The 55,398-nt window shown below is 71.0% G+C and carries 57 protein-coding genes and 1 pseudogene (2 of these 58 running past the window's edge); 32 read left to right on the forward strand and 26 right to left on the reverse strand.

Features of this window, described 5'->3' with window-relative positions; translation table 11 throughout:
* The 5 genes from ACFWZH_RS05530 to ACFWZH_RS05550 all read left to right on the forward strand — a co-directional run.
* Positions 1-197, forward strand: the 3' portion of a protein-coding gene (locus ACFWZH_RS05530) for a lasso peptide biosynthesis PqqD family chaperone (RefSeq protein ID WP_384425816.1). It extends 64 nt beyond the left edge of the window; the window shows 197 of its 261 coding nt (coding positions 65-261); its start codon lies beyond the left edge, outside the window; it ends in the stop codon at positions 195-197.
* Entirely contained in the window at positions 194-619 is a 426-nt protein-coding gene (locus ACFWZH_RS05535) for a lasso peptide biosynthesis B2 protein (RefSeq protein ID WP_384425819.1), read from the forward strand. Before ACFWZH_RS05530 ends, ACFWZH_RS05535 begins: the two co-directional genes overlap by 4 nt.
* A gap of 63 nt (positions 620-682) precedes the next feature.
* Positions 683-1,312 (forward strand): helix-turn-helix transcriptional regulator, encoded by a 630-nt coding sequence (locus tag ACFWZH_RS05540; protein WP_384425822.1) that lies wholly within the window; start codon positions 683-685, stop codon positions 1,310-1,312.
* A gap of 41 nt (positions 1,313-1,353) precedes the next feature.
* Positions 1,354-1,824 (forward strand): DUF3291 domain-containing protein, encoded by a 471-nt coding sequence (locus ACFWZH_RS05545; protein ID WP_384425825.1) that lies wholly within the window; start codon positions 1,354-1,356, stop codon positions 1,822-1,824.
* A gap of 268 nt (positions 1,825-2,092) precedes the next feature.
* Positions 2,093-2,632: a cysteine hydrolase family protein gene (locus ACFWZH_RS05550; protein ID WP_384425827.1), complete on the forward strand. Its 540-nt coding sequence runs from the start codon at positions 2,093-2,095 to the stop codon at positions 2,630-2,632.
* A 75-nt stretch (positions 2,633-2,707) separates the two neighbouring features.
* Here the strand turns inward: ACFWZH_RS05550 and ACFWZH_RS05555 are convergent, their stop codons facing one another.
* The 4 genes from ACFWZH_RS05555 to ACFWZH_RS05570 form a co-directional block, all read right to left on the reverse strand.
* A complete protein-coding gene (locus tag ACFWZH_RS05555; RefSeq protein WP_384425830.1) occupies positions 2,708-3,073 on the reverse strand; it encodes a hypothetical protein in 366 nt (121 codons plus the stop codon).
* Between the two features lie 64 nt (positions 3,074-3,137).
* The gene (locus tag ACFWZH_RS05560; RefSeq protein ID WP_384425832.1) at positions 3,138-3,266 is read right to left on the reverse strand and encodes a hypothetical protein; all 129 of its coding nucleotides are present in this window, start codon (positions 3,264-3,266) and stop codon (positions 3,138-3,140) included.
* Between the two features lie 85 nt (positions 3,267-3,351).
* Positions 3,352-3,909: a hemerythrin domain-containing protein gene (locus tag ACFWZH_RS05565; protein WP_384425834.1), complete on the reverse strand. Its 558-nt coding sequence runs from the start codon at positions 3,907-3,909 to the stop codon at positions 3,352-3,354.
* Positions 3,910-4,173: 264 nt separating this feature from the next.
* Entirely contained in the window at positions 4,174-5,652 is a 1,479-nt protein-coding gene (locus ACFWZH_RS05570) for an aminotransferase class I/II-fold pyridoxal phosphate-dependent enzyme (RefSeq protein ID WP_384425837.1), read from the reverse strand.
* 927 nt (positions 5,653-6,579) lie between these two features.
* Here ACFWZH_RS05570 and ACFWZH_RS05575 point away from each other — a divergent pair.
* Positions 6,580-7,545, forward strand: coding sequence for a hypothetical protein (locus tag ACFWZH_RS05575; RefSeq protein ID WP_384425839.1), 966 nt, complete (start codon positions 6,580-6,582; stop codon positions 7,543-7,545).
* A 71-nt stretch (positions 7,546-7,616) separates the two neighbouring features.
* Here the strand turns inward: ACFWZH_RS05575 and ACFWZH_RS05580 are convergent, their stop codons facing one another.
* Positions 7,617-8,558: a helix-turn-helix transcriptional regulator gene (locus ACFWZH_RS05580; RefSeq protein WP_384425842.1), complete on the reverse strand. Its 942-nt coding sequence runs from the start codon at positions 8,556-8,558 to the stop codon at positions 7,617-7,619.
* Positions 8,559-8,850: 292 nt separating this feature from the next.
* Here ACFWZH_RS05580 and ACFWZH_RS05585 point away from each other — a divergent pair, with 292 nt between their 5' ends.
* The 4 genes and pseudogenes from ACFWZH_RS05585 to ACFWZH_RS05600 form a co-directional block, all read left to right on the forward strand.
* The gene (locus ACFWZH_RS05585; protein ID WP_384425845.1) at positions 8,851-9,363 is read left to right on the forward strand and encodes an RICIN domain-containing protein; all 513 of its coding nucleotides are present in this window, start codon (positions 8,851-8,853) and stop codon (positions 9,361-9,363) included.
* Between the two features lie 127 nt (positions 9,364-9,490).
* Positions 9,491-10,039: a GNAT family N-acetyltransferase gene (locus ACFWZH_RS05590; RefSeq protein ID WP_384426765.1), complete on the forward strand. Its 549-nt coding sequence runs from the start codon at positions 9,491-9,493 to the stop codon at positions 10,037-10,039.
* Between the two features lie 149 nt (positions 10,040-10,188).
* Positions 10,189-10,638 carry a hypothetical protein gene (locus tag ACFWZH_RS05595; protein ID WP_384425848.1) on the forward strand — a complete coding sequence of 150 codons (450 nt, stop codon included), beginning with the start codon at positions 10,189-10,191 and terminating at the stop codon, positions 10,636-10,638.
* Positions 10,639-10,725: 87 nt separating this feature from the next.
* Positions 10,726-10,938: pseudogene (locus ACFWZH_RS05600) on the forward strand (IS5/IS1182 family transposase); the annotation flags it as partial.
* Between the two features lie 15 nt (positions 10,939-10,953).
* On the opposite strand, the gene ACFWZH_RS05605 reads toward ACFWZH_RS05600, so the two are convergent.
* On the reverse strand, positions 10,954-11,259 hold the full coding sequence (locus ACFWZH_RS05605) for a putative quinol monooxygenase (RefSeq protein WP_384425851.1): 306 nt from the start codon (positions 11,257-11,259) through the stop codon (positions 10,954-10,956).
* Between the two features lie 201 nt (positions 11,260-11,460).
* Between ACFWZH_RS05605 and ACFWZH_RS05610 the strand changes: the two genes are divergently transcribed.
* On the forward strand, positions 11,461-11,943 hold the full coding sequence (locus ACFWZH_RS05610) for a hypothetical protein (RefSeq protein ID WP_384425854.1): 483 nt from the start codon (positions 11,461-11,463) through the stop codon (positions 11,941-11,943).
* Between the two features lie 221 nt (positions 11,944-12,164).
* Here the strand turns inward: ACFWZH_RS05610 and ACFWZH_RS05615 are convergent, their stop codons facing one another.
* The 7 genes from ACFWZH_RS05615 to ACFWZH_RS05645 all read right to left on the reverse strand — a co-directional run bounded on the left by ACFWZH_RS05615 (position 12,165) and on the right by ACFWZH_RS05645 (position 22,963).
* Complete coding sequence (locus ACFWZH_RS05615) at positions 12,165-13,013, reverse strand: hypothetical protein (protein WP_384425857.1); 849 nt, start codon at positions 13,011-13,013, stop codon at positions 12,165-12,167.
* 197 nt (positions 13,014-13,210) lie between these two features.
* Positions 13,211-14,842 (reverse strand): hypothetical protein, encoded by a 1,632-nt coding sequence (locus ACFWZH_RS05620; protein WP_384425860.1) that lies wholly within the window; start codon positions 14,840-14,842, stop codon positions 13,211-13,213.
* Positions 14,843-15,023: 181 nt separating this feature from the next.
* A complete protein-coding gene (locus ACFWZH_RS05625; protein ID WP_384425862.1) occupies positions 15,024-16,178 on the reverse strand; it encodes a substrate-binding domain-containing protein in 1,155 nt (384 codons plus the stop codon).
* A 32-nt stretch (positions 16,179-16,210) separates the two neighbouring features.
* The gene (locus ACFWZH_RS05630; protein ID WP_384425865.1) at positions 16,211-17,251 is read right to left on the reverse strand and encodes an ABC transporter permease; all 1,041 of its coding nucleotides are present in this window, start codon (positions 17,249-17,251) and stop codon (positions 16,211-16,213) included.
* A gap of 2 nt (positions 17,252-17,253) precedes the next feature.
* Complete coding sequence (locus tag ACFWZH_RS05635) at positions 17,254-18,783, reverse strand: sugar ABC transporter ATP-binding protein (protein WP_384425868.1); 1,530 nt, start codon at positions 18,781-18,783, stop codon at positions 17,254-17,256.
* 186 nt (positions 18,784-18,969) lie between these two features.
* On the reverse strand, positions 18,970-21,828 hold the full coding sequence (locus tag ACFWZH_RS05640) for a SpoIIE family protein phosphatase (protein WP_384425871.1): 2,859 nt from the start codon (positions 21,826-21,828) through the stop codon (positions 18,970-18,972).
* Positions 21,829-21,994: 166 nt separating this feature from the next.
* Complete coding sequence (locus ACFWZH_RS05645; protein WP_384425874.1) at positions 21,995-22,963, reverse strand: cyclase family protein; 969 nt, start codon at positions 22,961-22,963, stop codon at positions 21,995-21,997.
* A 145-nt stretch (positions 22,964-23,108) separates the two neighbouring features.
* Here ACFWZH_RS05645 and ACFWZH_RS05650 point away from each other — a divergent pair, with 145 nt between their 5' ends.
* The gene (locus ACFWZH_RS05650) at positions 23,109-23,291 is read left to right on the forward strand and encodes a hypothetical protein (RefSeq protein ID WP_384426808.1); all 183 of its coding nucleotides are present in this window, start codon (positions 23,109-23,111) and stop codon (positions 23,289-23,291) included.
* A gap of 309 nt (positions 23,292-23,600) precedes the next feature.
* Positions 23,601-24,677 carry a mechanosensitive ion channel family protein gene (locus tag ACFWZH_RS05655; RefSeq protein WP_384425877.1) on the forward strand — a complete coding sequence of 359 codons (1,077 nt, stop codon included), beginning with the start codon at positions 23,601-23,603 and terminating at the stop codon, positions 24,675-24,677.
* A gap of 80 nt (positions 24,678-24,757) precedes the next feature.
* On the opposite strand, the gene ACFWZH_RS05660 is transcribed toward ACFWZH_RS05655, so the two are convergent.
* Entirely contained in the window at positions 24,758-25,666 is a 909-nt protein-coding gene (locus ACFWZH_RS05660) for an NAD(P)-binding domain-containing protein (protein WP_384425880.1), read from the reverse strand.
* A gap of 104 nt (positions 25,667-25,770) precedes the next feature.
* Between ACFWZH_RS05660 and ACFWZH_RS05665 the strand changes: the two genes are divergently transcribed.
* Together ACFWZH_RS05665 and ACFWZH_RS05670 are read left to right on the forward strand one after the other, a co-directional pair.
* Positions 25,771-26,130 (forward strand): winged helix-turn-helix transcriptional regulator, encoded by a 360-nt coding sequence (locus tag ACFWZH_RS05665; protein ID WP_384426767.1) that lies wholly within the window; start codon positions 25,771-25,773, stop codon positions 26,128-26,130.
* Positions 26,127-27,533, forward strand: coding sequence for a short-chain fatty acyl-CoA regulator family protein (locus ACFWZH_RS05670; RefSeq protein ID WP_384425883.1), 1,407 nt, complete (start codon positions 26,127-26,129; stop codon positions 27,531-27,533). Before ACFWZH_RS05665 ends, ACFWZH_RS05670 begins: the two co-directional genes overlap by 4 nt.
* Before the next feature lie 9 nt (positions 27,534-27,542).
* Here ACFWZH_RS05670 and ACFWZH_RS05675 read toward each other — a convergent pair whose 3' ends face one another.
* Positions 27,543-28,250 carry a maleylpyruvate isomerase family mycothiol-dependent enzyme gene (locus ACFWZH_RS05675; protein WP_384425885.1) on the reverse strand — a complete coding sequence of 236 codons (708 nt, stop codon included), beginning with the start codon at positions 28,248-28,250 and terminating at the stop codon, positions 27,543-27,545.
* A gap of 326 nt (positions 28,251-28,576) precedes the next feature.
* On the opposite strand from ACFWZH_RS05675, the gene ACFWZH_RS05680 reads away from it, so the two are divergent.
* From ACFWZH_RS05680 to ACFWZH_RS05700, 5 genes are all read left to right on the forward strand, one after another.
* Positions 28,577-29,722, forward strand: a complete 1,146-nt coding sequence (locus ACFWZH_RS05680) for an acyl carrier protein (protein WP_384425888.1) — start codon at positions 28,577-28,579, stop codon at positions 29,720-29,722.
* A 95-nt stretch (positions 29,723-29,817) separates the two neighbouring features.
* Entirely contained in the window at positions 29,818-31,020 is a 1,203-nt protein-coding gene (locus tag ACFWZH_RS05685; RefSeq protein WP_384425891.1) for an acyl-CoA dehydrogenase family protein, read from the forward strand.
* A gap of 88 nt (positions 31,021-31,108) precedes the next feature.
* Positions 31,109-32,785, forward strand: a complete 1,677-nt coding sequence (locus ACFWZH_RS05690; protein WP_384425894.1) for a carbamoyltransferase C-terminal domain-containing protein — start codon at positions 31,109-31,111, stop codon at positions 32,783-32,785.
* Complete coding sequence (locus ACFWZH_RS05695; RefSeq protein WP_384425896.1) at positions 32,782-34,143, forward strand: KamA family radical SAM protein; 1,362 nt, start codon at positions 32,782-32,784, stop codon at positions 34,141-34,143. Before ACFWZH_RS05690 ends, ACFWZH_RS05695 begins: the two co-directional genes overlap by 4 nt.
* Positions 34,140-35,687, forward strand: a complete 1,548-nt coding sequence (locus ACFWZH_RS05700) for an AMP-binding protein (RefSeq protein WP_384425899.1) — start codon at positions 34,140-34,142, stop codon at positions 35,685-35,687. The genes ACFWZH_RS05695 and ACFWZH_RS05700 overlap by 4 nt, the downstream gene beginning before the upstream one ends.
* 61 nt (positions 35,688-35,748) lie before the next feature.
* On the opposite strand, the gene ACFWZH_RS05705 is transcribed toward ACFWZH_RS05700, so the two are convergent.
* Positions 35,749-36,420, reverse strand: coding sequence for a hypothetical protein (locus ACFWZH_RS05705; RefSeq protein ID WP_384425902.1), 672 nt, complete (start codon positions 36,418-36,420; stop codon positions 35,749-35,751).
* A gap of 351 nt (positions 36,421-36,771) precedes the next feature.
* Here ACFWZH_RS05705 and rox point away from each other — a divergent pair, with 351 nt between their 5' ends.
* The 5 genes from rox to ACFWZH_RS05730 all read left to right on the forward strand — a co-directional run bounded on the left by rox (position 36,772) and on the right by ACFWZH_RS05730 (position 40,561).
* Positions 36,772-38,241, forward strand: a complete 1,470-nt coding sequence (gene rox / locus ACFWZH_RS05710; protein ID WP_384425904.1) for a rifampin monooxygenase — start codon at positions 36,772-36,774, stop codon at positions 38,239-38,241.
* A gap of 217 nt (positions 38,242-38,458) precedes the next feature.
* Positions 38,459-38,875 (forward strand): hypothetical protein, encoded by a 417-nt coding sequence (locus ACFWZH_RS05715; RefSeq protein WP_384425909.1) that lies wholly within the window; start codon positions 38,459-38,461, stop codon positions 38,873-38,875.
* Positions 38,876-38,930: 55 nt separating this feature from the next.
* Positions 38,931-39,326: a hypothetical protein gene (locus ACFWZH_RS05720; protein WP_384425912.1), complete on the forward strand. Its 396-nt coding sequence runs from the start codon at positions 38,931-38,933 to the stop codon at positions 39,324-39,326.
* Between the two features lie 88 nt (positions 39,327-39,414).
* Positions 39,415-39,837 carry a DUF6153 family protein gene (locus tag ACFWZH_RS05725; RefSeq protein WP_384425915.1) on the forward strand — a complete coding sequence of 141 codons (423 nt, stop codon included), beginning with the start codon at positions 39,415-39,417 and terminating at the stop codon, positions 39,835-39,837.
* Between the two features lie 85 nt (positions 39,838-39,922).
* On the forward strand, positions 39,923-40,561 hold the full coding sequence (locus ACFWZH_RS05730) for a DUF305 domain-containing protein (protein WP_384425918.1): 639 nt from the start codon (positions 39,923-39,925) through the stop codon (positions 40,559-40,561).
* A 340-nt stretch (positions 40,562-40,901) separates the two neighbouring features.
* Here ACFWZH_RS05730 and ACFWZH_RS05735 read toward each other — a convergent pair whose 3' ends face one another.
* Complete coding sequence (locus ACFWZH_RS05735; RefSeq protein WP_384425921.1) at positions 40,902-41,465, reverse strand: hypothetical protein; 564 nt, start codon at positions 41,463-41,465, stop codon at positions 40,902-40,904.
* 198 nt (positions 41,466-41,663) lie between these two features.
* Here ACFWZH_RS05735 and ACFWZH_RS05740 point away from each other — a divergent pair, with 198 nt between their 5' ends.
* The gene (locus tag ACFWZH_RS05740; protein ID WP_384425924.1) at positions 41,664-42,179 is read left to right on the forward strand and encodes an EF-hand domain-containing protein; all 516 of its coding nucleotides are present in this window, start codon (positions 41,664-41,666) and stop codon (positions 42,177-42,179) included.
* Between the two features lie 253 nt (positions 42,180-42,432).
* On the forward strand, positions 42,433-43,035 hold the full coding sequence (locus ACFWZH_RS05745; protein WP_384425926.1) for a hypothetical protein: 603 nt from the start codon (positions 42,433-42,435) through the stop codon (positions 43,033-43,035).
* 89 nt (positions 43,036-43,124) lie between these two features.
* On the opposite strand, the gene ACFWZH_RS05750 is transcribed toward ACFWZH_RS05745, so the two are convergent.
* The 3 genes from ACFWZH_RS05750 to ACFWZH_RS05760 form a co-directional block, all read right to left on the reverse strand.
* Positions 43,125-43,484, reverse strand: a complete 360-nt coding sequence (locus tag ACFWZH_RS05750) for a MerR family transcriptional regulator (protein WP_384425929.1) — start codon at positions 43,482-43,484, stop codon at positions 43,125-43,127.
* 10 nt (positions 43,485-43,494) lie between these two features.
* Positions 43,495-44,220, reverse strand: a complete 726-nt coding sequence (locus ACFWZH_RS05755) for an SDR family NAD(P)-dependent oxidoreductase (protein ID WP_384426769.1) — start codon at positions 44,218-44,220, stop codon at positions 43,495-43,497.
* 202 nt (positions 44,221-44,422) lie between these two features.
* Complete coding sequence (locus tag ACFWZH_RS05760) at positions 44,423-44,902, reverse strand: OsmC family protein (protein ID WP_384425932.1); 480 nt, start codon at positions 44,900-44,902, stop codon at positions 44,423-44,425.
* A 103-nt stretch (positions 44,903-45,005) separates the two neighbouring features.
* Between ACFWZH_RS05760 and ACFWZH_RS05765 the strand changes: the two genes are divergently transcribed.
* The gene (locus tag ACFWZH_RS05765) at positions 45,006-45,989 is read left to right on the forward strand and encodes a BtrH N-terminal domain-containing protein (RefSeq protein ID WP_384426771.1); all 984 of its coding nucleotides are present in this window, start codon (positions 45,006-45,008) and stop codon (positions 45,987-45,989) included.
* 43 nt (positions 45,990-46,032) lie between these two features.
* On the opposite strand, the gene ACFWZH_RS05770 is transcribed toward ACFWZH_RS05765, so the two are convergent.
* Positions 46,033-47,058, reverse strand: coding sequence for a hypothetical protein (locus ACFWZH_RS05770; RefSeq protein WP_384425935.1), 1,026 nt, complete (start codon positions 47,056-47,058; stop codon positions 46,033-46,035).
* A gap of 750 nt (positions 47,059-47,808) precedes the next feature.
* On the opposite strand from ACFWZH_RS05770, the gene ACFWZH_RS05775 reads away from it, so the two are divergent.
* Positions 47,809-48,666, forward strand: coding sequence for a dienelactone hydrolase family protein (locus ACFWZH_RS05775; protein ID WP_384425938.1), 858 nt, complete (start codon positions 47,809-47,811; stop codon positions 48,664-48,666).
* Between the two features lie 161 nt (positions 48,667-48,827).
* Positions 48,828-49,445, forward strand: a complete 618-nt coding sequence (locus tag ACFWZH_RS05780; RefSeq protein WP_384425941.1) for a flavodoxin family protein — start codon at positions 48,828-48,830, stop codon at positions 49,443-49,445.
* Positions 49,446-49,545: 100 nt separating this feature from the next.
* Here ACFWZH_RS05780 and ACFWZH_RS05785 read toward each other — a convergent pair whose 3' ends face one another.
* Together ACFWZH_RS05785 and ppk2 are read right to left on the reverse strand one after the other, a co-directional pair.
* Positions 49,546-50,073, reverse strand: coding sequence for a hypothetical protein (locus ACFWZH_RS05785; protein WP_384425944.1), 528 nt, complete (start codon positions 50,071-50,073; stop codon positions 49,546-49,548).
* 287 nt (positions 50,074-50,360) lie between these two features.
* Entirely contained in the window at positions 50,361-51,179 is an 819-nt protein-coding gene (ppk2, locus tag ACFWZH_RS05790) for a polyphosphate kinase 2 (protein WP_384425947.1), read from the reverse strand.
* Between the two features lie 353 nt (positions 51,180-51,532).
* Between ppk2 and ACFWZH_RS05795 the strand changes: the two genes are divergently transcribed.
* A complete protein-coding gene (locus ACFWZH_RS05795) occupies positions 51,533-52,651 on the forward strand; it encodes a PP2C family protein-serine/threonine phosphatase (RefSeq protein ID WP_384425949.1) in 1,119 nt (372 codons plus the stop codon).
* Between the two features lie 76 nt (positions 52,652-52,727).
* On the opposite strand, the gene ACFWZH_RS05800 is transcribed toward ACFWZH_RS05795, so the two are convergent.
* A complete protein-coding gene (locus ACFWZH_RS05800; protein ID WP_384425952.1) occupies positions 52,728-53,567 on the reverse strand; it encodes an alpha/beta fold hydrolase in 840 nt (279 codons plus the stop codon).
* Positions 53,568-53,653: 86 nt separating this feature from the next.
* Here ACFWZH_RS05800 and ACFWZH_RS05805 point away from each other — a divergent pair, with 86 nt between their 5' ends.
* Positions 53,654-54,136, forward strand: coding sequence for a MarR family winged helix-turn-helix transcriptional regulator (locus tag ACFWZH_RS05805; RefSeq protein ID WP_384425955.1), 483 nt, complete (start codon positions 53,654-53,656; stop codon positions 54,134-54,136).
* Positions 54,137-54,230: 94 nt separating this feature from the next.
* Here the strand turns inward: ACFWZH_RS05805 and ACFWZH_RS05810 are convergent, their stop codons facing one another.
* Entirely contained in the window at positions 54,231-54,644 is a 414-nt protein-coding gene (locus ACFWZH_RS05810; protein ID WP_384425957.1) for a hypothetical protein, read from the reverse strand.
* Positions 54,645-54,807: 163 nt separating this feature from the next.
* Positions 54,808-55,398: the 3' portion of a GlxA family transcriptional regulator gene (locus ACFWZH_RS05815; RefSeq protein WP_384425959.1), read on the reverse strand. It continues 459 nt past the right edge of the window; 591 of the gene's 1,050 nt are visible here — the last part of the coding sequence; its start codon lies off the right edge, out of view; it ends in the stop codon at positions 54,808-54,810.

The raw sequence follows: 55,398 nt of genomic DNA on the forward strand, positions 1-55,398 counted from the left end.
AGCGCGACGGCCGCTACTGGCAACTCAACGCCACCGGCGCAACCGTCCTCCAGGCCCTCCTCGACGGCGCCGGCCCCCAGCAGATCGCCGATCGACTCGCCGCCACCCGCCCCGTACCCCGCGATCGCGCCGCGGCCGACGTCGTCGCCCTGCTCGACCGTCTCACCCGCTGCGGACTGGTGGTCGACGCCCCGTGAGCCAGACCCTCGACACCGACCACGGCCGTCCCCCGCTCGGCCGCCGAGCCGCCGCTCGCACCGCTGTCGCCGGCGCACGGCTGCTGGCCCACCTGCCGCCCAAGCGTCTACAGGCCGTCCTGCGCGCCGCCCGCCGTGGCGCGCGGCCCGCCGACCACGCCACCGCCCTGCGGGCCCGGCAGGACGTCACGGCCGTCAGCGTCCTGTGCTCCGGGCACTACTGCCTCCAACGCTCCCTCGCCACGGCCCTGTTGTGCCGCCTCGGCGGCACCTGGCCCACCTGGTCCACCGGGGTACGCACCCCGCCCTTCGCCGCCCACGCCTGGGTCGAAGCCGACGGTCGCCGCGTCGGCGAACCCGACGACACCGTCACCTACCGCACCCTGCTCAGCGTTCCCCCGCTCAACGACCACCACCCGTAGCGTGGAGCCACCCGGGCCCCGGAGCTCTGTATCAAGTACTCCCATTGGTCATAGAATCGGCGCGTGACTGCTGAAGATTCCGCATTTGCGGTGCTGGGTGTGCTGGGCGATCCCGTGCGCCGTCGGCTCTATCGACACGTCGCCGCCACCCCGGGTGAGGTGGGGCGCGACGCGGCCGCGGAAGCGGTCGGGATCTCCCGATCGCTGGCCGCCTTCCACCTGGACAAGCTGGTCGAGGCGGGGCTGCTGGCGGTGTCCTTCCGGCGGCTGTCCGGGCGCACCGGCCCCGGGGCGGGGCGGCCGGCGAAGGTGTACCGGCGTGCGGAGGGCGAGCACGCGGTGTCCGTTCCGCCCCGGTCCTACGACGCGGTCGGTCGACTGCTCGCCGAGGTGGTGGAGAACGCCGGCCTGGACCGGGAGCTACAGGCCGCGGCGAAGGCCGCGGGTGCGGCACATCCGGATGCATCCGCCGACGACCTGGTCGAGGTGCTGCGGGCCCGCGGCTACCAGCCCTTCTGGGAGGGCGAGACGCTACGGCTGCGCAACTGCCCCTTCCACGCGCTGGCCGAGGAGTTCCCCGCCCTGGTCTGCGGGATGAACCTCGCGCTGCTCGAAGGTCTGGCCCCCGAGCAGTGGTCGCCGACGATGGACCCCTGTCCCGGCGGGTGTTGCGTGGCGCTTTCTAAAAAATAGACTCATTGACTATAGAAGCGGGGTCGGGCCATGCTGGGCTCATGACTGGCTTTCACCTCGCGCAGGTCAACATCGGCCGCATCGTCGCTCCGCTGGACGGCCCGGAGTTGGCCGACTTCGTCGCCCAACTGCCCGAGATCAACGCGCTTGCCGAGCGCAGCCCCGGTTTCGTGTGGCGCATGGTCGACGACGGGGGCGAGGACGCGACCGGCGCCCGCCCCGACGAGAACGACGACATGCTCCTGATCAACTGCTCGGTCTGGGAGTCGGTCGAAGCCCTGCGGAACTTCACCTACCAGACCGGTCACCTGCGCGTACTGAGCCGCCGCCGCGAGTGGTTCCACCGCATGGCCGATGCGCACCAGGCCCTGTGGTGGATCCCGGCCGGTCACCGCCCCACCATCGCGGAGGCGATGGAGCGGGTCGCGAGCGTACGCGCACACGGCCCCGGCCCCCTCGCGTTCACCTTCCGCGACCCCTACCCGGCACCCTCCGGGGTCGCGCAGGGGTAGGGGCTGTGGTGAGGGTCGGCGCAGGTGCGAGGCGGTCCACCGCGCGGCACAGTGAGAGGTGCGGCATCCGGAGAAAGGCGGGCGGACCCGTGGGGAGCAGGAACGGACCGAGAACGTCCCGCGGCAAAGGGCTCCCGGCACGGCTTTTGGAGGTGGGTCCGTGACCGTCGGGGCAGGCTTCGACGAGCGCACCCCGCGTCGGCCCCGTGCCCGGCTCGACGCCCGCCGCCGCGAACGCCCGGGGCCGAGCTGAACAGGGCCCCTCGCCATGTCCGCCACCGCACTCGTCGTGATCGACATGCTCAACTCCTACGAGCACGAGGACGCCGACCTGCTGGTCCCCTCGGTGCGCACGGTCCTGCCACACCTCACCTCGCTGATCGAACGGGCTCGGCGGAGCGATATCGAGGTCATTTACGTCAATGACAATTTCGGACTGTGGCGCTCACACCATGATGAGCTGCTCGACACCGTGCTCAGTGGCCCCTACGCGGACCTGGTGGAGCCGGTCCGCCCGGATGACGATGCACTGTTCGTGGTCAAGGCGCGACACTCGATCTTCTACCAGACGCCGCTGGAATATCTGCTGCGCCAGCACGGTATCGACAGGATCGTGCTCTGCGGTCAGGTGACCGAACAATGCGTGCTCTACTCGGCGCTCGACGCCCATATCCGGCACTTCGGTGTCACTGTCGTCGAGGACGCCTGTGCGCATATCCACCAGGACCTCGCGGAGGCCGCCCTGCGCATGATGGAACGCAATATGCAGGCCCGTATCGTCAGTTCCACCGCGGAAGAACTCTTCTGAACGGGAGGTCCGGCTGAACGGGAGGCCCGGCTCCATGGCCCCGTCGGCCCGGCGTCGGCGAGCCGCACGAGCCGCTCAGGAATCCTTCGGATCGACACCCGTTTGGGCCTCATCATCCCGAGTTCCACTCGGCCGACGCGACCGACCTTTGGGGCCCAGATCCCGCATACCCTTTTCATCGGTCTCGGCGGCGCGCTGCTCGCCACTCTTGGTGTCGCTCTTCACGTCGCTCGCCGGCGGCACCTTCTCCCGGCCCTTGCCTTCCTTACCGGCGTCCGCCTCGGGCGCGTAACGCTCCGGGTGGAAGGACCGATGCGCACTCTCGTTCCTCTTCTGCTCGGTCTGGTCGACGTCGGGCGACCAGCCGTGCTGCTCGGTTCCCTTGTGCCTGCTGGGCCCCTCACCCATCTTCGGATGGGAGGACTTCCGCTCCTTGGACATGTCATCTCCTTCCCCTCTCCCTTCAGCCTGCGCACCCGCTGACAGATCCGCACCCCGGCGGCCGCTACCGTCCGCCTCTCGTTCCGTCCCGCCCGACCTGGATGATGCCGGCGTTGGCGATGACGATGTCCAGGCCGTCATGGCGATCGGCGATCGGCGATCTCGGCGAGGCGACCACGGACCGCGGTGGCATCCCGTACATCGCACACCACGCTGCGCACCGAGCCCGTCCCCGACGAGCGCCCCCGCGTAGCGTCGGGAGACCCCGGGACGAGCGGTTACTGGCCGCGGCCGGTGAGGTAGTCGCGTACCCGGTCGACCATCCCCAGGCCCGGGGCGAGCAGCTTGTTGGCCGGCGGTGTGCTCGGTGCGCCCGGGTGCGGGCGGGTGGGAGCCTTCTTCTTCGCCTGTCGGACCTTGTTGCCCAGCTCTTCGAGGACGTAAGGGTGAACGTCGGTGCGCAGCTGCGCGAAGAGGCGGTTCTCCTCGTCGTCGACGTGGGCGGTCACCTCGGTGCGCAGCTTCACTACGAGTCGGTCGAAATCGAGATCAGTGGCCGCACGTTGCTGGAGGTCCTTGAGGAGCTGTTCGACACGCGCGTGGTCGGCGAGTTCCTTGTCCGCCAGCGCGTCGCCTCCTTCCACGTGCTCCCGCACCGCCGGATACAGGTACTCCTCCTCCGCGACGGAGTGCCGCACCAGCTCGATCGTCAGCACATCCACCAGACGCCGGCGCTCCTCACTACCCGGCGGCGCGTCCTCGAACTGCTTGAAGAGCTCCTCGACCTCCCGGTGGTCGGTGGTCAGCTCCTTGATCACATCGTCGCCATGTCCCACGGCACACCGCCTCTCGTCGTGCAGCCGGCTTGTCCGGCCGTCCCACCACGGGTGCCCGAACTCCGAGGGAAATCACACCGCTGTGTGGTGGATTGCCCCACCTGCCGGACGGACGGCGTGGCGCGCAACGAGTTCCCACCGAGAACCGACGCCGGACAACCAAAACCACACCTTTCCTCCACTGCCGGAATGCGCGCGCCGGAAGGAGACCTGGACACGCTCCTGGCCCGAATCGAAGGGGTCGCTGTGTCACTCGCTGGGACGTCACTCGCTGGGACCGACCATGACCCGCACGGTCTCCAAGCCGGTGTCCACGGCATCGGGCACGTACATCCCCGCTCGGACACCCGAGTGCAGATAGCGCAGAACCGGTTCGCTGAGCAGTTCGCCCGGCAGCACCGCGGGAATACCGGGCGGGTACGGCGTCAGCATCTCCGCGGCCACCCGGCCGGGCGCCTCGCGCAGCGGAACATCCTCGACACGGCCGAAGAACGCGTCACGTGGCAGGCACTTCTGCTCCATCCGTAGCTGTTCAGGCGCAGGGACGTGCACCTGGGGGCCGGGACGCAGCTCGGGCGCGGCCGCTGCCAGTGCCTTGAGCCCGTCGACGAGTGCGTTCGCGGTCTCTTCGTTGTCGGCGTAGGTGAGCTGGGTGTTGATACGGCGATGGTCGGACAGGTGCACATCGATCGAGCGGTGTTCGCGCAGCCAGTCCGCCGCGCGGTACCCGGTGGTGTCCAGACCGCTGACGTCGATGACGACCGGCAGCGGGTCGAGGTCGTCCGCCAGGCCCGCACCGCAGAAGTCGGCACGGTCATTGACGTGCAGACCCTCGATGTCCTCGATCGCCGCCCGCGTCTGCGCCACCAGCTTCAAGGCTCGGTCGAGCAGCTCCCGGCCGTGCTGGACCATCTGCCTGCGCCAGCCGTCGAGAGCCGCGTAGATCAGCACCGACGGGCTGGTGGTGCCCAGGAGGTCGGCGCGCGTCTTCAGCAGCGCCGGCTCCAGCAGATCCCCTTGCAAGTGGAAGACGGAGCCCTGCTCCAGGCCGGCGCCCATCTTGTGGATGCTGGTCACGCACACGTCCGCACCCGCGTCCATGGCCCACGCGGGCAGGTCCGGATGGAAGGGCAGATGCGCGCCCCATGCCTCATCGACGATCAAGGGGCGGCCCCGACGGTGACATACGTCCGCGATGGCCCGCAGGTCGGCACAGCTTCCATACGGTGTCGGGCTGGTGACCAGGGCCCCTCTGGCATCTGGGTGCGCGGCGAAGGCCTGCTCGAAGTCGTCTGCCGAAGGGGGGTGCGCCAGATGTCTGTCGGCGTCCCACCGGGGGTCCACCCAGACGGGGCGAATGCCGGAGAGGATCAGGCCCGAGACGACGGACTTGTGCGCGTCCCTGCCGATCAGCAACTCCTCGTGTGGGCCCGCCACCGCGAGCATGGCCGCCTTCACCGAAAGGGAGCTTCCGCAGGTCGAGAAGAACGTGTGAGAAGCGTGCACCGCGTCGGCCATCAGGTGCTCGGCACGTTCGAGAACCCGGCTTCGGGCCCTTCGGTCGTCCAGCCCGCCGAAGGCGAGTACGTCGCTGTAAAAGACCGCGTCACCCAGCACCTCACGCGTCCTGGGGTCGGCTCCGCGCGCCTGCTTGTGGCCGGGCGGGCCGAAGGCCAGCTGCCCCGTGGCGTGATATTCCGCGAGGGCGTCCAGCACCGGCGCCTGGCTGTGATCAGGAGACATGGCACCACCACATTCGAAGGTCGTCCGGCGCAGCCGCCGGCACTACTGGTTCACGTCCGGGACGGACCCGGTGCCGGACGAACGCGGGCGGGCCGCGCCCCGCAATCCGGTAAGCCCTGGCCCGTTCCTGCCCGCGGCCGGTGAGGCTCTCGCCCACCAGGTCACCAGCCCCAGGCCGCGGGCGAGCGGGTGGTCGACTGTGGCGTGCTCGGGCCCTCGCCGGATGCGGCCATCGGCTCTCCGGCCGTCGCACCACGGGTTCCCGATCGTGGGCCGCGATAACACCCGTATGCGGTCTCTTGCTCCAGCTGTCGGTGGATCGGCGTGGCGCTCAGGCACCGGCCTGGAAGGAGAACGATGACGAGCCTGAGGAGGGTGTGCTCGCCGCTGCTGCCGTGGTCAGGCGCTCTCGCCTGTGCCGCCTCCGGACCCACCGGAGCCGCAACCAGAGCCGAGGTCGGTGTCGGTGGGGTGCTCTTTCCACCGGACCTCGATTAAGGACAATGTCGCCTCGGCTCTTCGGCGTTCGGCCCGGAGCGGTGTATCGCCAGGCAGCGGGCCCTCCCGGGACGATCTGGGGCCGTGGCGCCGGGCTGCCGGGTCGAGTGCGTGTGCGTGTGCGAACTCTACGGGCCCCGTTCGTACTGGCCAGTGGTCTGCAGGCCGGCACGGGACGTGGGGTGTGGGGCAGGGGCCGGATATCGATGGGGTCCTGAACGCGTGAGCTCGATCTTCCGTCTTCTGTGACCGACGGGCCGGTGATCGCTCGTTCGACGGTCCGTGCACCACTCGCTGGGCAGCGGACCGGGGGCGAGCCCGGTCCCGCTCCGCTGCCGGTACGGCAGCACGGTGCCGCCACGGGGAGTTGGTGGCTTCGGCAGTCCCACGCGCCGCCGGGTGCGGGGGCCGACGGGAGAGGCTTGATCGTTGAGTAGAGGCAATCGTCCGCAGACCCTGGGGACCCTGCGGGCCACGCGTACGCGATTACCGTCGCGGCGGTGGATCACCGCCGTGCTCGCCGCCCTGAGCGCGGTGGCGGCCCTGCTGACCGTTTCGTTGACCGCTGCGCCTGCGCACGCGGTGAACGGCGACGGCAGTTCGTCGTTCGCCACGTACAACATGCACGGCTCGGACAACGGTTCACGGTGGACCACGGAGATCAACCGGCTGGTCGCGAACTACCCGGTGGTGATGCTGCAGGAGGCCGGCAGCGGGCCACCTCAGCCGGCGGACGACCACCGGACCAGCTACCGGCAGATGCGGCTCACTCCGAACCGCAACCCCCAACCCAGCTCCTACACGGTCTCGACCTGGGCGGGCGGCCCGAACGGCACCAACCGCTACGTGTACCGCCTGCAGACCGACCCCCGCAGGATCAGCGAGACGAACGAGGACACGTGGGACGGCGGCCAGATGAACCTGGCGACGGTCACCGACACCCGGGCCACTGAGGTCCGCGTCCTGGAGAACAACTCCTACGCCCCGGACCCGAACGCCCCGAACAACCGCTACCGGGCCCGCCCGTTGCTCGGTCTGCGGTTCGGGAACACCTGGTACTGGAACACCCACGCCCGCGGCGAGGACGTGACCGGAGACGAGAACCGGCCCGGACTGCTCCACCAGGTCCGCACCTTCATGGCCAGGAGCGACCAGCGCGGCCGGCACTGGGTCCTGGCCGGCGACTACAACGTGAACATCCTCCACCGCAACGACAACGAGGCCCGCCAGTCGCTGCATCTGCACGCCGGCGAGCGCCTGCTGCGCACGGGTCAGCCGACGTACATCAACGGCGACCACCCGAGCGAGCTGGACTACGCGGTCACGAGCGGCCTGCCCGGCGGCTTCACCGCGTCCCGCGCGGACGGTGCCGGATCCGACCACGTGAACCGGTGAACCCGCCGGGCAGCCGGGGCCGACGTACAGCCGGCCCGGGCGGCCCGGTTCCTCTTGCGGGCTGAAGGGCGTCACGCGGTGATGGCCGCCACCAGTTCGTTCCGCCCGTAGGTGCCGGTCTTCCGGAAGATCGCCCTGAGATGTTCGTTCACCGTGTGTACGGACAGGTCGAGGAGCCGGGCGATCTGCTTGGGCGCGGATCCGTCCTGCAGGTGGTGCACGATCTGGCGTTCGCGGGCGGTGATTCCGTACCAGTCGCAGAACGAGGGGAGCAGCAGCGTGCCGGTTGCCCGCTGGATCATGACCGCGACGTCGCCGTCGTCACCGAGGGGCTGTGCCTCGATCGCGGTCCACCAGCCGGTTCCCACCGAGGGTACGCACACCCGCGGGTATGGCCCGCACGGGTCGCGCGCCTCCCGTGCCGCGGCCGCCAGCGCGCCGAACGACGACTCGGTCAGCCAGTCCGGAACGTTCTGTCGAGCCGTCATCGCTTCCAGCCACGGTCGCGCTTGAGGCGTCATGGCCCCGATCCGGCCGTCCGCGGCGACGATGAGCACGCTCGGCGGCGGCGCGTGTACCGACGGGGCGACGGGCCCAGCCGTCACATAGCTGCGCAGCGCGGTGATCAACGAAGGCCCGACCTCGGCGATTCGCCGTGCGTCACCACTGTCGAACGGCCGCCCGCCCGCCTCCCGCAGCAGGTAGAGCACTCCCCACACTCCGCGCGTGTCCCGCAACAGGAGGCACAGCTCCTCACCGACCCCGTACTCGTCGAGCAGCCGGTCACTCACACCTGGGCGATGTCTCCGATCGGCCACCATCACCGGAACCGGCTGCCGCGCCAGGCGATCCAGCTCCCGCACAGCCGCTGCCATGCGGTGAGGGTTCAGTAGCGCGCGGCCGACATCGGGGGCGTACCCGTGCCAGAACGCCAGTGACGTGATGCCCACACCCGACGCCGGGTTCATCACGCCACACCGCAACCCGTCATGCGCCACCACCGGCGCGAGCACCCGGGACAGCGCCGCCCCCGTCTCCTTGAGGTCGGCTCCCGGTACCAGTGCCGCGCGCAGATCCCGGTACATCCGATCCCCGTCAGCCCTCATATATCCAAGTGTGGGCTCCACGGGGGTCCCTCAGACGGTATGCGCCGGCGTCAACCCCCAAAAGTTTGGAATTTCCGGGAATCCAGGGCGAGGCGATCCTCAGATGTGTGCTTCGGCAGTCACCTGACAGCCGCCACGGCTCAGGCCCGTGCCCAGCACGACACAGACCAAGACCGGTCAACAGAGTGGGGGAGTACAGATGCGATCTGCACGGCGGATTTCTGTGGTCGCAGCGGCAGCGGCGAGTGCGCTGGTGCTGGGGCTGTCGTCGGCACCGGCGGCCCACGCGGCAACCTACTACCAGCTTGTGGCGCGCCACAGCGGAAAGTGCGTCACGGTGCCCAACGGCAACATGGGGCACGACGTTCCCGCGGAGCAGTGGACCTGCCGCGGCGAGACCGACCAGCAGTTCGGGGTCGACCACCTCGACCACGGCGAGTACGCGATCAAGGCCCGGCACAGCGGCAAGTGCCTGGACGTCGAATGGGCCAGCCACGACAGCAGGGCCCGCATCGTCCAGGCCAACTGCCACTACGGAGACAACCAGCGCTGGTACCAGCAGCCCACCAGCGACGGCTACGTCCTGCTCATCGCCAAGCACAGCGGCAAGTGCATGGACGTCGCCTGGGCCGACCAAGGAGACGGCGCACCGCTGGTCCAGTCCGGCTGCTGGCACGGGAACAACCAGCAGTTCAAACTGGCGCTGGTCTAGAAGGACTGAGCGCCGCAGGGGCCCAAGCCGCTGACGCTGAGGCCCCAGGAACCACACCGTCAGCACGGCTGCGGCCGGTCGCCAACGCGGACTCGATCCGCCGGCTGACCGCAGCCAGCCACCCCTACTGCCCCTATCCCCTGTTGCGGCACCCACGCGCGCCTGTACGCCATGGAACCCGCAGGACGAAGCAGCGCGGCTCCGTGAGCCCGCGGCCCGGGACCGTGCGGCGGTCATCGAGCTGCTGGCCTCACCAGAGGTGGGCACCTACCTCGGTGGCCCCCGGCCGCGTGATGAGCTGGAGCGCGAGATGCCGGAGGTGCCCGGCCGGCACCCCGGCCGTTTCACAGTCGATCTCGACGGAGCGATGATCGGCCAGATCACGCTCTACAGAGACACGGGGCACCTTCGTCAGGCTGCCGGGAAGACTGAGCTCGGCTACTTGTTCCTGCCGCAGACGTGGGGACGCGGGTACGCCGGCGAGGCGTGTGCAGCGGCACTCGACTGGTTCGCCTGCGCGCTTCCCGGCGAACCCGTGGTGCTGGCCACCCAGACCGCCAACGTCCGCTCGATGCGCCTCGCGGGGAAGCTGGGGTTCGTCGAGGTGGAGCGGTTTGAGGCCTACGGCGCCGAGCAGTGGTTCGGCATGTGGTCCCCGGCCGCGCTGTCCGACTGAGGTCGTGCTCGGCGGTGTCCGTACTCACCACCATGAAGCCGGGGGAGCGCGGGGGTGCAAAAGAACGGGTTCTGGCGCAGTGATCGGTGAGGTTGCGGTGGTGAAGCGTGGTTGCGTTCGGCCGTTGGCTGGGTGTCATGATCGGCCGTATGGGAGCTCTCTTCGGCTACTACGCCGCTGCTGATGACGAAGACGCCGTCCGGGCTGCGGTCCGCGAGGACGGACAGCCGATGGGGACGGGGTATGACTCGTTCGTCGTGAAAGGCCTCGATCCGGTGGTCGAGCTGCTGCCGGCCGAGGTGCTGGTTACCGGGCGAACTGCCGATGCTGTCGAATCGGATCCGCGACATGGCCATGTGGTCGGGATGGCGGGTGACGGAGAAGTCGTCACGCTGTCGCTCACTGATTCCTTTCGTGACTCCCTCGGCCGTTTCGACCGGAAGCAGCTGGGCGAAGTGGTCCGTGGTTGGTCTACGTCGAGCGTTTTCAGCGCTCAGTCGGATCTGAGTGGGCTCACGGGCTTCTTGGAGGATCTCGCTGCTCTCGCAGAGCGGGCGCTCGTTCGCGGCCACAGGTTGTACTGCTGGATCAGTGTGTAGTGGGCGCTTGATCACGTTGATCCGGTTGACGTGGACCTTCATGCCACCTGAGCTGCCAGGGCAGTGCGGTGACTGTCGTAAGGGCGCAAGGGCCAGCGTGCCGACCGCCGGCGCCGCGGCAGCGCGGGCGGCCGACCCACCGGGTTCGATAAGGCGATCTACAAGCGTCGCAACGAAGTCGAGCGAACGATGAATGCGCTCATCGGCTTCCGCGCCGGATCCACCCTCTTCGACAAGAGGGCGTACGTCTTCCACGGTGTTGTGACCGTTGCCGCCATCCGCCTCTGGCTCCGCTCATGACCCGCCGGGCGGCCCTTAGATCAGGCCCTTCGTGGTGTCTCCGGTCGGGAAAGCTTCCATGACAGCGATATCGAGGGGCTCGGCGAGTGCATCGGCGATCGCGGTGGCAATCGCGCCGAGCGGCTGGCCTTGGCTGTGGGCGTCCAGGCTGGCCTGGTCGGCCCACTTCTCCACCACCACGACTCGGTCTGCTCCGGCGTGGACGGCGTACAGCTGGCAGCCGTCCTCGGCGTGAACGGCCGGGCTGTGCTTCTCGAACGCGTTCAGGACCTCCTCGCGTCGGCCGGGCTTGGTCTTGATCGTCGCAATGACAACGGGCATATCGTCCTCCTGGGAATGGGCGGAAATCGCTACCCTAACGATCTTCGGCCTCGAGGATCGAACGAGAGTCCCGACCGCTCGTCACGAGGGCGGGGTGCGCTTCTTGTACCGAGTGGGTCCTAAGCTGACGCGATCGTAGTGCCAACGAGCACGGGACGAGAGCCGGCGCCGACTGGTCCGGGTACCGAATGAGGACGATGCATGCAGGGCGAACCCATAGCCGGACGGCGGGCGAGGATCTACCGGTTGTGGCTTGTCATCCCCGCATCAGGGATGGCAGGCGTCTGGCTCGCTCTCTACGAGCGCTCGCCCGCTGCGGTCCCGTCGCCCCAGTTCTACATCCTGTGCGGAACCCCGGGATCCCTGAAGGCGCTCTCCTTGGCATCGGTCCTCTCCATCGTCACCGCCGCGGCCGTGTGCGTCACCGGTACGGTCCGGGCCTTCAGAACGCCCTCCCGCCGTCCCCTGCGGCCGATCCTTCACCTGGCCGTGGCACTCGTTCTCCTCGTGGGAGCGGACAGCATGGACTACCTCGGAAGCGGCGTCGCCTACCGCGCGGCGGTGCGCAGCAGCGCGAACACCGACAGCTGCGAAAGTGCCTACCACGTCACGCCAGGCTGGTTCTTCTTCCTCGCTCCGGAAGACCGCGCTCAGTGGCACAGCCGCGCAGTCGAGCCCCGGTGATGCGTCTGCCCGTCGCTTCAAGCCCCTGTCTTGGGGTGCGTTGACCACGAACGTTCGCCGGGGTGGATCCCTTCACGGCAGGACGTTCTTCGTCGGCGCAGTGAAGACCGGAGCGCTGCACGACGTCTGACCGGCTCAGGGCCTCCGCCCGCGCATAGCAGAAGACTGCGCGGTCCGGTGGGTGGGCCGGACCGCGCAGAGTTGCCGTAACGGCGTGGGGGTCAGTGGTTTCGGGTGGCGGAGTCGTCGTGGACGCCGCATCGGGCCGTCCTCTTGGTCTGGCCCAGGGGCAGGTCGATACCGAGTCCGGGGTTGCCGCAGGTCTGGTTCTGGCGGCCGTTCTGAGCGGTGTTGGTCTCGGGCCCGACGACCTGCCCGCCGTCGGCCAGGGCCCGGCCGCGGTGCTCGGGGCCGTGGCCGTGGGAGTGGTCGACCGCGATGCAGTTGGTGTGCTTGCGGATGGTGCCCAGGACGTTGACGGTCAGGGTGTCGGCGGAGTTGCCGCAGTACACGTTCTGCTTGCCGGTCTGCGCGGCGTTGACCTCCGGCCCGATCGCGGTCCCACCCAGCGCCGAGGCGTTGCCCCGGTGTGCGTGTCCGCCGTGACCGTGGCCGTGGGAGCCGCCGTGGTGGTGACCGCGATCGACGGCCACACAGGTGGTCTTCTGGTTGAGGGTGCCCGCGACGTTGACGGTGATCAGGTCGGCGGAGTTGCCGCAGGCGAGGTTCTGCTTGCCCCTCTGGGCGATGTTGGTCTGCGGACCGAGGGTCGTGGCGCCCACGGCGTGGGCGCCCCTGTGGTGGGTGGTGTGGTGGCGGGTGTGGCCGTCGATGTCCACACAGGGCTTTCCCTGGTGCACCGTCTCGACGAGGTTGACGCGCAGCAGGCGGGCGGAGTTGCCGCAGGAGAGGTTCTGCTTGCCGGCCTGGTCGGTTTGCTCCTGCCCGCTGAGCGGGGTGAGGTCCATGTCGGCGAAGGCGCTGGTGGAGCCGGCCGACACCCAGGCGCCGGCCGAGAGCACGACCATCACGACCCTGCGGACCTTCTGACCGGTGGCCCCGTGCGTCACGCGCCGTCCCTTGTTCCCCATCGAGTGTGCTCCCGCCGTCGCATCGTGAGTGCTGCGCCCCACCGGCGACCTGCCGCGCCCCGGTGAACCGCCGTCATGGCCAAGAACGCCAATCGTGACGAAAGGTCACGATATGCCCGTAAGGTCGAGGCCCCGCCCGGATGCCGGGCGGGGCCGATCAGGCGGGGACACGCGGTCTACCGGTAGACGGAGCCGATGTTCTTGGAGCGGTCCACGGCGACGCACTGGGTGCGGACACGGGAGCCGGTGGCGGTCAGGGTCAGGTCGTTGGCGTTGCTGCAGTTGTTGTTCTGCCGGCCATCCTGCGCGGTGTTCTGCTGGAACAGCCCCGCCAGGCCGGAGCCGCCTTCGGCCTTGGCGCCGTCGCTGATCTCCGCGGTGCGCGCACGCTTGGAGCGGTCGACCGTCGCACACGCGGCGTCCACGTCGGAGCCCGTCAAGTGCAGAGTCGTGTTGTTGACGTTGCCGCAGTTGTTGTTCTGCCGGCCTTCCTGGGCGGTGTTCTGCTGGACCCCGAGGGCCGTGAGGCTGGATCCACCGGTGGCGTGGGCGCCGCCGCCCTTGGTCAGTGTGCGATCGCTACGGGAGCGGTCCAGGTTGGCGCAGTGATTCTGGGTCCGGCCCTCGATCGGGCGGATGGACGCGGCGTTGGACTTGGCGCAGTTGTTGTTCTGCCGGCCTTCCTGCGCGGTGTTCTGCTGGAACGCGGCGATGGGGGCGGAGCCGCCGGTGGTGTGCGCGCCGCCGCCCTTGGTCAGCGAACGTTTGTTGCGCGAGCGATCCAGGTTGACGCAGTCGCCCTCGGCCCGTCCCCCGGTCACGGTGAGGAGCGTGCTGTTGAGGTCGGCGCAGTTGTTGTTCTGCCGGCCTTCCTGCGCGGCGTTCTGCTGGAACACTTGCGCGGCGCCGGAGCCGCCGGTGGTGTGGGCGCCGCGGCCCTTGGTCAGCACGTGATGGTTGCGCGAGCCGTCCCGGTTGGCGCAATGCCCCTTGGCTTGGCCGCCGGTCACGTTGATGTCCGTGGTGTTGGCGTCGGCGCAGTTGTTGTTCTGCCGGCCCTCTTGCGCGGTGTTCTGCCGGAACGAGCCGAAGTCGTCGCCGGAGCCGCCGGTGGCGTGGGCGCCGCCGCCCTTGGTGAGCGTGCGGTGGTTGCGCGAGCCGTCCCGGTTGGCGCAATGCCCCTCGGCTCGGCCGCCGATCACGGGGAGGGAGACGAAGTTGGCGTCGGCGCAGTTGTTGTTCTGCCGGCCCTCCTGCGCCGTGTTCTGGTCGAACACGCCCGCGGCGGCGGAGCCTCCGGTGGTGTGGGCGCCGCGGCCCTTGGTCAGCGTGTGGTGGTTGCGGGAGCGGTCCAGGTCGGCGCAATGCGCCTGGGCCGGACCGCCGGTCACGGTGATGTTCGTGTGGTTGGCGTTGGCGCAGTTGTTGTTCTGACGGCCCTTCTGCGCGGTGTTCTGCTGGACCGCGTTGGCGACGCCGGAGCCGCCGGTGGTGTGCGCGCCGCCGCCCTTGGTCACGGCGTGCTTGTTGAAGGACGCGTCGCCGACCACACAGTGGCCGTCCGTACGGCCTCCCGTCAGCACGGCTTCCGTTACGCCGAAGGGCAGGCCGTTCCAGTGGGAGCAGTTGTTGTTCTGGCGGTGGCCCTGCGCGGTGTTCTGCTCCCATGCGTCCAGCGGGGCGGAGCCACCGAGGGCGGTGGCTCCGTGGCCATGACCGTGGCCCTCGGCGAAGGCGATCCCCAAACCGGTGGACGCCCAGCTGCCCACCGCCAAGACCACCAGTGCGGCCCTTCCAACCCTTCGCAAGCGCACAATTCCTCCCGGAATGAATCGAAATCTCCTACATCCTCCCTTCAACGACCTTTCGCTCGCCGATGACACGGAATCACCCCAGACCTCCCCCGGACAGCTCACGGCCCACCCGAAGCTTCTACGACGGGGGCTGGAGCGCTCGCGGTGAGGGGGCTGAGTGTGGTGTGTCCGGGGCCTACCTGCCCCAGATCTTCCGGTACGTCGTGCGGTAGCCGGGTGGGTCCCAGGTTGTCGCGCCGCGGCTGTTGGTGGCGGTGGCGATGTGGACGGGGGCGACGTAGCCGCTGGCGGGTGTGCCGGAGAAGGCGCGGTTGAACTCGTCGAGGATCTGCCAGCCCTGTTGGGCGAAGGGTTCGGGGACGGTGGCCGCCTGGAACTGGCGGCTGTTGATGCGCTGGAAGGCGGAGGGGTCGCCGTCGCCCGCGCCGATGTTGTACGGAGGTCCGGCGCCCTTCTTGCGCGCCGCGCGCAGGGCCGGGGCGGCGTCGGCGAAGTAGACGTCGTTGATGGCTACGGAGTGGGTCCAGGCGGCAGGGAAGCGCGAGAGGAGGGAGGAGACCTCCTGGGGGGTTCGGCTGCTGGTGTCGGAGATCGGGATGTTCTCCTCGGCCAGGATCCGCGTGCCCGGACAGGTGGCGAGTTCCTTCTTGATCAGTTCGGACTTGTTCCTGGCGAACGGGATCGAGGCGTCGGTGAACACCACGACTCCGGCGTTGCCGTGGGAGTGCGCGATGATCCAGTCGGCGCTGATGCTCGCGACATCGCCGACCTTGGTGGTGACGTTGCTGAAGAGTTCGGGGTCCTTGCTCGGGCCGGGGGAGTCGACCGCGTGCCAGCCGACGAGCGGGATGCGTTCCGCGTTGGCCTTCGCGACCTGCTGCGACGTCAGGTGGGGGTCGAAGCCGCCGATGACGATGCCCGCGGGCTTCAGGGCGATGGCCTGGCTGAACGCCGCCTGGATCCCGGCGGGGGTGCCCTGGCCGTCGATCACCCGGACGTCCCAGCCGATGGCTTTCGAGGCTTCCTGCACGCCCTCGGCGGCGCCCGCGACGCCCGGGTTGTTCATGGTCTGCGCGACATAGATGATCTTCTTGCCGGATACGGCCTTGGGGCCACCGGTGGGGCCGTTCCCCGCGCGGCTGGTCTTCTCGGCCCGTGCGACGGCTGCCTCGGCCCTGGCCAGGGCGCTGGGACAGCCCGGCGTGGCCGGCCGCGCCGAGACCGGGCCGCCGCCGCTCGACGCCCCGCGTTCGCAGCCGAGGAGGACGGTGGCCGCGACTGCCAGGGCGACGGTGCCGCGCCGCACGGCGGCCTGGCGGGGCGGGCGCACGGCGCTGCTGGAGCGAGGATGACCGCCGGAGGTCACGAGGTGGCCTCGGGCACGTCGTCGCGGGTTCGGGGTGGTGCGGTCCGCCGTTGCCGCAGCTGCCGCCGGGCGGCGTAGCCGGCCATGCCGACGGCGAGGAGCAGGGTGGCGCCGTTGAACAGCGGGGTGACCCAGAACTGGGCGCCGAGCTGGCCGATGCCGGCGAGGCCGATGGCGAGGATCGTGACGGCGACCAGGGTGCCCAGGGCGTTCGGGCGGCCGGGGGTGATCGCGGTGGAGCCGAGCAGCGCACCGACGAAGGCGGGCAGCAGATAGTCCAGGCCGACGCTGGGGTTGCCGATGCGCTGCTGCGCGGCGAGCAGGACGCCGGCGACGCCGACGACCAGGCCGGATCCGGCGAAGGCGTAGATGACATAGCGCCGGGAGGGGATGCCCACCAGGTCGGCGGCGCGCGGGTTGGAGCCGATGACGTACAGGTACCGGCCGAGCGGCAGCCGTTCCAGCAGCACCCACAGCACGGCGGTCAGGGCCAGGACGTAGAAGGCGGGCACCGGCAGACCGAGGAACCGGGAGTCGTACAGGTCGGTGAAGGCGGCCGGCAGGCCGTGCGGGCCGGGGACGATCCGGGCCCCGTTGGTGATCCAGCCGGTGAAGGCGTACAGGATGCTGCCGGTGCCCAGGGTGGCGATAAAGGAGTTGATCTTCGCGAATTCGACGACGACCCCGTTGAAGACGCCGACCACCGCCCCGCCGAGGACCACCACGAGGCAGGCGACCGGCCAGGACCACGCCTCGGCGACGATGAGCTGCATCGTCATGACGTGGGTGAGGCCGAGACCGTAGCCGATGGACAGGTCGAACTTGGCTGTGACGATGGGGATCATCGCGCCGAGCGCCAGGATGGCGGGGATCGACTGGTTGGACAGCACCGCGGAGATGTTGTCCAGGGTGGGGAAGGTGTCCGGCAGGGCGAGGGAGAAGGCCAGGAACAGCAGGGCGGTGAGGGCCAAGAGGCCGTAGGCCCCGAGGAGGTGGCCGAACCGGCGGCCCAGCGGGGGACGGGGGGAGGCGGCCATCGTCACGTCGTCCCGGTCAGCGGGGGCATGGCCGAGGAGGCGCGGGCGAGTCCGGTGACCGTGAGGGCGGTGCCGCTCAGCTCCGCCGTCACCGCTCCGCGGACGAATACCAGGGCCCGGTGGCACACGTGGGCGACCTCCTCGAAATCGGTGGAGATGAGCAGGACGGCGAGGCCCTCGGCCAGCGCGTCCTGGAGCAGGCGGTAGATCTCCGCCTTGGCGCCGATGTCCACCCCGGCGGTCGGCTCCTCCAGGATCAGCAGTCTTCGGCTCAGCCTCAGCCACCGGCCGACCATGACCTTCTGCTGATTCCCCCCGGACAGCGTGGAGATCGGTGCCTCGGTGTCCCGGGGGCGTACCGAGAACCGGTCGACCAGGGCGGCGGCCTTGGCCCGCTCGTGCCGGGGGCTGATCCAGCGCAGGGCCGGCAGGCCGTCGGCCCGAGGGTTCGCCAGGAAGTTCTCCCGTACCGTCAGTTCGGCGGCGCAGCCCTCCTCCTGACGGTTGCTGGTGACCAGGCCCACGCCGGAGCCGACCGCGGCCGCCACCGAACGCGGTGCGTAGGGCCGCCCGTCGAGCACGGCCCGCCCGTCGAGGATCGGCCGGGCCCCGGCGAGGGCGCGGCCCAGTTCCATGTGCCCGGCGCCGGTGAGGCCGACCATGCCGAGGATCTCACCGGCGCGCAGTTCCAGGCTGACCGGTGCCGTGTGCGCGGTCCGTACGCGGTCGAGGGCGAGGACGGCCGGGCCCGTGACCGGGGTGATGCGGTAGCCGCCCGGCTCGCTGCCTACGATGTCGCGCACCAGTCGAGCGGGGCGGTGGCCGGCGAGCGGGCCGTGGCTGACGAGGCGGCCGTCGCGGAGCACGGCGAAGGCGTCGGCGACCTTGTACACCTCGTCCAGCCGGTGGGTGACGTAGACGATGGCGTGGCCCTGATCGCGCAGGGTGTGCAGTACGGCGAAGAGCCGGGCGCAGTCCGCCGCCGGGAGGCTGGCGGTCGGCTCGTCGAGCACGATGAGTTCGGCCTGTGTGGCCAGTGCGCGGGCGATGGCCACCAGGGAGCGTTCGGCCCTCGGGAGGCCGGCGACGGGCGCGCGGGGGTCGAGGTGCGCGGCGACGATGCCCAGGGCCTCGGCACATCGTCTGCGGGTCGTCCGCCAGGACAGCAGCCCGGCACGGCGTGGATAGCCGGTGCCCAGGGCGATGTTCTCGGCGACCGTCATCCACTCGACCAGCCCCAGGTCCTGGTGGATGAACGACATGGTGCGCGAGGCCGCTTCGGTGCCCAGCGGGTGCCCGGCGACCGTCACCTCGCCCTCGTCCGCGTGGTGGACGCCCGCGAGCACCTTGATGAGGGTGGACTTTCCCGCGCCGTTGGGACCGAGCAGGGCGAGGACGCTGCCGGAGTACACGTCGAGGTCGACCGCGTCCAGCGCCAGCGTGCCGCCGAACCGCTTGCGCAGGCCGCGTACGCGGACCAGAGGCGCGGCGCCACGACGTGGGGGAGGGGCGCTTGCAAAGGCGGCGGGCACGGACTTCTCCGGGGGTCGGCCTCTGGGTACTTCCCGACGGCGTCGGCGGTGCTGTGGAGCGCTGGGCGGTGGTGACGGCGCCGGGTGCGGTGCTCCCGCGGTGCACTGCCGACAGCGGATACCGGCGGCGGGCGGGTGCATTTCCGCATGCTACGACCCCTTTTGGGTTCTTCGTCGGACAGGCCGTCAGATGGCGGGGATGTCGTCGAAGAAGCTCTCCGCCACGCCGGGCAGCGCGCCGGGCACCTCCAGCGCGAACTCGGCCCAGATGACCTTGCCGTCGGCGGTGTAGCGGGTGCCCCAGGCCTGGGCGAGCTGGGCGACGAGGAACAGGCCGCGGCCGCCCTCGTCGGTGGTGGCGGCGTGGCGCAGATGCGGAGCGGTGCTGCTGGTGTCGGAGACCTCGCAGATCAGCGTGCGGTCGTAGAGCAGCCGCACCTGGATGGGGTCGGTCCCGTAGCGGATGGCGTTGGTGACCAGCTCGCTGAGCAGGAGTTCGGTGGGGAAGGCGACCTCCTCCAGCCCCCATTCGGTCAGTTGCCGGGCGACGGCGGCACGGATGCCGGAGACCAGCGCCGGATCGGACGTCAGGCCCCAGGTGGCGATGCGATGGGGGTCCAGGGCGTGGGTGCGGGCGACGAGCAGCGCCACGTCGTCGGCGGGGTGGTCGGGCATCACGGCCCGCAGAACCGCCTCGCAGGTGTCCTCGGGCGGGCGGTTGGGGTGGGCCAGGGCTCCGCGCAGCTGGTCGAGGACGGTGTCCACGTCGCGCCGGCGGCCGCCGACCAGTCCGTCCGTGTAGAGGACGAGCTGGCTGCCTTCGGGGAGGTGGCACTCGGCGGTTTCGAAGGGCAGGCCGCCCAGGCCCAGCGGGGGGCCGGCGGGCAGGTCGGGGAAGGTGACGGTGCCGTCGGGAGCGACCACTCCGGGTGGCGGGTGGCCGGCGCGGGCCATCACGCACTGCTGCGAGGTGGGGTCGTAGATGGCGTACAGGCAGGTCGCGCCGATCATGCCGCTGCTGTCGGAGGACGCCTCCTCGCTGCTCTCGTCCCGGTCGAGGCGCCCCACGAGGTTGTCGAGGTGGGTGAGGACTTCGTCGGGGGCGAGGTCCAGCTCGGCGAAGTTGCGCGCGGCGGTGCGCAGCCGGCCCATCGTCGCGGCGGCGTGCATCCCGTGGCCGACGACGTCCCCGACGACCAGGGCCACCCGGGTGCTGGACAGGGGTATGACGTCGAACCAGTCCCCGCCGACGCCCGACTCCGCGGGCAGATAGCGGTGGGCGATCTCCACGGCGCTCTGCTCGGGGAAGCTGCGCGGCAGCAGACTGCGCTGCAGGGCCAGGACCATGGTGTGTTCGCGGGTGTACCGGCGGGCGTTGTCGATGCAGATGGCCGCACGGGTGGCGAGTTCCTGGGCCAGCGAACGGTCGTCGTCCCCGAAGGGGGCGGGGTCCCGTGAGCGGTAGAAGCTCGCCACGCCCAGCGCGATGCCGCGGGCGACGAGGGGGACTGCGATGAGGGAGTGGACGTTGTGGTCGAGGAGCCGCTGGGCGTGCCAGGGATCTTGGGCGATCCAGCCCGCGGCGGTCCGCAGGTCGGGTTCGAGGATGGGGTGCCCGCTTGCCATGCAGCGGAGCTGGGGTGTGGTGGTACGGAGGTGGACCTGCCGGCCGGCAGGGTAGAAGGGGCAGTCCTCGCGGTAGCCGTGGACCACCGTGCGGAAGAGCTCGCCGTGCGGGTCGGTGGGCTCCTCGCCGCGCAGTACCGCCTGGGGAACGTCGATGGTGACGAAGTCGGCCAGGCGCGGAACGGCCATCTCGGCGAGCTCCCGGGCGGTGTGGCTGACGTCCAGGGTGGTGCCGATACGGGCGCTGGCCTCGGACAGCAGCTCCAGGCGGCGCCGGGCGGCCACGGCGTACATCCCCACCCCCGGCTCGCCGACCAGCACCAGCCCGCTGGTGGTCCGGCCGGACGTACCGGCGGTGCCGGGTGCGGCGGGCTCGCGGGCCGTGGCCGCCGCGTGGTCGCTCACGGCCGCGGGCACGCGCCCGCGCAGCCGGCCGGAGGGGGCGAGGGCCGGCTGCGCCATCGGGGCAACGGCCTGCGCCGTCGGCGTGGGGGCGACGGCCCCCTCCGCGGGGACGGCGAGGTGCTGCCGGGAGGGGAGGACCGCTTCGATGGCCACGCCCTCCACCCCGGAGGGGCTCGTCATCGGGCGGCTCAGCAAGGTGACCCGCCGGCCGCCGGGCAGGGCCACCTCCACGGCGGCGCGCTGGGCCGAGGCCATCAGATCGGCGGCCTTCTCCTTCAGGATCATCTGATCGCGCCAGTCCAGGCCGCTCTCGGCCAGCTCACCGTCGTCCGTCGCCTCGCGGGCCGGCGAGCGGCGCCTGGCGTCGAGGTACGCCTGCAGCAGGGCGCGCTCCCGCGTCGAACTCTGCTCCAGCAGCCGCCGTTCGATGGCGCCGGCGGCGCTGCGGATCACCGCGTTCAGCGCCACATCGGCGTCGGCCAGCGGAAAGCCGAAGCAGAGGATGCCCTCGATGCGCCCACTGAGCAGATCGCGGACGGGAATCGCCGAACACGCACTGGACTGGGAGCGTTCGGCGAAGTGCTCGGCGCCGTAGACGTTGATCAGCTGCCGCTCCGCGAGCGCCAGACCGATTCCGTTGGTCCCACCGAACTGCTCGGCGAAGACGAAGCCCGGGACGCTCTGGATCGCGGCCAGACGCCTGACCAGAGAGGCCTCGCCGAAACGGCGTTGCAGCACCGCCCCGCGGGCATCGGCCAGGGACACGTTCATGTTCCGGCCCGCGAACCTGGACTCCAGCCGGTCGAGCACCGGCTTCGCGGCGCGGACCAAGCGGTTGTCCAGGTCGAGGTCCTGGAGATAGGGAAGCTCACATCCTTCCGGTGAGAGCCCGAGCGACAGCGAACGCTGCCAGGAACTCAGGATCGCGCCGCGCACGGTCCCCTCGGGCGATCCGCCGCGAAGAAACTGCTCACGCGCGTGGGCGGGGCCGATGCCGTCTCCCATGAGCCCCATCCGGATCACATCCCACATCCGTACGTGCCTTACGACCACCCGTGTGTCGGAGTAACTGTACCGTTTGATCCAATTGTAGAACTTTGCACATATAACGGTACTGATCGTCGGGGGTGGCGAGAAGCCCAGGGCGCGCGGACGGGGGTCCTCGGCCGCCCCGCGGTCCTCACAGCACCGCGACCGGTGTGACGGGCGAGCCCGTGCCCCCGGGGACGTTCAAGGGGGCTACCAGGAGTAGGAACGCGTAACGGCCCGTCCCGGCGCTCGCCGCGGAGAGCGCTTCGAGGTCGAGGTTGTCCAGGAGCGGCACCCCCATCGCGGCGACGGCGAGCGCGTGGACCGGGGAGTGCAGCCCGTCGACCGGCGAGGGCCGTACGTCGCTGTCGCCGTCGCCGCCGAGCAGGGCGATGCCGCGCTCGGCCAGCAGGGGCACGGCGTCCACATGGAAGCCCGCGCTCGCCGCGGAGGGGTCCCAGGCCCCCAGCTCCCGGCGCCGGCGCGGGCTGCCGGACCTGAGCAGCACCGCGTCGCCCTCGCCGATCGTGACATCGAGTGCCCGCTCCGCGGCGACGATGTCCTCGGCGTGCACCGCCCGTCCCGGTTCCAGCCATGGGCTGCCCGAGGCCGCGGGCAGGTCGAGGAGCACGCCTCTGGTCACGAGGGGTCCCAGCGCCGACACGGCACCGAAGCGGGCACCCCCGGCGTCGACGACCTCGCGCGCCACCCGGCCGTCGTAGAGACGCCCGCGGTAGGCGATGTGGGACAGCGCGTCCAGATGGCTCACGGCCTTGCCGTGGTAGTCGATACCGATGAAGTCCTTGTGCGCGGAGGGCTCCGGGGCCTCCACGTCGCCGAGGTCGGACATGTAGTGCAGGGCGGGGAGGGGGTTGTCCGGACCGGGTGCGGTGTTCCACGGGAGCGCCATGGGGACGACCGTTCCGGACCGGACCAGCGCGGTGGCCCGCCGTACGTGCTCGGCGGTCACCCGGTTCCAGGCGCCACGGTCGGCGGGGGTCCAACGGCCCCACGTGCGGACCGAATCGAACAGCGCGTCGAACTCCGCGCGGGAGACGGCGGGCCCGTTGCCGGTGCGGTCCGGCGGGGGTGCCGGTGCGCCGCTGGGATTGCCGGTCATCTGCTCGTCAGCGCTCCCTCGATCCCTTCTGAGAGGAGTGCGTCTCTTCCAGGGCATGCGTTCCGGATACGGCCAGTATTGCCCCGCCGGGCGAGATCCGCCGAAGCGATACACGGGTTTTTGGCGTTACGGTGGTTTTGTATGCATGCGCTCTGATGTTGCGGAGGCAGCCATGGGCCAGAACTACGAGTACACGACTCCGTCGCAGGCCGAGGGTGAGCGGCTGGAAGAGGACATGGACCCGTCCGAGGAGCGGCACCCCGCGACCATGCGCACCCAGCCGTCCCAGGCCGAGGGCGAGCGCCGGGCGGAGGACGACGAGGACTGACGACGAGGACGGACGACGATCGCGGCTGCCCGGGAGGCTGCCGCCGTCCCGTGACCCGGTCGGCGTGCGTACACGTACCCGACCGGGTCACCGTGCGGACAACTGAGCCGCTACGCCGACCGGGTCACCCGCAACCCGCAACCTCGACGATCGCCCCGCCAACCGGTGCGGCAGGATGGCAGATCGTGCCGACGGCGTCCGTCGACGTCCCGGCGCATCCCCAGTCGTAGAGACGAGCAGGTGCAAGGTGACGAGACATTACATCCCGTGCTCAGCGGAGCTGTTCCTCCGGGCGGGGGGAACCGGCCGGTGAACCGCGCGCTCACGCTGCATGACTTGATCGTCGCCGGGGCCGCGCTGGCCGCCGGCGTCGTGGCCGGCCTGCTGTTGCGGGCGGTCCTGCGCTGGCTGGCCAAGCACGCGCGCAGGACGCGGTGGAGCGGGGACGACGTCATGGTGGACGCCTTGCGGTCGGTGGTGCCCTGGGCGGCGATATGCGCCGGTCTGGCGGCGGGCACCGCGGCACTGCCGCTGACGGCGACGGTCGGACGCAATGTCAACCGGGCCCTGACCGTGCTGTTCATCCTGGTCGTCACGCTCACCGCGGCACGGGTGATCACCGGGCTGGTGAAGTCGCTGGCCCAGTCCCGATCCGGAGTGGCGGGATCGGCCACCATATTCGCCAACATCACCCGCATCCTGGTGCTGGCGATGGGCTTCCTCGTCGTGCTGCAGACCCTGGGCATCTCCGTGGCCCCGCTGCTGACCGCGCTGGGTGTGGGCGGACTCGCGGTGGCACTGGCGCTGCAGGACACCCTCGCCAACCTCTTCGCGGGGGTGCACGTCCTCGCCTCCAAGACGGTGCAGCCCGGTGACTACATCCGGCTCAGCAGCGGTGAGGAGGGCTATGTGGTCGACATCAACTGGCGCAACACCGTGGTGCGCCAGCTCTCCAACAACCTGGTGATCATCCCCAACGCCCAGCTGGCCGGCACCAACATGACCAACTTCACCCGCCCGGAACAGCAGTTGTCGATCCTGGTGCAGGTGGGAGTCGGCTACGACAGCGACCTCGAACACGTCGAGCGGGTCACCACCGAGGTCGTCCAGAGCGTGATGACCGACATCACCGGTGCCGTCCCCGACCATGAACCGGCCGTCCGCTTCCACACGTTCGGCGACTCCAGGATCGGCTTCACGGTGATCCTGGGAGTCGGCGAGTTCAGCGACCAGTACCGGATCAAGCACGAGTTCATCAAGCGCCTCCACCAGCGGTACCGGGCCGAGGGCATCAGGATCCCCGCCCCGACCCGGACCGTGGCACTGCAGCAGCCCGAGGGCATCGCGATCCCGCACCAGCGTGAGCAGTCGGACCTGGTGCCGTAGGAGGGGCGCCGGGCCCGCACACGGCGGTGCGGGCCCGGCCACCGCGCGGGCGGGGGAGACGCAGGCGGCGACCCGGGCCGCTACCTCCCCTCGCCCGGCGTCAGCAGATCGACGATGCCCGCGGCGCTCTCGGCCCCCCGCCCGTCGTCGACCAGGCGCTTCATCAGGTCGAAGTACGGTGTCAGCAGTTCGGGGCTGACCCCCTGCTCGTGCGCGGTGCCCACGAAGGTCTTGATCCCGGCGACCTGCATGGCCATGGAGGAGACCACGCCGGAGCCGTAGTCACCGCTGTGGAGGTGCTCCGCGGTCTGCTCGATCGACGTGGCCATCGCCGTCAGCCAGCCCGACAGCAGCGGCGCGAACTCCTTCAGCGGGATCTCCCGCTCCCCGCGCACCAGCGCGAAGGCGTGCGTGACGCCCGCGAACATGCCGTACATCGCGCTGAGCAGCGCCACGTCCTGGAGCGCGGCGTACCCGGCGTCGGTACCGACGAACCGCGCGGCGAACGGGACCGCGAGAGCCGCCCGGTGGGTCTCGAACAGCTCGGCCGAGCCGCTGTAGAGCACATAGCCGCCCGCTTCCGGGATCCCGGCCATGGGCGGTACGGCCATGATCCCGCCGCTCAGGAACCGGGCCCCTCGGGCCGCGGCCCACGCAGCGCGCTCCCGGGCCTCGGCGGGCGTCCCGGTGGTGACGTCCACCAGGTCCTTGCCGGTCAGATCGACGCCCTCCAGCGCCGCACCGACCGAGGCGTCGTCCAGCAGGCAGGTCACGACCAGAGTGTTCGCGGCCACCGCCGCGGCGGCGCTCGCGGCGGGCCTGGCGCCCGCGGCCACCAGAGCCCGGGACCGGCCGGGCGTACGGTTCCAGACGGTCACGGAGTATCCGGCGGCGAGCCAGGCACGGGCCAGGGCCGTACCCATGTCACCGAGGCCGACGAGGGTCAGGGAAGGAGCGTGGGAAACATCGTCAGAGGTGTTGTCAGTCATGGCGATTAGGCTGGTCAACAGCTCGGCGGGTAACAAGTACGCACTTCGGAGTGGGTGCTTCCCCCGAGGTATGTGACCAGGTCGAGGAGGGGTGGCGGTCAGCGATGGCGACGGTGGGCAGGCCGGGCGCGCCCGATGCGTATCACTGCGGGATCGACGCGGCCATGGACGTGATCGGCGGGAAGTGGAAGGTCCTGATCCTGTGGGCGCTCGAAGCGGGTCCCCGCCGCTTCGGTGAGCTGCGCCGGATGCTCCCCGGTGTGACGGAGAAGGTCCTCACCTCCCAGCTGCGCGAGCTCGAGGCGCACGGCATCCTTGCCCGCGAGGTGTACGACGAGGTCCCCCCGCGTGTCGAGTACACGCTGACCGGGCGCGGCGTCGCCCTCGGGACCGCACTGGAGCCCCTCGGCCGATGGGGGCGGGAGCACGTCCTGGGGAAGCAGGACAGCGGGGAGTTCCGGTGAGCAAGATCTATGCGGGGGCGCGGCTGAGGCGGCTGCGTGAGGAGCGCGCACTCAGCCAGGCGGAGCTGGCCCGCCGGCTGGAGATCTCACCCAGCTACCTCAACCAGATGGAGCACGACTCCCGGCCGCTGACCGTCCCGGTGCTGCTGCGGCTGACCGAGGCGTTCGGCCTCGACGCGAGCTTCTTCTCGGCGCGGGACACCAGCCGGCTCGTCGCCGACCTGCGCGAAACCCTCGCGAACGAGGTGGCCGAGGCCCGGGTCTCGGCGTCCGACCTCGCCCAACTGGCCACCCGCATGCCGGCCGTGGCGGGGGTGCTGCTGGAGCTCGGCCGGCGCAACACCGCACTGACCCAGCAGCTGGCCGTGGCAGCCGAAGACCGCGACGGCGCCGAACTGGCCCTGCCGCGCTCGCCGCACGAGGAGATCCGGGAGTTCTTCTACCGGCGGCAGAACTACCTCCACGACGCCGACCTGGCCGCCGAGGGCCTCGCCCGTGACATCGGCATCCGCCCCGGCGAGGTCCTGCGCGCCCTGTCGGCACGGCTCACCGACCGTCACGGGGTGCGCATCACGGCGGACTCCGACCAACTCCACCACTACGACCCCGCCGCCCGGGTGCTGCATCTGTCCAGCCGGCTGCGCCCCGGTCAGCAGGCGTTCCGGATGGCCACCCAGCTCGCCCTGCTCGAATGCGGCGACGAGCTGTCCGCCCTCGCGGCGGAGGACTTCGCGCAGGGATCCGACACCTGGTCGCTCGCCCGGATCGGCGTGGCGAACTACTTCGCCGCCGCGCTGATCCTGCCCTACCCCTCCTTCCACGCCGCCGCGGAGGAGGTCCGCTATGACATCGAGCGCCTCACGGACCTGTTCGGCCTCGGTTACGAGACCGTCTGCCACCGCCTCAGCACGCTCCAGCGCCCCCGGCTGCGCGGTGTGCCGTTCTCCTTCGTACGCGTCGACCGCGCCGGCAACATGTCCAAGCGCCAGTCCGCCACCGGCTTCCACTTCTCGCGCGCCGGCGGCACCTGCCCGCTGTGGAACGTCTACGAGGCGTTCGCCGCGCCCGGCCGCATCCACGTCCAGATCGCGGCCATGCCGGACGGGCAGCGCTATCTGTGGACCGCCCGCGCCGTCACCCGCCACCGCGGCGGCTGGGGCGAGCCCGGCAAGACCTTCGCCATCGGCCTCGGCTGCGAGATCCGGCACGCCTCCCGGCTCGTGTACTCCGACGGCCTCGACCTCGACAACACGGCCGCCGCCACCCCCATCGGCATGGGCTGCCGCATCTGCGAGCGCCTCGACTGCCCCCAGCGCGCCGTACCTCCCCTGGGGCAGCCGCTGGCCATCAACGAGAACAGCAGCACCTTCGTGCCGTATCCCGTGGCGGACACCTCGTCCTGACCCGCCCGGTCAGATCCAGTACGGCGCGCGGGGGACCGGACCCGGACCGGAGGTCGACAGGCGGCTTCCGTCGGTGCGTCCGGTGAGCCAGCCGAGGAGGTCGGCCTGGGCGCCCCGGACGGTCGGTCCGCCGGTGCCCAGTTCGTGGGTCAGGCCGGTGTCCGTCGCCTCGATGCGCAGCGGTGGGACGCCCTGGCGCCTGCGCTGCGCCGCGAGGAGGTCGTCGATGATCCAGCGGGCGGCCTGCGGCGGCACCTCGGCGAAGGTGTATCCGGTCGCCAAGTCGACGTGGTGCACCTCCAGTTCGCGCAGTCGGGTGGGCACCAAGGCGCCCGGTGTGCGCAGTTCACCGGTGCGCATGCGCACCTCGTAGGCCCATGCCGCCTCCGGCAGGGTGCGTACGGCGTCGGCGAAGCGCTCGGCGCTCGCCAGGACATCGGCCACCAGCTCGTCGACCGGGCGCCGCGCTCCGGCCTCGATCTCGGCGGCCCGGGCGTCCATGTCGGTGTACTGCGGGGTCTCCACGCCGGTACGGGCCCAGGTGAGCAGTCGACACAGGCTGTCGGCGGCGCGTGCCACATGGGTGACGACATGGCCGCGGGTCCATGGCGGCACCAGTGTCCCGGCACCGACCTCCGCGTTGCTGAGCCCCTTGACGCTCTGTACGAACCGGTCCGTGGACGCGGCGATCGGGCCCAAGGCCTCGGTCTTCTGCATCTTCAGCCCTCGTGTACCCGTCGGATGCGTGTCCCGCCTCGGAGGTGCCCGCAGTGGAATGCGAAATCCGCATAGCGGCAATGCCGGGGACTCTAGGGCGCTCCCTTTCGGGGCGTCAACCGGCCTTCGGGGAGCGTCGATCCCCCAATGCGGCGCCTTCGCCCACGCGTTGGCGGGTGTAGTGATCTAGGTCACTGGGCGTTGCTGAAGCCGACCGGTCGGGCTAGCTTAATCCCGCAAAGCGGATGTGATATTTCGCATCGTGGAATTTATAGGGGTGGCTGGCGCGCTGGCGGGCGCCGCCGCGGCTCGACAACGGGGGATGTGTGCAGGACGCGACAGAGCACCCGATTCCGGCCCTGGCCGGCGTACGGGCCGAAGTCCTGGACTGCGTGCAGTCCAACCTGGCCGTGCTCGCCGATCACTTCCACGGCGCGGGCACGCATCTGCGGCTCGGCTCGAAGCTGAGCTCCCGGTGGTGGCCCGGCGCGGACGGGCTGCCCACCGTCGACCCGCCGGTCGAGGAGCAACTCGCCGAGGCGAAGCGGTCGTTGGGCCTGACCGTCGGCGCACCGACCACCGTCACCGGCGCCCGACTCGACCGGCTGGCCCTCGCCCCGGGAGAGCTGCGCTACGCCCTCGCCGACGCCCACGCGATGCCCTGGCTGCCGTACTTCGGGCAGCAGCACATGGAGCACAGCTTCCTGCTGCTCGCGCCCGCCGACGCCGACGGCCCCTGGACGGTCGTCGACGCCTATGACAACGACACCCAGTGGGGAGCCGCCAAGCCCGGCACCTGGACCGTGACCCGGGCCGAGCTGGCCGCGCTGGGGCGGATCGACCTCCACGACGTCACCGCCGAGCCCGACCCGCCGGCCCACCCCGAACCGCGCATCGACCACGCCCCCATGGCCGACTACCTCGCCGCGCTCGACCAGGCCGCGGACCGCGAGCGGGCCTGCCACCGGCTGACCGGGGACACCTGGCTGCTGGCCCGGTCGCGACGGCTGCACGCCCTGTTCGCCGCCGCCGGCCGCCCCCTCGACGAGGCGACGGCACAGCACCTGGCGGACTGGGACAAGCTGGTCACCCAGGCGTACATGACCTACCGCCGCGTCGTCCGCGGCCGCCCCGAACCCGCCGGCACCGTCACCCGCCTCGCCGAACTCCTCGAAGCCGACCGGCGGATCTTCCCCACCCCGGCCGCCACGACCCCGGAGGCGGGCGGCCTGCGTGACCGCGTCGCCCTCGTCGTCGGCGCGGTCCTCGACGCCGACCAGACCCTGCTGCGTACCGGTGACGTCGACCTGGCCGCGCTGCCCGGCTTCACCTCGTTCCGGATGGTCGAGATCATCGACCGCCTCGAAGCGCAGCTCGACATCGAACTCGACGCCGACGACCTCGTTCCGGAGAACCTGCGGAGCATGGACGGGCTGTGCCGCATCGTCCGCGGTGCCACCGGCGCCCGCTGAACCCCGAGAGAGGACACCGCCGTGGAGAGCGGATGCATCGACCTTCTGTACCAGCGGCCCGACGTCGACCGGGCGACCGGCGGGCGGGTGGCGCCGTGAGCGCGGCCGACGGCCCCGCCGCCCCCTACGGCGGCCCCACCGGCGACCGGCCGGAGCTGAGCGCACGGATCGCCCGGGTGACCGCCGTCGCCGAGCGGCATCTCGCCGCCGCCGACCGGGAAGCCGCCTTCCCCGTCCAGGCGCTGGACGCACTGCGCGACACCGGACTGCTCGGCCTGGTCGTCCCCACGCGCTACGGCGGCCTCGGCGGCACCCTGCGCGACGTCGTCGACGCCGGAGTGGCCCTGGGCCGCTGCGATATGTCGGTGGCCTTGATCTTCACCATGCACTGCCAGCAGGTGGCCGCGGCCGTCGAGTTCGCCGGACCGCCGCTGCGCGAGAAGCTGCTGGCGACGCTCGGCGCCGGGCGCAGCTATCTGGCGTCCGTCAGCACCGAGAGCGGTAAGGGCGGCCATCTCTACAGCGCACACTCCGCCCTGCACGAGAGCGGCGGCGAGCTGCTGATCGACCGCTTCGCGCCCGTGGTGACCGGTGGTGCCCACGCCGACGGCTTCCTGATCACGATGAAGAACGCCGACGCCACCGCCCAGAACGACGTCGCCCTGGTGTACGCGGCCCGCGACCAGCTCGTCGTGGAACCGGCCGGCGACTGGCAGCCGATGGGCATGCGCGCCACCCACAGCCCGCCGCTGAAGCTGACCGGCACCGTACCCGGCCACCACGTCATCGGCGCCGGCGTCCCCTTCCGCGACATCGCCAACCACATCCTGGGGCCCTACGCCCACCTCGGCTGGTCGGCCGCGTGGCTGGGCACCGCGGCGGGAGCGCTCTCCCGGGTCCTGGGCCTGATCCGCAGCCCGGAGGGCCGCAAACGCTTCGACGTCGGCTCCGAGCTGCTGCTCACCCGGCTGTCCACCGCGCGCCAGCGCCTCGACGCCGTCCACGCCCAGCTGCGGCACACGCTGGCGATGGTGGAGACCACCGCGGACATCACCGCGCCCGCCTGCCAGTTGCTGCTCAACGGCCTGAAGATCTCCGCCTCGGAGCAGTGCCTGGCCGCCGTCGACGACCTGATCGACGCGGTGGGCCTGCAGCACGGCTACCTCAAGGACTCCCCGACACGGCTGGAGCAGAACCTGCGCGATCTGCGCTCGGCCGCCCTCAACTACAAGAACGACCGGCTGCACCTGGCCGACGGGCGGCTGGCGCTGCTGGACCGCGAAGTGTCCTTCACCTGACCGGCGTCCGACGCACTCCGGCGCCGCCGCACTCGACGAGCCCGCCCCGCCCCTGCCCCATCCCCACGACCCCTACGGAGAGCCGTCCATGTGGATTCTCGGTGTCAACGCGCCCCCCACCGGGTGGCACGACACGGCCGCCTGCCTCGTCAACGGCGAGGGGGAGGTCATCGCCTTCTCCGAGGAGGAGCGCTGCAACCGGGTGCGCCACTCCTTGTACCGCAAGCCCCTGAGCGCTGCCCGCTTCTGCCTTCAACAGGCCGGCATCACTGCCGCCGACATCGACGTGGTGGCCGTGGGCTGGAACACCCAGCAGCTCTACCCCGGACGCTTCACCGACGACGCCGACTTCCTCGCCTTCGCCGTGGGGCTCGACTTCGGCGGGCGGCCGCCGTCCGTGGTGCGGGTGCCGCACCACGCCGCACACGCCGCGTCCTCCTTCTACGCCTCCCCGTTCCGCAAGGCCGGCGTCCTGGTCGTCGATGGACACGGCGAGAACGAGTCCTCGACCGTCTGGACCTTCGAGGACGGCGCCGAGCCCCGCCTGGAACGCACCTGGCCGCGCACCTCCTCGCTCGGATACGCCTACGACGCCGCGTCCACCTGGCTCGGCTTCTCGTTCCTCAACGCGGGCAAGACCATGGGGCTGGCCGCCTACGGCCGGGCCCGGGGCACCGCCGTTCCGTCCCTGGTCGACCTCTCCGCCGACGACTTCCGTCTCGCCGTCGGCCCGTTGGAGGAGAGCACCGGTCACGCCACCGCCGACGAGATCAAGGAGCAGTACGACACCACCGTCGCGGCCTGGCGGGAGCGCTACACCAAGATCGCCGGAGCGGCCGGCCCCACCCTACCGGAGGGGCGCCTCGCCGACGACCCCAAGGCCGTCCTGGTCGCCTACACCGCCCAGCGCATCGTGGAGGAGACCGTCACCGCGCTGGCCGCCACGACGCGCAAGCTCTCCGGCGTCGACGAACTCTGCCTGGCCGGCGGCGTGGCACTCAACTGCAGCACCAACGGCACCCTGCCCGGACCGCTGTACGTGCCGCCGGTGCCGCACGACGCCGGAGTGGCCCTGGGCGCCGCCTGGTACGTCAACCCGCCCAAGTACCGCACCGGACGGCCCCTCACCCCGTACCTCGGCACCGACGTCGACGGACCCGCCGGCCCGCGGTCCGCCGCGCCCGACACCGCCGACCTGGTGCGCTCCGACCTGGACATCGACCAGGTCACCGCGCTGCTGCTGGACGGGCACGTCGGCGCCGTCGCCCAGGGGCGGGCCGAAGTGGGGCCGCGCGCGCTGTGCCGCCGGTCCATCATCGCCGTGCCCGACACCGCCGAGGTCAACACCCGGGTGAACGTCATCAAGGACCGGGAGCAGTGGCGCCCGTTCGCAGGGGTGACCCGTCCCGGTTACGGCGCCCGCCTGTGGGAGCCGCAGGAGCACCTCAGCCGCTACATGCTGGGCGCGGCCAAGGCCACCGAACTGGGGCGGCGGGTCGCTCCCGGGGTGGTCCACGTCGACGGCACGACCCGGCCGCAGGTACTGCTCTCCGACGAGGCCCCCGCGGTGGGCGCCGTCCTCGACGCGCTGGAGCGCGCCGGGGTGCCGCCGGTGCTGCTCAACACCTCCTTCAACGGCAAGGGCGAGCCCATCGTCAACACCCGCGGTGACGCCCTGGCCGCCTTCCGGGCCATGGACCTGGACTTCCTCGTCCTGGGCGACGAGCTGTTCCGCAAGAAGAACGACGCCGAGGGGACCCGATGACGCCCACGAGCCGGCCGGCCCCCGGCCCGGCGGACGGCCCGCCGCCGTACGGCGAACGCTTCCGGGCCTTCGGACCGCGGCACATCGACGAGATCGCCGACCGCTACGGACTGGCACCCGAGGTGCGCGAAACCGTGCGGCGGATCTCGCTGGTGCTGCCCTTCCGCGTCAACGGCTACGTCCTGGAGCACTTGATCGACTGGGACCTCGGCACCGCGGACCCGCTGTTCCAACTGACCTTCCCGCAGCGCGGCATGCTGACTTCCGAGGACGAACGACAGCTCGCCAAGCTCTCCGCCGACCCGGCCGACAAGCCCTTGCTGCGGGAGGCCGTCACCGCCATCCGGGACCGGCACAACCCCCACCCGTCGGGTCAGCTGCAGCTCAACGTGCCCGTACAGGAGGGGGTGTCGCTGCCCGGCCTGCAGCACAAGTACCGGGAAACCGTCCTGTACTTCCCCACACAGGGGCAGACCTGCCACGCCTACTGCACCTACTGCTTCAGGTGGGCGCAGTTCATCGGCGACGCGGACCTGCGCTTCGCCGCCCCCGACCCCTCGGGCCTGATCCGCTACCTCGCCGAGCACCCCGACGTGCACGACGTACTGGTCACCGGCGGCGACCCGATGGTGATGACCACGGAACGCCTGCGTACGCACCTGGAGCCGCTGCTGGACGTGGAGACGGTCCGGACGATCCGGATCGGCACCAAATCGGTCGCCTACTGGCCGCAGCGCTTCGTCACCGACCAGGACGCCGACGAGGTACTGCGGCTGTTCGAGAAGGTGGTGGCCTCCGGGCGGCAGCTCGCGGTGATGGCGCACTTCAGCCATCCGCGGGAGCTGGCGACGGACCTGGCCCAGCGGGCCCTGCGCCGGATCCGCGCCACAGGAGCCGTCGTCTACGGCCAGGCCCCGCTGATCGCGCACGTCAATGACGACGCCGAGGTGTGGAACGGGCTGTGGCGCGCCGAACTGGCCGCGGGAGTCGTGCCGTACTACATGTTCGTGGAGCGCGACACCGGCCCCCAGGAGTACTTCAAGGTGCCGCTGGCCCGGGCCGCACGGATCTTCCAGGACGCCTACCGCACGCTGCCGGGCCTGGCCCGCACGGTACGCGGTCCGGTGATGTCCGCGACGCCGGGCAAGGTCGCCGTGGACGGGGTCGAGGAGACGCGGCAGGGCCGCTGGTTCCAGCTGAGGATGCTGCAGGCCCGTGACCCGGCCCTGGTGGGACGCCCGTTCAGGGCGCGCTACTCGCCGGACGCGGCCTGGCTGCACGAGCTGGAGCTCGACCCCCAGGCCCCCTCGGAGATACGGACCGCCTGCCACGGCCCGTTGCGGGCGGACGCCGCATGAGCGCCTGCCGCACCCTGTACGACTGGTTCGCGACGGCGGCCGCCGCCCGTCCCGGCGCCACCGCCCTGGAGGTGGACGGCCGAGCGCTCGACTACGCCGAGCTGGCCGCCGAGGCCGAGCGGATCGCGGCCGGCCTGCTGCGGCACCTGAACGGCCAAGTGCCCTCCAGGGTCGGGCTGCTGGCCTCCCGCACCGTCGTCGCGTACGCCGGATACCTGGCGGTGCAGCGCCTGGGTGCCACGGTCGTGCCACTGGGCACGGCCTTCCCGGCGCACCGCAACGCCGCCGTGGCCGAGGCGGCGGCACTCGACGCCGTGATCACCGACGGCAACGGCGACCCGACCGGGATCGCGGCGCCGATGTGGCGGCCCGAGGACCGCAGCGCGGACACGACCGCCGCACGGAGCGGGTCGCCGGCCCACGACGGCGCAGGGCCGTCCCCGGTGGCGGCGGACCCGGACGGCGTCGCGTACATCCTGTTCACCTCCGGGTCCACCGGTCGGCCCAAGGGGGTGCCGGTGCGGCACCGCAACGTGGCCGCCTATCTGGAGCACGTGGTACCGCGTGCGGCGGCCGGACCCGGCGCCCGGCTCTCGCAGACCTTCGACCTGACCTTCGACCCCTCGGTCTTCGACATGTTCGTCGCCTGGGGGTCGGGGGCGGCGCTGGTGGTGCCGACCCGTGACGAGGTGCTCGCACCGGTCCGTTTCATCCGGCAGCGCGGCATCACCCACTGGAACTCGGTCCCGTCCGTCATCACCCTCGCGGGCCGGCTGCGCGCGCTGAAGCCGGACAGCATGCCGACCCTGCGGCACAGCATGTTCTGCGGCGAACCGCTGACCTACCAGCAGGCGCGGGCCTGGCGCCGCGCCGCGCCCGGCAGCAGTGTGGACAACGGCTACGGGCCGACCGAACTGACCGTCACCTGCGCCACCTACCGGCTGCCGGAGTCCGAGGACGACTGGCCGCGGACGGCCAACGGCACGGTGCCGATCGGCACCCCCCACCCCGGCGCCGACATCCTGCTCCACGAGGGCGAGTTGTGCGTCCGGGGTCCCCAGCGCTTCCACGGATACCTCGACGCGAAGGACGACGAGGGCCGCTTCCTGACACCGGACGCCGAGCCCTGCGCCCCCGGGGCCGCCCTCACCGAGGCCCACTGGTACCGCACGGGAGACCGTGTCACCCGGCACACCTCCGGCGAGCTGGTGCACCTGGGACGGCTCGACCAGCAGGTGCAGCTGCACGGCTACCGCGTGGAACTGGGCGAGGTGGAGGCGGTGTTGCGGCAGCAGCCGGGGGTGGCCGACGCGGTGGTGCTGGCCCGGCCGACGGCCCACGGCACCCATCTGGTGGCCGCCTACAGCGCGTCCGGCCACGAGGTGCCCGACGCGGACCGGGTGGGCGCCGCGCTGCGCGAGCGGCTTCCCGGGTACATGGTGCCCGAGACCCTGACGGCGCTTCAGGCGCTGCCGCTCAACCCGAACGGCAAGATCGACAGGGCGGCCGTGGACGCGCTGCTGGCGCGGGAGACAGCCAGGTGAAACGGCGTCGGGAAGGGAGCGGAAGGCCCCCGTGCCCGTACGGCACGGGGGCCCCGCCGGGTCAGTGCTGCTGCTGCGCCTTGCGGCGGCGCAGGACCAGGTAGCCGCCGGCCGCGACGAGCCCGGCGGCCGTCGTGGCCAACAGGCCGACGGGGGCGCCGTTGCCAGTCTCGGCGAGGTCGCCGGTGCTCGGCGCGGACGGTGACGGCGAGCCCGCGGAGGTCGGGGCCGCGTCCGCGGGGGCGGACGAGGTGGGGGTGGCGGTCGCCTCTTCGGAGGCGGACGGGGTGGCGGACGTCGAGGGCTTGCCGCCGCCCGTCTGGGTGTCGTCCTCGCAGTCGGTCCAGAAGACCTTGTGCTTGGCCCGGCCGTGCTCGCCGTCGAAGTTCCAGAAGAGCTTGTAGTGGCCGTCGGGCAGGGACAGGTCCTGCGTACGGCCGTGTCCCTCGCCGTCGAGCGTCAGGGCACCGGACTTCACGGTCTCGCCCTTGACGCCGGCGGTCGGGGCCCAGGCCTCGATGTGCCAGTCGACCCGCTGTCCGGAGTCGAAGCCGAAGGCGTCGAGGTAGAAGGTGCACACGTGGGGCTCGTTCTTACGAAGCTCCGCCCCGGTCCGGGCATCGTGGATCTTCACGGTGCCGTTGTCGCCGGGGGTGGCGTAAGCGGAAGAGGCGAGCAGCAGGGGCGCGGCCACGGCGGCCGTGAGCGAACCTGCGAAAACAAGCGGGCGCATGGGCATTCCAACGGTGAAAGAGGAAGGTTGCCGTGGGGGGCGGCTCAGCTTCCTGCGCCCTCGGGAGTTCGTCAAGGCAACCCAAACCACTTATGTCGCAGACAACGCCACTTGCCCCATTGGTCCCACATAACGACATGGAAACAGGGCTCCGTGCCGGCCGTGCCGTCCGTGCGCGGCGGACGGCAAAAACAAAGGCAAGGAGGGATGTCCACTCCTTGCCACTCTCAACGTATAGCGCACCGGGGGGCTTGTGGCAAGGCCCCGGTCATGGCGCAGAATCACCGTCCTCAGCCAGAGATCCGCGGATCCGGCTGCAGGGAAATTGTTGTCACTGAGTGAGGGGTTGCGTTGATCGACGTGATCATTGCCGGCGGTGGACCGACCGGCTTGATGCTGGCCTGCGAGTTGCGGCTGGCCGGAGTGCGGGTGGTCGTGCTGGAGAAGTCGACCGAGCCGACCAAGCAGTCCCGGGGGCAGGGCCTGCACGCACGCAGCGTCGAGATGATGGACCAGCGCGGCCTGCTGGACCGGTTCCTCGCGACCAGCGAGAAGTACCAGGTCGGCGGACTCTTCGGCGGCATCACGAAGCCGTGGCCGGACCGGCTGGACACCGCGCACCCGTACGGTGTCGCCACCCCGCAGCCGGTCACCGAGCGGCTGCTCGACGAGCGCGCCCTCGAACTCGGCGCCGAGATCCGGCGCGGCCACGAAGTGGTCGGGGTGAGCCAGGACGAGGACGGGGTGACCGTCGAGGTGGCGCGTGGGCGGACCCCCGGCGACGAGGGCGCGGCGGCCGGGGGAGGCACGCGGTTGCGCTCGCGCTACCTCGTCGGATGTGACGGCGGCCGCAGCGCGGTGCGCAAGCTGATCGGCGTCGACTTCCCCGGCGAGCCCGCCACGGTCGAGACGCTGCTGGGGCAGATGGAGGTGACGGAGGATCCGGCGACGATCGCCGCCGTCGTCAAGGAAGTCAACAGGACCCAACTGCGCTTCGGCGTCACCGCCCCCGACGAGGACGGGGTGTGCCGCATCGTCGTGCCCGCCGACGGGGTGGCCGAGGACCGTGCGGCCGAGCCGACCCTCGAAGAGTTCAAGCGGCAGCTGCGGGCCCACGCGGGCACCGACTTCGGTGTGCACTCGCCGCGCTGGCTGTCCCGGTTCGGCGACGCCACCCGGCAGGCCGAGCGCTACCGGGTCGGCCGGGTGCTGCTGGCCGGCGACGCGGCGCACATCCACCCGCCGACCGGCGGGCAGGGGCTCAACCTCGGCGTGCAGGACGCGTTCAACCTCGGCTGGAAGCTGGCCGCCGCGGTCAACGGCTGGGCTCCCGAAGGGCTGCTGGACAGCTACCACGCCGAACGGCACCCGGTGGGCGCCCGCGTACTGGACAACACCCGTGCGCAGATGACGCTGCTGGGGACCGATCCGGGGGCGACCGCGCTGCGGGAGCTGTTCTCGAAGCTGATGGACTTCGAGGAGGTGAACCGGTACGTCACCGGCATGGTCACCGCGGTCGGGATCCGCTACGACTTCGGCGAGGGCCATGAACTGCTCGGCCGGCGACTGCGGGACGTGAAGCTGAAGCAGGGGCGCCTCTACGAGCTGATGCACGGCGGCCGCGGACTGCTCCTGGACCAGACCGGCCGGCTCTCGGTGGCGGGCTGGGCGGATCGGGTCGACCACGTCGTCGACGTCAGCGAGGAACTGGACGTGCCCGCGGTGCTGCTGCGGCCGGACGGCCATGTGGCGTGGGTCGGTGAGGACCAGCGGGAGCTGGTCGGTCGGCTGTCACGGTGGTTCGGCGCCGACGCCGGCTGAGCGGGCGGTTGCGGCCCTGGAGGCCGCGGGGCGTCAAGGGCGGGGCCTCGATCGGGAGGCCCTGCCCGGCGCCCGCGCCCGCATCGGAATTCCCTCTACCTCAATCACGCACACCGCGCATCCGCAGTCGCCCATCCGTGTGCATGTCGTCACTGACGGTATGGATATCAAAGTAGTCGGAAAAGGGTGATTCCACACCTACTGATAGGAGAGTGCAATGCGAGTGCGTGCCACTCTGGCCGCGGCCGCCCTGGCTGCCGTCACCGTCCTGACCGCCGCGGGGACAGCTGCCGCCGACGTCGGTGGCGAGGAAGCCACCGGCACCATCACCCAGACCGCCGACTCGCGCCCCGAGGCACGCGACACGGAACCCGGTGGGCGCGACTCGGGCTCGGAGGGGCGCGACTGGAGCGGCGGGAGCGGCGACATGAGCAACGCCGGCGGCCGTGGCGACATGAGCAACGCCGGCGGTCGCGGCGACATGAGCAACGCCGGCGGTCGCGACATGAACAACGGCAGCGGACGCGACATGAGCGGCGGATCCGGGCCTGACATGAGCAGCGGCAACGGGCGCGACTGGAGCAACGCCAACGGAGGCGGCACGCCCGGCTTCGGCCCCGGCGGCCTGAGCTGAGCGTCTGCTCCGTAACGCCACGAAGGCGGCGGGCGGCACCAGTTACCATCGGCGGATGGCTCGCAGCGACAAGAAGGCACGGCGTCTCGTGGTCGACGGGCAGACCTTCCTGTGGTCCCTGCGCCACACCCACCACGTGCCGGACAACGGTCGGTACGAAGACTGCTGCGAAACCCTCGTCATCCGCCTGTTCAAGGCCAGGGGGCGGCTCCACGTCCACTTCCGCGAGGGTCCCGGCAGACTCGTCCCGGACGGGTACCTGCACGCCGGGGCGGTCGGCACGGCCGGCGGGAGGTTCCTGAACCTCCACGAACCGGGCACCGTCAGGGCCCTGCTCGACGAAGCGCTGGCCAAGGGGTGGTGTCCCGACGATCCGCCGACCGAAGAGCTGGACGGCTGGGCCCTCTTCGACGCCGTGGCCACTCGTCGCGGTGCCGTCCCGACCGAGTGATCCACGGCTGACGGACCCGCACCGACCGGCGCGGGCCACAGCGACGGCCGGGTGACGGCCGTCGACACCCGCCGTCTACGATGCAGGCATGAGACAGCACTCGCGGCGCACGGCCCGGCCCCATGGGGCGCGGGCCCGTGTGCTGCTGGTGCTGGCCGTGCTCGCGGGCGTGCTGGCCATGCACGGCCTGGCACCTGCCGTTGCTCCGGCACCGGCGCACGCCGCGCCGGCGGCCCACCATGCGGCCCCCGCCGCGTTCCCGGCACACACGGAAGCGGCGGGTTGCGGCGACTGTCCCCACGCGCATCATGACGGCGCCGGCGGGCACGCCCAGCACGCGGACGGGACCTGCGCGGCCGGCGGTACGAGCGCGGCCCCCGTACTGCCCGCCCTGGCCCCGGCCGGCACGGCCATCCGCGTCGGCGCGGCCGCGCCGGTAGCGGTGCCGGCGACGTCCCTGGGCGGACGCGCCCCGCCCTCACTGAGCGAACTGCAACTCCTGCGCATATAGGGCGGCTCCGGCGACCCGGCCCCTCGGCCGGTGTCCTCGCCCGTTGAGCCCGAATCACGCATATACGCACAGGAGTTGCTTCACCATGACCGCACGCCGTTCCCTGATCCGCCGCGCCGTCGCCGTGGCGGCCGCGGCCACCGCCGCCGTCGTACTCGCCGCCTGCGGCGGAACCGGCGACAGCTCGGCCGGCCACGGCGGCCACGACAAGGCCGCGCCCACCGCGTCGGCCTCCGCCAAGAAGGGCGGGCACAACGCCGCCGACGTCACCTTCGCGAAGGGGATGATCCCGCACCACCGCCAGGCGGTGCAGATGGCGGAACTCGTCGCGAGCCGCACCCGGTCCGCCGAGGTCGAGAAGCTCGCCGGGGAGATCAAGAAGGCCCAGGACCCGGAGATCAAGAAGCTGTCCGGATGGCTGACCTCCTGGGGTGAGCAGGTGCCCGAGGAGCACGGCGGCGGGGAGCACGCCGGGCACTCCATGGGCTCCATGTCCGGGATGATGGCGCCCGAGGAGATGGACGCACTGGAGAAGTCCTCCGGCAAGGCGTTCGACACCGCGTTCCTCAAGATGATGATCAAGCACCATGAAGGCGCGGTCGAGATGGCCAAGAGCGAGCGGGCCGACGGCGGCTACCCGCCCGCCAAGGACATGGCCGGCGACATCATCTCCTCCCAGAGCGCCGAGATCACCCGCATGAACAAGCTGCTCGGCAAGCGCTGACCCACCGCGGTGGGGGCGGTCATGGCCCGCCCCCACCGCGCGCCGTAGGGGATGGCCCCAGCCGTGCCGCCCACCCAGCTTTTGGCACGGCAGAACACGCCCGCGCCTCCGGCTGCGCCCTGGGGGCAGGGAGTCGTAGTGCCCGCCTCGCCCGTTTCGCCGCCGGACCGCAGCCCCGCCTTCATCTCCCCAAGGATCCGGCATTTCCGGACGCCCTGCTTTCCGAGCGATTTCACTGGGTTCTGTCTCTCCGATCATGATCGGAGAGACAGCTGAGCAGTGCTGCGGCGGTGACGGACCCCACAACTCTGCACGCGGCCCGTGCAGTTGCGCGCCGGTGCTACGGCAGGATCTCCAGCTGAACCGCGCTTTGGGTGCCCTGGAGGCCGGAGGTGAGGCAGTCCGTGGGCAGTTGGTGGGGCAGTGAAGTCACGGTCCGGCGTACGAAGTGGTCCTCGCCGCGTCCTTCCACGACCCTGCCCGACTGCAGGACGACCAGGACACCCGCCACGCGGGCGGTGGTCGCGCCGTCGATGACAATCAAGGACCGGCTGCCGTCGGCGTAACGGACGGTCTCGGTGCCCCTCGCGCCGGACAGCGAGACGCAGGACGCCGACGGCGCGAAGGCGTCGAAGGAACCGGTCGCCGCAACGGTGCGGCCAAGGCCGTTGGTGCACGTGTAGCGCACATCCGCGTGGTTGTGGGTCGCCCGGGGCACCAGGGTGAGCGGCGGGTCGTACCTGCTGTGGGCGTTGCCCGCGCAGGTGACGGTCCCGTCCCCGACCGTCCCGGCCTGACCGGCCGGCGCCCACACCATCGACGAGACCACCAGCGCCAGCGACCCCAGCACCACCGTCGTACCGCGCCTGCTCAACACATGCCCCTCCAGCACGTCCACTGCCATGACGAACGCCTGTCTACCCACGAGCAGGACGGCTGAACAGGCACATCGAAGTGCATCGACGGCGCACGCCTGCCTCAGCGCGCTACCGCGCACCCCTGTCCTGCCTATCGGCCGCTTGGCATCCGGAACCCGCCGGGTAGGAGGCGCTGGACGAATCCTCGTCGAGCAGGAGCATGAACCAAGCAGGAGGAGACCCGAGTGAGCCGTACGACCGTCACACCCGCCACCGCCGCGCGAGAACGCGTATTCGCCATGATGGACGCCGACGGGGACCAGGTCATCACGCGGCACGACTACCTCTCCCGCATCGACCGAACCGTCCTGGCCACCGGGCGCGCAGAAGACGACCCGCTCGTCGTCGCCGCCCGCACGGAAGGCATCAAAGCCTGGAGCGCGATGGACGCGAACGACGACGGAAAGCTGACCTTCGACGAGTACAACGCCTGGGTGGGCGCCGACAAGTTCGACAACATCTGTCGATTCGCGCTCGGCGCGCTCTTCGACCTCACCGATGCGGACAGCGACGGCGCCTTGGACAAGGCCGAGTTCATGGCGCTGCGCACCGCGCTGAACAACTCGGCCGGGAACGCCGCCGCCGCGTTCGACGCGCTGGATGCCGACGGCGACGGCCGGATCAGCCGCGACGCGTACCTGGCATCGATCCGCGCCTACATCGTCGGCGACAGCTCCCCGATGGGCGAGGCCCTGTACTAGCCAGGCCGTGCCTCTTCAAGCGTGTGGCCCGCTGTTCAGACCATGTTGAGCAGAGCGGATCTGGACGGACGACGAGCGGGCGGCGCTGAAGCCGTTGCTGCCGGTGAGCAACAACCGGTGTGGCCGGTGGCGGGACCACCGACTGTCCAGTGCCAGTGCCCACCTGCGCCACCTCATGGGCACTGTGACCGGTGCCGCCATCCGCCGCTGGCTCCGTTCATGACCCGCCGCACAGGCCATAGGATCCTCGCCCATGGGGGCGGACATCGACGGCGCGATTGAGGCACGCGGGTCCTGCGGGGGCTGGGAGACCGAGGTGGATCTGCTGGACTTCGGGCTCGTGCGGCAGCGTGACGCCTGGGAGTGCCTCTTCGGCTTCGGCGGGGGCCTCGGTGTGGAACGGCCACTGTTCGACCGGCGGGGGCTTCCGGACGACGTCTCGGAGCCGGTCGCCGATACGGGGGAGGGGGAGTGGCAGCACAGCCACTCGTACGCCACGTGGGCCGAGGTCGCGGCGGTCGACTGGGACGGGCCCGTGTGCGACGGTCCGGACTACACCCGCGTCGGCGTGTGGCGGCCGGGCCCGGACGGCGGGCTCGCACTGGACGAGGTGGTCTGGGCGCCGGTCGAGGTCCTCGACGCGGCGGAGGAGCTCTTCGGCGAGGATCTGATGCCGTCGGAATGGCCGCCGGGCGGCGAGGTCCGTCTGAACGGCGCCGTGTACCGCCCGGTGGTCCTCACGCCCCGTATGTTCGCCCCGCCGGACGGCAGTTGGGGCTCGGTGTGGGCGGCGATGCGCGAACTGGCGGCCGTGTACGGGGATGAGAACGTCCGCTTGGTGGTCTGGTTCGGCTGAGCCGGACAAGATCCGGTGCTCTGACCGGGGGTCCGCCGGGGCCTGCCGCGCAGCAGAGTCGCGTGACCCCTCCCGGCGGACGTTGGCGGTCAGCGCACCAACTGCGGGGCCTGGTCCAGTACTTCGGTGAGGCGGGTACGGACGACGTCCAGCGCGGCGATCTTCTCCTCCACGTCGGCGAGCCTCCGAGCGATGACCCGTGCGCTCGCGGAACAGACGGGGCCATCGGCGATGTCCTGATCGAGACAGGGAAGCAAGGCGCGGACGTCATTGGCGGTGAGGCCGATCGAGAGCAGCAGCTTGATGTTGGCCACCCGGCCGACTGCCGTCTCGTCGTACTCCCGATACCCGTTCGGCGCTCGCCGGGGGTGGAGCAGGTCCTGCTGTTCGTAATAGCGCAGTGCCCGAATGGTGGTGCCGGCCGCGTTCGCCAGCTCTCCGATCAGCATCGTTCCCTCTTCACCCAGCCGCACTCAGTCCCCCGTCGACCCGGATGACCGTACCGGTGAGGTAACCGGCTTCGGGGCGCGTCGCGTTCACGATCCACCAGGCGATCTCCTTGGGCTGAGCGATACGCCCGAGCGGGATGCGGGCCCGAAGCTCCTTGCCCGCCACGGCGATCTGCTCGTCCGAGAGCCCGGATCGGCTCAGCACCGGTGTCGCCGTTATCCCGGGGGCCACCGACAGAACACGAATGCCGCGCTGCGCGAGCTCGACCGCCCAGGTGTGGGTCAGGAAGTCCAGAGCCACCTTCGTGGATCCGTAGATCGAGTTGCTCGGCCAGCCGTAGTGGGGCGGGTTGGATGTGATGTTGACGATGGTGCTGCCGGCCTCCAGGTGCGGCAGAGCGTGCTGGGTGAGGAACACCGGGGCGAGAAGGTTCGTGGTGAGCTGTTCCTCGGCGACCTTCCGGTCGATCGCACCGAGCGGAGCAGGACGAGTGATCGCGGCGTTGTTGACCAGGACATCGATGCGGCCGAACGCTTCCAGCGCGGCGGCGACGATGTCGGCGGGGGCATGGGGCTCGGCGACGTCGGCCACGAACGTGCGGATGCGCGGGTGCTCTCCGGCCGTCTGCGCCAGGCGTTCGCCGGTCCGGCCGACGATGAGGACCTCGGCCCCCTCGGCGGCGAACTGCTGGGCGGCCGCACGACCGATCCCGGTGCCTCCTCCGGTGATCAGCACTGCCCGGCCGTGAAGGGTATGCGTCTCTTCCATGCGCGAGACGCTAAGCCTTGACCCTGGCGTCAAGGTCAAGGTCAAGGGCCGGGGCCGCCCGACAGCCGGGCCGCCCGCCTGCCCGAAGGCTCACGCGGCGGACGGCCACCCCACTTCGGCGACAAGCGGTACAGGAAGCGCAACACCGTCGAGCGGGTCCGGACTCAGCTCAGTTCTCCTGGACACGAATGACGGGTGTATGAGTGAGGGGGAAGTTCACCGAGCGGGCGATGAAGCACACTGCGGGTACGTCGCCGTGCAGTGAGCGGGCCTTCTCCACCATCGACGCGTCGGCGACGGTCACCTCGGGGCACAGGACAACCTCGGTGATCTGGCCTCCTCCGCCGCTCTCGTCCATGGCCATGACTCCATGGGCGTGGTCCTCGTAGTCGATGACGGTGACCCCGCCGACGGCACAGAGATGGAGGTACCAGAGCATGTGGCACTGGGCGACGGAGGCGACGAGCAACTCCTCGGGGTTCCAGCGCGCCGGGTCACCGCGGAACGCGGGATCCGAGGAGGCGGCGATCCCGGCCTTGCCGTCCGCCAACACCTCGTGATCTCGGCTGAAGGACCGGTAACTGTCCGTGCCTGACCCGAGGTTGCCCGTCCACTCGACCGTAACGTCGTAGGTATGCGTTGTCGTCATGGGGCCAGAGCTTAGAAGGCACGGGGGGCGGTGCTGCTACGCATTTAACTCCGCGCCCGTCTGCGGCGTTGTCGTCTGGTGAGAGGAGAGGAGAATGAGCGGCATGGTCGTGGTGGAAGACATCGATGTGCGCGGTATGCAGCACTGTGAGACGACGGCGCTGGGCGTGCTGCTGCGGTATGAAGGGGTCGACCTGTCCGAGCCCATGCTGTTCGGGCTCGGCTCGGGGCTGTCCTTCATCTACTGGGACAGCAAAGCCATGGGCTTTCCCTTCCTGGGAGGTCGGGTCAAGCCGTTCGAGCTCACCAGGAACCTGACCGCCACACTCGGCCTCGAGCTGCTGGTCGAGGAGACCACGTCCCCGCGCAAGGCATGGCAGAACGTGGCGGCACGTATCGACGCGGGTCGGCCGGTCGGCCTTCAGCTCGACAGCTACCACCTGGACTACTTCAGCACCAAGGTGCACTTCGGCGGCCACGTTGTGGCGATGTACGGCTACGACGAACAGCACGCCTACCTGGTGGACACCGACCCACAGGGCGGAGCCGTCTCCACCGGCCTCGCCGGCCTGGCCAGGGCCAGGTCCGAGCGTGGCCCCATGACCGCCAGGCACCGCTCTTTCACCATCACCGTGCCCAGCAGCCCGACATCACCGCAGGACCGGATCATCCCCGCGATCAAGACCTGCGCCGCCGCCTTCCTGAACCCGCCCATCGCGAACCTGGGCCACCGGGGCATCGAGAAGACCGCCAAGCACGTGCCGAAGTGGCTGCAGCGCAGCGACAATCCGCAGGAGGACCTGCCACGGGCCGCCCTCCTCATGGAGCGGGCCGGCACCGGCGGCGCCCTGTTCCGCAATCTCTACCGGGACTTCCTCGCCGAGTGTGCCCAGCTGATCGACAGCAGTCACCTGCGCACCGGCCACCGCCTGTATGCCGAGGCCGCCACCCTCTGGACACAGGTGGCCGCACTCGTCGCGACAGCAGGCGAGTCCGGCGACGCGAAGCACCTCATGCAGGCCGGCTCCGTCCTCCATGAGCTCTCGCGCATCGAACGTGAGGCGATGCAGGCACTCAGCCTGCTCTAGAGGGCCTGTCCGGAATTCCCCTGCCCGGTCGTGCCGCGTGCCCCTATCTCTTGGCCAGCCTGGCCTCGATGATGCCGATGGTGTTCCGGGCGCGGGCGCCCACTTCGTCATCGGACCTGGCATGGTCGCGGAGTACGGGCAGCGCCGGGTGGGCGGCGATGCCCATGAAGCCCAGGTTGTTCAGCGCCCCCTGAGGATCGTGCGGGATCTGTTCGATCAATGCGCGCCACGCGCCGTCCGCGTCACCGGTGATCCGCCACAGCGCGTAGGCCGCGGCCACCCGCGCTTCGGCCGGCTCCGCCGCGCCGTCACGCAGACCGCGGAGGGCAGCGGCGGCGAGCTGCGCCCGCGGGCCCAACTGACCCAGTTGATTACAGGCGTTGACTTCGAAACGCAGGCCGCGGCGGCTCGCGGTACGAAGGGTGTGGCCTCGCCGCGCGAGGACGTCCAGCAGCAGGCGCACCACTTCGTCGTCCGCCGACACGCCGACTCCGCTCAGCGCCCCGATGCCGGACAGCCGGAGCTCCGGGTCCGTTCCGGCGGCGACCCGCCGCAGGGCCGACCTCGCCGACTCGTCGGACAGCCCGTACCGGCGCAGGAACAGGCAGGACTGGTGCGCCGCCTCCAGATCGTCGTATGCGGGACGGTCGGTGGCTTCGATGCGTCGGCACAGCCGCTCCAGCGTGCCGATGACCTGAGGGACGGCCTGACCGCCGCCGTGCCATCCATAGGTTTCGGTCAGCAGCGAGCAGACCTCGGCGGACGGGATGTCCTCGGCGAGCCGCTCCCGGAGGTGCGGCCACACCTGGTCGGCCAGGCCCTTGGCCGACCGCAACAGCCCAGTGGGGAGGGTGCCCTGACGGATCCGTTGCCGTATCAACGGCATGCACCGGGGGTCGCCCTTTCCCGTGAGAATCGCCAGCGCCTTCTCGAACACGGCGGGGTCGGGGACGGGGGCACACAGAATCGTGGCCAAGGCATCGCGGTAGCCGTCGTGACGGCGCAGGTGGGTTGTCTTCAGGGCGGCGCGTCGCACTTCGGGATCGGGATGGCCGAGCAGCCGATGCATGGCCCCTACAACCCTCGGGGTCCTCGGCGAACAGCCGGTCAGCGGCCTTGACGAGTACGGAGGTCGTGGCGGCGTCGAGGCGGCCGTCCCACAGGCCGGGGAGCATGCGGGTCAGCCAGCGGGAGCGCAGCGCGGGGGTGCGGCGCAGCCAGGTGTCGACCCTGTGTACGGGACCGCGCGGCGCCGGACCGCTCCATTCAGGGTCGCACCATGCCAGCTCCGACAGCGAGGTCCCGGCCTCATCGGCGCACCGGGCGAGCGCCCCGATCGCTTCGTCGATCACCGCGTCATCGGTTTCCGTGATCGGCGGCAGGAGCAGGCCCAGCGCCGCCCCGAACGCCTCGGCCGGCTCCCCGGCCAGGCGGCGGGGCAGATGATCGCGCACCTGCGGGGTGTCCGCGTACCGCCCGAGCGCCAGCAGCAGCCCGAGCCTGACCGACGCGTCGGCGGACTCCAACGAGGGAAGCGCCCGTGACCGCCTCCGCGTTCGCCGGTCGCGGCGGCCATGTGGAGCGAACGGTACGGCCCGCTCCGCACGGCGCTTCCCCCTGCCCCGATGCGCCGGACACCGGTGGCTGCCGCAGTGACAGCGATCACGGCGAGCCCCCGAGGAGCGTTGCGTAGGCTGGCGATGTCGTCGCGATGGGGGAGTGGAGGGGTGGGCGCAGCCCTCCCGATTCGACCTGGCGATGCGTCAGAAAGTCAGCAAGTGGTCGGCATGAGTCCAGGAGTACTTCGAGGATGCGCACGATGGCAGATCATGACCTGAGCGGCTTCGCACGCGGCACGTTCACCCACGACGGCAGCACCCGCCGGATCCTGCGGCGCGGTACGGGGCCCGCGGTGATCGTCATCGCGGAGATCCCGGGTATCACGCCCAAGGTCCTGGAGTTCGCCGAACGCGTGGCCGCGATCGGCTGCACCGCGGTGCTCCCGGTGCTCTTCGGCACGCCCGGCCGCTCGGCTCACCCCAAGACCGACGGCTGGTTGAAGTCCGGGCTCTACACGGCCTCGTCGGTGTGGCAGGTGTGCGTGAGCCGGGAGTTCACCGTGCTGGCCACCGGGAAGACCTCCCCCGTGGTGAGCTGGTTGAGGGCGTTGGCCGCGGAGGAGCACCGGCGCTGCGGCGGCCCCGGAGTCGGGGCCGTCGGCATGTGTCTGACCGGCGGCTTCGCCCTGGCCATGGCCGCCGACGAGCGCCTGCTCGCCCCCGTGCTGTCCCAGCCGTCCCTGCCGCTGGCCCTCACCAAGAGCCGGGCCGGCGGCATCGACATCTCCGACGAGGACCTCGCGGCCGTACGGGGCCGCTGCGAACGCGACGGCCTGCGGGTCATGGGGCTGCGCTTCCGCGGGGACCGGCTGGTGCCGGGGGACCGATTCGCCTTTCTGCGCCGTGAACTCGGTGATGCCTTCACCGCCGTCGAGCTCGACGACTCCACCGCGAACCCCCAGGCCGCGATGCCGCCGCACGCCGTACTCACCGAGCACCTCATCGACGCACCCGGCCAGCCGACCCGCGCGGCGCTGGACCAGGTGCTCGACCACTTCCGTACCCGTCTGCTCGAAGAGCCCGGCGGCAGCCCCGCGGAGACGCGGTCGGGCACCTGACGGATCGCCGGCCGCCGTCTCGTCCGGCCACGGCTCGTTGACTGTGGGAATACCCCCTGCAGACGGCGGGTTGGAAGCGAGGAACTCACCGTTTCCCCGGGCGGCGGTCGGCGTCACGTCGCTGCGGCGGCCGCGCCCGGGGGCCTGAGACCGGAGCAGACATGACCACCGACGCGCCCCAGGGCACGGACCGTTCGTTCCTCTTCGTCCTCGGCAGCTCCCGCCCCGAGGGCAACACCGAGATCCTCGCCCGGGCCGCCGCCGAGCAACTGCCGACCGATGTGCCGCAGCGCTGGGTGGACCTGGCCCGGTTGCCGCTGCCCGACTTCCAGGACGGGCGGCACGAGACCGGCGGCTGGTCGGCAGGGGAGAACGAGGAGATACTGCGCCAGGCCACGCTGGACGCCACCGACATCGTCCTCGCCTCGCCCCTGTACTGGTACAGCCTCTCCGCGCACACCAAGCGCTACCTCGACTACTGGTCGGGCTGGCTGTCGGTCCCGGGCCTGGACTTCAAGGAGCGGATGGCGGGTCGGACCCTGTGGGGGGTGACCGTCATGGCGGACCACGACGAGGTCGTCGCCGACGGGCTGCGGACCACCCTCCACCACACCGCGGCGTATCTGCGGATGCGATTCGGCGGGGTGCTCCTCGGCAACGGCTCCCGCCCCGGTCAGGTGCGGGACGACGAACGGGCGGTGATCCGGGCCAAGACGTTCTTCCAGGGGGCGGCCCCGCTCGCCCGGTTCCCCTACGAGGACGGTGCCGCGGAGCGGTAGCCGACGAGCGGCCGCCCGCAGCCGGCGAACACCGGGGTTCCTCGGGCGCGGTAGCCGGGCGCGCCGTGGCGGTCGTCGGAGGCGGACGCGAACCGCCCCGTCAGGACTGGCTGTTGAGGAAGCCGATCAGGCTGGCGCCCCACCAGCCGAGCTGGCTGACGGCGGCCGCCACCCCGGACCGGACGAGCAGACGGCGAGGCGCCTCGGCGTTCCTGTACCGCTCCAGGCGCTGTCCGAGCCAATGGGCGTGGAGGCCGTTGAGGATGATGGCCAGGACCAGTCCGAGCTTGATCCGGGTCAGCGGCGAAGCCAGGTCCGGGTGGAGGAACAGGCCGGTGACGACGAGCCCGGCCAGCCCCAGCCAGATGGGGAACTGCAGGGTGCAGGCGGTGCGCAGGACATCGGCCAGGCGTCGCCGGCCGAGCAGCCACAGGAGGGCGAACCAGTCGACGGCGAGCACGGATCCGAGTCCGACGACGAGCGCGACGAGATGCACGAAGCGGGCCGCGGTCCGCAGCGGTGGGTCGGCATGGAGGTGGCCGGCCACCCAGCACAGCGCCGCGAGGGCGGCTGAGCAGAAGACGCCCAGGAGGATCAGCGCCCAGCCCGGCGTGGGCGGGTGGGACACGGAGCCCCCATGCTCGGCGGGCGCGGGCCGCCCCGGGCTCCCGGCTGCCCCGGGGACCGCGGCGGCCAAGGATCTAGGCATGGCTGAAAACTTTCGCTCATAGGTAAGGTTAGGCGAACCTAAAGTGCTGGCGTGTGCCAGTCAAGCCGGCCCACGATGCGAACACCGGGGGCAAATCGGGCACTCCGGGGAGTTTCCTCCGGGCCGCAGAGCGGTTGACGCCCCATCGGAAGCCAAGCCCGCCACATCGGTTCCGGCGCGAGGGCCTGTTTCGAGACGCGTCGCGGTCACTCCAGCCCGGCCGCGTGGTCGGGCACATAGGTCTGCAGGTCCCGGGGTGGTCGCCGATAGCCGGTGGCCGGGGGTCGCGCCGGGAGCTCGAGGGCCGGCCGGGCGATGTCGCGGTACGGCACCGTGGACAGCAGATGGGCGATCATGTTCAGCCGGGACCGGCGCTTGTCGTCGCTCTCGACGACGTACCACGGCGCCTCCGCGATGTCCGTGTGGACGAACATCTCGTCCTTGGCCCGTGAGTACTCCTCCCAGCGCGTCAAGGACTCCAGATCCATGGCGGAGAGCTTCCAGCGCCGCGTCGGGTCCTCCAGGCGGCGCCGGAAGCGCTGCTCCTGCACCTCGTCGCTCACCGAGAACCAGTACTTGCGCAGCAGGATGCCGTCCTCCACGAGCATCCGCTCGAAGACCGGGCACTGCCGCAGGAAGAGCTGGTGCTCGGCCGGGGTGCAAAAGCCCATCACCCGCTCGACGCCGGCCCGGTTGTACCAGCTCCGGTCGAACAGCACGATCTCGCCCGCCGCCGGCAGATGCTCCGCATAGCGCTGGAAGTACCACTGGGTACGCTCGCGCTCGGTCGGTCGGGGCAGCGCCACGATCCGTGCCACCCGGGGGTTGAGGTACTGGGTGACGCGTTTGATCGCGCTTCCCTTGCCCGCCGCGTCGCGCCCCTCGAAGACCACCACGAGCCGGGCGCCGTCGGCCCGCACCCACTCCTGCAGCGCCACCAGCTCCGTCTGCAGCCGGTACAGCTCCTGCTCGTACACCGACCGCGGCAGCTTGGCGTGTCCTGTACCGGTCTGCTTCTCTCCCATTTCGTCCCGCCCCTCACGAATTCAGCCCCGGGCCGCGCCTACCTGGACGCGACCCGGGGCCACCGGAGTTATCTTCATACTTGCACCGAGGGCCGGACCGCGCGCGCTGACGTGGTCCAGACGGGGCACGAGGGTGCATCCCGCCGGCGTCCCGGCCGCGATCCGCGCCCCGGCGAAGTCACCTCGCCGCCCTCGCCCCCTCACCCCGTCGACCCGTCCCGAAGCCGCCCACCTGCGCTTTCCCGCCGGCCGAGGACCGGCGCGGACCCGTACGGCGGCGCCACGACTGGCAGCCGCAATCCCGCACGAGGATGCTGGACACGTCGCCGAGCGGACAGAGCGGGAGCGGGTACGTGAGGGCACCGAGCGCGGGTCGCACCACCGTCAGACGCTGGTGCCTGCGCCACCTCCAGCTGCTGCCCGTCATCCTGCTCGTCGGAGGCGCCTTCCTCGACTACCACACCTCTCCGCACTTCAGCGGGGAGGCCTTCTACACCGCCGCGCCGATGACCGCCGCGGCACTGCTGTCGCTGCGCGCGACGGTCCTGGCGGCCATCGGCGCCTGTGTCGCCGACTTCGCGCTGCTCAGCCACTTCGGCTTCATAGGGGGCTCCGGCGGGCGGAGCGAGCTGGCGGCGGTCGCGACCGTCTCGGCCTTCGCCATCGTCGTCAACCGCCTCATGTACTACAGCAACGTGCGGCTGCAGTCGGCCCGCAGGGTCGCGCTCGCCGTGCAGCGCGCCGTGCTGCCGCAGCTGCCGGCGTCGGTCGGGCCACTGCGGATCGCGGTGCGCTACCAGGCAGCGGTGAAGGACGCTCAGATCGGTGGCGACCTGTACGGCGCACAGGACACCCCGTACGGCGTGCGCTGCCTGGTCGGTGACGTACGGGGCAAGGGCATGGAAGCCGTCAAGGTGGTGACCGTGGCCATGGGGGTGTTCCGGGAGGCCGCCGAGGAAGAGGCCACGCTCGTCGGGATCGCCGCCAGACTGGAGCGGGCACTGGTGCGGGAGAGGGCCCGGCGGGCGGGCCCCGAGAGGACCGAGGGGTTCGTCACCGGCGTGCTCGTCGAGATCCCGCACGGCGGCGAGGAACTGCGACTGGTCAACCGCGGCCACCCGGCACCCCTGCTGCTGCACGCCGGCGATGTGCGCAGCGCGGATCCGTCCGAGCCGACCCTGCCCTGGGGGCTGGCCGAGCTGGGCACCGACCAGGACCGTGCCGACACGGTGCCCTTCCCCCCGGGGGCGACCCTCCTGCTGTACACCGACGGCCTGACCGAGGCGCGCAACCGCGCCGGGGACTTCTACGACCCCGGCGCCGGGCTGACCGGGCGTGAGTTTCCCGGCCCGGATGCGCTGCTCGACACCCTCCTCACCGAGGTGAGCGAGCACACCGACGGACGCATCACCGACGACATGGCGCTGCTCGCGCTCACCCGGGACAAGGGCCGCGCCCAGGATCCGGCCTAGGAACACCACGGTCCCCGCGGACGACCAGGCCGTGGAGTGGAAGGGGGATGGGGGCGGTCTGAGCTGTGCGGTGCGTTCAGCCCAGGAACTCCCTCAGCAGCCGGTTGAGTCCGGCCGGCCGCTCGGTCGGAACGGAGTGGTGCGAGGCGTCCGGCACGGTGGCGACGGCCACGTTCGGCAGGAGCCGACGCGCCGCGACGGCGACCCGCCGGACATCATGCGCCCGGCTGCGACCGGCCAACAGCACGAGGGTGGTGACGGTGCAGGCCCTCAGTTCCGCCGCCCCGGGGCGGCGCATCACGACGACCTTCGAACGCCGGGCGCTCGCGGTGCTGTCCAGGAACTCCTCCCACCCGGGGTCCTCGGGGTCGCCGCCGGTCTCCCAGCGGCGAAAGGCACGCTCGCGCTCGGCGGTGCGCCGCAGCAGCAGCGGCGCCGCACGCAGCAGGTAGCGCGGGCTCAGCGGGGCGAAACAGCCGGTGGGATCGAGCAGGGCCAGTCGGTCGACCCGGTGGGGCGCGTGGAGCGCGTAGCGCAACGCGATCTGGGCCCCGTAGGAGTGGCCGCACAGCTGCGCCTCGTCGAGCCCCAGCGCCTCGTATACCTCGTCCAGCCACGCCATCAGGTCTTCGGCACCGCGCAACGGCGCCCCGTCGTGGACGCTGCGGCCGATGTCGCCCATCAGGTCGACGGCGTACACCCGATGAGTGCGGGCGAGGTCCTCGATGTTGGCGAACCACACCATCGATGTGGTTCCGCCGCCGGGCAGGGGGACGAGCGGGGCTCCGTCCTCGGGGCCGCAGACATGGACGCGCGTGGTGCCGTAAGCGGAGGGCACGTCAACGCCGCGCACCGCCACCGGCCAACGGCGCAGCGCGGCGTCGTACGCCGCGAAGAACTCCTCCTCATCACCCACGACTACTCCCACCACCAGGCAGAATGACCCGACATCACTCGACAATCGAAACTCTCGATCATCGAGATAATAGCTCGGAGGAACGCATGGACGACCAGGACCCCGCGCTCCAACTGGTCCATCTGCTGCGGGCCGTGACGGTGGAACTCGACCTCTTCGGTGCCGAGTTCGCCGAAGACAACGGACTGCACCCCACGGACGTGCGCGCGCTGATCCACCTGCTGGACGCCGGCCGGGCCGGTCGCACCGCCACCCCCGGATGGCTCGGCGCCCAGCTGGGGGTGAACTCGGCATCGACCACCGCGCTGATCGACCGACTGGAGCGGCTGGGGCTGGTCCGCCGGGAGCGGGACACCCGCGATCGCCGCCGTGTGCTGCTGGCCGTGGAGGACAAGGCCGTCTCCATGGGCTGGTCGTTCTTCGGGCCGCTGATCGAGGAGATGGTCGCGGCGATGGGCTCCTTCGACGAGGCGGAGCTGGCCGCCGTACGGCGCTTTCTACTGGCGATGCGTGACGTCGTGGCCGCCGGACGGCTGGGCCGACGGGCGGCGGCGCCCGGTGGTGCATGACGCCGTCCGCCCCGGGCGCCCCGGGCGCGCCCGGCGCCCGGGGCGGACGGACCGTCTGGAACGGGTTGTCCCCGGCCCTGTTGAGCGGGTTGCCTCAGGCCCTGTAGCGCGCCTCTTCCAGGTTCCGCTTCACGATCGCTTCGTGCTCGCGGCCCCTGCGCTTGTCGCCGTCGTGGTTGGCGTCCAAGGCCCGTCGGGCATGCTGCTCGGCCTTCTTGAGAAGGTCCCTGACCCGCTCCCTGTCGTGCGAGTGCCGGCAGGAGGGCACGGCGTGGTCGATCTCCCTGATGGTGGCGGAGTTGTACCGCGCGGCCTCCCTCGTGTCCCCGTCGTTGCTGGACATGATGGCGTAGTAGTTGCGCGAATTGGCGTAGTCGATCCGGCTCTTGCACTCCGACGCGGCAGCGGCGGGCTGGGCCGTCGCAAGCGGAACGACGAACGTGGCGGCGGTCAGTGCGAGCGTCGTGGCCGCTCCGGCCGTCCTGAACTTCCCCGTTTTTCCACGCATGGTGGCTCTCCTCGGTTTCGGGGCGCCTGCCGGGCCCCGTGGCGGTCGGCTGGTGGTCGTCCAGCGGCCGTCCATCATGCCGACCTTGGCGAAGACGTCACCTCCTCTTCAGGTCGGAGACCTCTCCGCCGCGTGGGGGAGCGGGGCCGGCGGGCAGTCCCGCTCATGGTGCTCCCTGCCCGCCCAGACGGCCGGCATCGTCGTCCGGCGTCTCGACCACGGGGCCGCCGGAATGCCGGAAGCGATTGCGGTATTCCGTAGGTGTCGTATGGAGTTTCCGGCGGAACGCGCGGATGAGGGTGGCGGTCGTGTTGAATCCGCAGGCGGACGCGACGCGTTCGAGGGTGTCGTCCGTGGATTCCAGCTGATTCCGTGCCACTTCGACGCGGGCCGATTCGAGGTAGGCGGCCGGGGTCATGCCGAGTTCCGTCTTGAAGATGCGGGTGAGCTGCCGATCGCTTACGTGGGCGTGTGCGGCGAGATCGGCGACGGTGAGCTGCTCGGCGAGGTTCCGCGTGATGTAGTGCCGGAGGTCGTCCATGCGCCGCGTCGTCGAGACCGGTTCGATCGGAACGCTGAACTGGCTCTGCCCGCTGGGTCGTTTCAGGTACATCACCAGCTGCCGGGCGACGCGCAGCGCGACGGCCTCGCCGAAGTCCTCGGCGACCAGGGCGAGAGACAGATCGAGGCAGGCGGTGATGCCTGCGCCGGTCCACACCTCGCGGTCACGGATGAAGATCGGGTCGGCGTCCAC

It is taken from the genome of Streptomyces sp. NPDC059008 (assembly GCF_042749045.1).
In the GTDB taxonomy this organism is placed as follows: Bacteria; Actinomycetota; Actinomycetes; order Streptomycetales; family Streptomycetaceae; genus Streptomyces.

Coding starts and splice junctions, on each gene's coding strand:
- ACFWZH_RS05545 (WP_384425825.1), top strand. CDS start 1,354: ATGACTGGCTTTCACCTCGCGCAGGTCAACATCGGCCGCATCGTCGCT.
- ACFWZH_RS05550 (WP_384425827.1), top strand. CDS start 2,093: ATGTCCGCCACCGCACTCGTCGTGATCGACATGCTCAACTCCTACGAG.
- ACFWZH_RS05555 (WP_384425830.1), bottom strand. CDS start 3,073: ATGTCCAAGGAGCGGAAGTCCTCCCATCCGAAGATGGGTGAGGGGCCC.
- ACFWZH_RS05560 (WP_384425832.1), bottom strand. CDS start 3,266: ATGCCACCGCGGTCCGTGGTCGCCTCGCCGAGATCGCCGATCGCCGAT.
- ACFWZH_RS05570 (WP_384425837.1), bottom strand. CDS start 5,652: ATGTCTCCTGATCACAGCCAGGCGCCGGTGCTGGACGCCCTCGCGGAA.
- ACFWZH_RS05585 (WP_384425845.1), top strand. CDS start 8,851: ATGCGATCTGCACGGCGGATTTCTGTGGTCGCAGCGGCAGCGGCGAGT.
- ACFWZH_RS05595 (WP_384425848.1), top strand. CDS start 10,189: ATGGGAGCTCTCTTCGGCTACTACGCCGCTGCTGATGACGAAGACGCC.
- ACFWZH_RS05605 (WP_384425851.1), bottom strand. CDS start 11,259: ATGCCCGTTGTCATTGCGACGATCAAGACCAAGCCCGGCCGACGCGAG.
- ACFWZH_RS05610 (WP_384425854.1), top strand. CDS start 11,461: ATGCAGGGCGAACCCATAGCCGGACGGCGGGCGAGGATCTACCGGTTG.
- ACFWZH_RS05630 (WP_384425865.1), bottom strand. CDS start 17,251: ATGGCCGCCTCCCCCCGTCCCCCGCTGGGCCGCCGGTTCGGCCACCTC.
- ACFWZH_RS05640 (WP_384425871.1), bottom strand. CDS start 21,828: ATGGGGCTCATGGGAGACGGCATCGGCCCCGCCCACGCGCGTGAGCAG.
- ACFWZH_RS05645 (WP_384425874.1), bottom strand. CDS start 22,963: ATGACCGGCAATCCCAGCGGCGCACCGGCACCCCCGCCGGACCGCACC.
- ACFWZH_RS05650 (WP_384426808.1), top strand. CDS start 23,109: ATGCGCTCTGATGTTGCGGAGGCAGCCATGGGCCAGAACTACGAGTAC.
- ACFWZH_RS05660 (WP_384425880.1), bottom strand. CDS start 25,666: ATGACTGACAACACCTCTGACGATGTTTCCCACGCTCCTTCCCTGACC.
- ACFWZH_RS05665 (WP_384426767.1), top strand. CDS start 25,771: ATGGCGACGGTGGGCAGGCCGGGCGCGCCCGATGCGTATCACTGCGGG.
- ACFWZH_RS05675 (WP_384425885.1), bottom strand. CDS start 28,250: ATGCAGAAGACCGAGGCCTTGGGCCCGATCGCCGCGTCCACGGACCGG.
- ACFWZH_RS05690 (WP_384425894.1), top strand. CDS start 31,109: ATGTGGATTCTCGGTGTCAACGCGCCCCCCACCGGGTGGCACGACACG.
- ACFWZH_RS05695 (WP_384425896.1), top strand. CDS start 32,782: ATGACGCCCACGAGCCGGCCGGCCCCCGGCCCGGCGGACGGCCCGCCG.
- ACFWZH_RS05700 (WP_384425899.1), top strand. CDS start 34,140: ATGAGCGCCTGCCGCACCCTGTACGACTGGTTCGCGACGGCGGCCGCC.
- ACFWZH_RS05705 (WP_384425902.1), bottom strand. CDS start 36,420: ATGCGCCCGCTTGTTTTCGCAGGTTCGCTCACGGCCGCCGTGGCCGCG.
- ACFWZH_RS05715 (WP_384425909.1), top strand. CDS start 38,459: ATGCGAGTGCGTGCCACTCTGGCCGCGGCCGCCCTGGCTGCCGTCACC.
- ACFWZH_RS05720 (WP_384425912.1), top strand. CDS start 38,931: ATGGCTCGCAGCGACAAGAAGGCACGGCGTCTCGTGGTCGACGGGCAG.
- ACFWZH_RS05725 (WP_384425915.1), top strand. CDS start 39,415: ATGAGACAGCACTCGCGGCGCACGGCCCGGCCCCATGGGGCGCGGGCC.
- ACFWZH_RS05730 (WP_384425918.1), top strand. CDS start 39,923: ATGACCGCACGCCGTTCCCTGATCCGCCGCGCCGTCGCCGTGGCGGCC.
- ACFWZH_RS05735 (WP_384425921.1), bottom strand. CDS start 41,465: ATGGCAGTGGACGTGCTGGAGGGGCATGTGTTGAGCAGGCGCGGTACG.
- ACFWZH_RS05745 (WP_384425926.1), top strand. CDS start 42,433: ATGGGGGCGGACATCGACGGCGCGATTGAGGCACGCGGGTCCTGCGGG.
- ACFWZH_RS05750 (WP_384425929.1), bottom strand. CDS start 43,484: ATGCTGATCGGAGAGCTGGCGAACGCGGCCGGCACCACCATTCGGGCA.
- ACFWZH_RS05760 (WP_384425932.1), bottom strand. CDS start 44,902: ATGACGACAACGCATACCTACGACGTTACGGTCGAGTGGACGGGCAAC.
- ACFWZH_RS05765 (WP_384426771.1), top strand. CDS start 45,006: ATGGTCGTGGTGGAAGACATCGATGTGCGCGGTATGCAGCACTGTGAG.
- ACFWZH_RS05770 (WP_384425935.1), bottom strand. CDS start 47,058: ATGCATCGGCTGCTCGGCCATCCCGATCCCGAAGTGCGACGCGCCGCC.
- ACFWZH_RS05775 (WP_384425938.1), top strand. CDS start 47,809: ATGGCAGATCATGACCTGAGCGGCTTCGCACGCGGCACGTTCACCCAC.
- ACFWZH_RS05780 (WP_384425941.1), top strand. CDS start 48,828: ATGACCACCGACGCGCCCCAGGGCACGGACCGTTCGTTCCTCTTCGTC.
- ppk2 (WP_384425947.1), bottom strand. CDS start 51,179: ATGGGAGAGAAGCAGACCGGTACAGGACACGCCAAGCTGCCGCGGTCG.
- ACFWZH_RS05805 (WP_384425955.1), top strand. CDS start 53,654: ATGGACGACCAGGACCCCGCGCTCCAACTGGTCCATCTGCTGCGGGCC.
- ACFWZH_RS05810 (WP_384425957.1), bottom strand. CDS start 54,644: ATGCGTGGAAAAACGGGGAAGTTCAGGACGGCCGGAGCGGCCACGACG.